A 57,671-nucleotide genomic window follows, 5' to 3' on the forward strand; every position below is an offset into this window, starting at 1 on the left:
TTCGGAACATGGCAACCGTTGGCGGCAATATCTGCAACGGCGCCCCCAGTGCCGACACTGCCGCACCTTTGCTGACCTACAACGCTGAACTGACAATACAGAGCCAGCAAGGGGCAAGAGTTGTCCCCATGGAGTCCTTTTATCAAGGACCCGGTAAAGTCGATCTCAAACCCGGTGAACTGGTGACGGCGATTACCATCAATCCAGAGCAATACCAAAATACCGGCAGTCACTTCTATAAATACGCCATGCGTAAAGCCATGGATATCGCCACCATTGGCTGTGCAGCCAGCTGTGAGCTGGAAAGCAGCTCAACACCGGGCAAGCAACGAGTTAAAGAGCTGAGAATTGCTTACACCGTAGCGGCTCCGGTACCCAAACGTTGTCGTACCGCTGAAGGGCTGGCAAAGCACCGTACTGTTGACGCATCACTGATTGATGAACTAGCCGCTGTTGTTCTGGAGGATCTGAGCCCCAGAAACTCCTGGCGAGCTGCCAAGGATTTTCGTGAACATATTATCAGGACTCTGGCAAGAAGGGTTGTGACTGAAGCCATCACCAGAGCCGGGGGAGAATTATGAAGCAGGTCATAAGCTGTCAGCTCAATGGTAAAGCCACCGAGCTGCTGGTTGATACACGACAGTCATTACTTGAAGCGCTGAGAGGACATGGCCTGACGGGTACAAAAGAAGGCTGCTGTGTCGGCGAATGCGGTGCCTGCACGGTACTGATTGACGATGTACCCATTAACGCCTGCATTGCACTGGCTGTTCGGGCAGAAGGTACATCAATACGAACCATTGAAGGGGAAGCCGTGAATGGCCAACTGTCTGCGGTTCAGGAAGCGTATGTGGATGCTGGCGCTGTGCAGTGTGGCTTCTGCACGCCGGGTCTGGTGATGAAGACCACCGCTTTTGTCGAAGACCTTAACCGGGATGATTCCATCGACAGGGACAGCCTGACCCGTGAGGATATCCGTCGTGAACATGCCGGAAATCTGTGTCGGTGTACAGGTTATCAAACCATTGTTGATGCTGCGGTTAATGCTGTGAATGCCGTTAAAAGCTAATCATTTTAATTAACCGGAGTATTTGAACCAATTAAAAGAACGAGCATTCAAATTATTTGATTTAAAAATAAGACGAATGCTCTTCTTTATTTTCAATAGTTCTACGGCTTATTAATTTTACAACTCGTTTGTACAAAAATTGATACACGCTACCATTCAATTGCTTCAGCTCAATACAAACCACCCGCCTGATATGAGAAAACTATAAGATACTTAAAGAAAAGCTCTTTTATTTTAAAAGGCAGTAGCAGTGCCTTTTTAGTGAAGCTTATTAATAAGACATTGGAAGGAAAATGTGTTGAAGACGCCCTCTAAATTAATGTCTATCCAGTCAACCATATCAAGGTTTGTTCAGGTCTTATCCCGCATGATAAACCTTGATGTTGAAGTCATTGATAATGAGTTAGTGCGAATAGCAGGTACCGGCCCCTATGCAAACGATCTTGGTCGTCAATTAACCACCGGAACCAACGCCTTTCGGTGGATTATCAGCAATCGTAAAGAAAAGATAATAAAGAACTCGGGAAAAGACACCGAGTGTTTATCCTGTACGCGCCGTGTCAGTTGTCAGGAAAAAGCCTTTCTCGGCATTCCGGTTCTGTTTAAAAATGAATGCCTGGGTGTCATCAGTCTGGTCTGTTTCAATGAAGAACAACGTGAACAGTTACTGGCTAATATTCCGCTTTATATGGGCTACATTGAAGATATCTCCAAAGTATTTATTGCGACCAAACTGGAGGATATGTACTACAACAGCCTCAAGAACACTGAAAACGTCATTCGTCTGTTATCCAGCAAGATTACCGAGGGCGTTCTTGAGGTAGACGACAAAGGATGCTGTACCCACATCAACGAAGCCGCACGAAAACAACTGAAACTGAACAGTAATGACAAATTAAGCCTGATCAGTGTTCGTCCGTTTGGCAAGCGTCGCACCGCTAACCGTGAGTCTGAAGAATTCATTATCAAAAATGGCTCTCAGGAAATCATTTCTCCCGGAGTTCTTATACAGAATGGCCACGGCAAGCTGTTGGTACTCACTCACAACAAAACAGATACCTCCGGAAGGCGTTCCGCAAACGGCAACCATAATCGTATGGTGGGAGACTCCCGGCCTATGCAGAGACTTCACGAGAAAGTCAGGAAAATTGCCAGCAGCCCTTCCAGCGTCCTGATCAATGGTGAAAGCGGATCCGGTAAAGAAGTCGTTGCCCGTTTGATTCATGAATCCGGAGCGCGCCGAAAAAAGCCATTTATTGCCATTAACTGTGCCGCCATTCCCGAACACCTGCTGGAGAGCGAACTGTTCGGTTATGCCCGCGGTGCTTTTACTGGCGCTGCGACCCAGGGCAAAGAAGGCCTGATCAAAAGTGCAGACGGCGGCACCCTGTTTCTCGACGAAATTGGCGATATGCCACTGAACCTTCAGGCTAAACTGCTCCGGGTTCTTGATCGCCGGGAAATATCACCGGTAGGTTCTTCTACCGTCAGTACCGTTAACATCCGGGTCATCTCTGCCACCCACCAGAACCTGCAAACCCTGACAGAAAAAAAGCTGTTCAGGGAAGATTTATATTATCGTCTTAACGTTATTCCGCTGATTGTTCCTTCCCTTCGGGAACGGAAAAGCGACATCCCTCTGTTAGCCAGTTTCTTCCTGAAAAAGCAGGCAAAAGAAATGGGTCTGCCAGTACCGGTGATCAATGACAGCACCATGGCTTATCTGAACCGCTGGAACTGGCCGGGCAATGTCAGGGAGCTGGCCAATACAATGGAATATCTGATTAATATGGTCGAGCACGGTGGCGTTATTCTGCCAGAACTTCTGCCAGAGCACTTTCACTTGGTAAAGAGTCACCAGTCAGATAGTCATCGGGGAGAGAGCCACCCATTAGAAGGCCATCAAGTAGAGAACCCTACAGCGGAAAATCATTCAGCAGCCGTCAGGCCTGTATCCACCTTTTCTGTCGAGAAGAGTCCGGCATCCATGAGTCTGGAAGAAATGGAAAAACAGCGCATTCAGGCTGCCCTGAAAAAATTCGATGCAAAAAAAGGTAAACAACAGGTGGCCGATGAACTGGGCATCGGCATTGCCACGCTGTATCGGAAAATCAAGAAGTATCATCTGGAAGACGACGCTTAACGTTATTTTCCCTCCCCCCGGTTGTGAGTGCAGGACGCTTCCTGCATTCAGCCCTCAGCTGTTTACCCATTTTATCAAGTAACCGTTTGGCCTCTTTCGGTGCCATTGCTTCGTAGAACGGCAGGCGATGTTTGTATTTCCTGATCAGATGGTCTTTTTGCCCCTCGCAGGATGTTCCCGCCACCGCCATTGCTAATACTCGATGCTGCAGTTTTACCTAAACAAGTAACGTATTTATCTCGATTCTAAGCTGCATCTAAAAGTTTAAACTTCCGGGCGTGTGCTTTGAGTGAGTCAGTTGCCTTTTGTTCTCCCAGGTCTCTACCAGCCATATGCCTGCTCGACTCCCGCTTGGGCAAAGTATGCTCTAAGGCTAAGGCCAGAGCCTTAAGCTCGGTATCTGGATCTTCCGATTCAACCACTGATTTCACCGTAGCAAGCAAGGCTTCTGCATTGAGGCGTTCGATCAGACAGCCTGCGGGCATTCCGGCCTGTTTGTTTTTCAGTAGGACGAATTGCTCAGGGTGCAGTAACAGCATGTGTTCGCACAGCAGGCTCAGGATCACGCCGCGCTGCGATCCGTCAGCACCTTGCTGTTTGCTCAACCTGTTCCAGCCACAATGAGCTTTCCAGTCTTGAATGAAAACCTCGACCAACCACCTCAAGGTGTAAATCCTGGCTATGTCGGTATGCCGCCATGACATATCTGAAGCCACCAGATAGCGATAATCCTCTTCACCCTCATACTTCAGGGCAATAACAAAACGTCTTTTCCCATGAGCCTTAACATACAGCCGAGCAGCCAGCATCGTGACCTGCTCTTCTTTGCCACCGCGTATTATGAGTTGAGTTTCAGCGCCTTTCTGGCGCGAAAAGTAAGCTTTGAGAGTCGCTTCCGAGTGGTTTCGGTTGGATACTTTCTGATTCGAGCGCAGTTGGCTGACAACCTGGGCTCCGCCTGTTATTTCCGCAGCCTTATCCATAAAGTCTCCTGTGCCATACAGTGCATCAGCGAGAATTGCTTTGATCGTAATGTTGGGAAACGAATCAACAAATTCTTGCAGCATAACCAGCGTCAACGACTGCATGGTGGGGTAACGAACATGATCTGGCTCAGGACGGTTCGGTCGTTCTTTTTTCTGAATGCCTTGCTTCCTGAGCGCCTTGTCTTTCTTCCTCCATGCAGATAACTCAGGGTCAGGAATATAAAAGCGAAACCCTACTGGAAAGGTAGCTACTTCAGTAACGAGCACCATAAACACCAGTTCCTGCCCATTAAAATAACCACCTGTTGATTTGTCTTTTATCTTATGGGCACCGTCGATTTTTGAAGTCCTTTTAGTGCGCTTTTTTCCTGTATCGTCGATAGCAAGGGTTCCACTTTGTATTCCATAGCGTAGAAGAATATTTCTGACGCTGGCCTGTAGCAGGCTTTGCCATGCAATTTCTGCTTGATAAAACATCCAGCACAGACGGGTCGCTTTGAATCTGCCTAAGCTTCTGCGCTCAAAAGCAGCCCAGTTAATAGTTTTAGTTACCACGATTCCCATGATAAAAACGCCCAGTGCCACTTTCTGGGATCTACTCAACTGCGCAGAGGAATTGATGGACTTGAGCGAATCATTCAAAGCATCCAGAAAGGCAGTGACAACGGGTAATGGGCGAATTAGCAAGATACGACACTTGACGGTTATTAAGTTCCTATGAGATCTTACCTCCAACCTGCTGCTGTGGCTATGATGGAATCTCGCAAGGCTTGAATTCGGAGCTGCAGTAGTAGTCTGCTCTTATGCCACCCTGCCATTTCCTGCTCTCCCTCAAATATCAAAAACTGCAGCATCGAGTAATAAAGATTCAACGGAAAGCGTGCCTTCATAGTCTGATGTGATCATATCAATGCTGTTGCACAGCATTTCGTTAGTCGTCCCATCCAATGTCTCCGGGGAATCGAATCCTGCACGGTGGATGTACTGAAGGAACAAAGCTGACAACGTACAGTCGCGCTTATCGAACTTAAGACCTTTGACCGGAGCAAAGCGGATACCCGTTTTTCGGGCCACCAGAATAGTCTGCCTGAAGTCACAGCCTCTTTCCCTGCAAAACGTCAGAAAAGCTTGATTGTAAAGTGCTTCGTCAGTCATCAGGTCATTAAGCTGATCCGGATAAAAGCGTTTATCATCAAGCTTAACCCCTTTTCTGAAAAGAAACTCCCTCAGATATTTCACCGACCATTCATGACTGAGTGGCATTTTACGACCGTCAACAACAGGCCAGGGAGCAGCACTTGAAGTACGCAGCTTGGAAGCCAGTGCTGTAATTTTTTTATTCAGAGCCTTGATATCCTTTACTATGGGTCTGTCTGGATCAATCTCAAGAAAACGGAAAATATAGTCGTTTAATAACTGCTCGTGCATTGGATGGGATGGGTTCAGTGTACTGATCGTATGCATCAGTGCCTTTTCTTCGATATCGAACCGGCCATTTTGGTACAGCCCTGCAAAGATATTAAAATGAAATCCAGACCATCGGGTGATCGCCGGATTAAACACACCATTGCGTGGAATCGCCAACGAATTCCCTCTGTAGTTCCAATCCTGCGCTACTCTTTTGTTGAAACTTTTTTTAAGATAAAACTGCGCGAGCGCAATAAAGTACTCATGAGAGTCTTCTTTTAACAGACGAAGCGCATCCAGACTCAGGCGATCACCTTCAACAGCACCGATTTTAAACAGTGCATAACGACTCAGGGCACCAATCCACTGGGTATGCCTGTGCTTCAATTCAGGCCAGTCAGGAATCGGTACGCCACTGTTTTTCAGAAACTGATCCACCGGCTTGATTTTATCCAGATTCTTCAGCACATCCGGGTCAATACCTTTCACGACGTCCCTTAGTCCGGCAGCAAATATCCTTTCATACATCTCTGGAAACGCGTCCTGGAAGCGGTACCAGTAGTCATTACCGTAATCTGTAAAGATTTCATCGCCTTTTTCGATATCGGTTAATGCCTGTAAGCAAAGCTTTTTTAAAGCTCCTTTTTCCAGTACACAATACTTGGCATTAGGAGACAGATGACCTCCAAATCCGTGATTGGCAAAGCTACCTGCTCCTTTACCGGATACCGGAGTGGTCAAGCCATGAATAATTTCATAGCGATCCAGCCTGGCGATATGGCTCCAGAACTTGAGCTGGCTCAACAACTCTGAACGACGCTTAGCGTCAACCATCTCCCGTTCCCCGTCGTAAAAAGTAATGAACTCACCTTTTTTAAAGGCTTTGCCAGCAAATAGACCCAGTCCACCCCCGGTCACGCTGGGGGCAGTAAACACACCACTGCCTAATGGCACGGCTTCTTGTTCAGCCCGATCATACAGATTTCTAGGCTTGCCAGAGGTCTTCGAATGACCTTTAACTGGAGCATCCGTCAGTGATTTAACTGAATCAGCTTCATCATCAGAAGACGCTTCACCAATGGCTCTGGGGCCTGACTTATCCTGTTGTACGGTTAATTTCGATGCAGTAACAGGCTTTGCTTCAGAGTCAGCCAAAGGTGTACGCCGCCTTTTAGCACTGGGAGAATAACCACTACTGCCTTTTACAAGCTTCACAGATTGTCTTTTTGTCGGCTCCAGCCCGACTTTGCAGCCTTCTAGACTGGCAAAGTAACTAGGGCAGCCTGCTTCTGATGCAGATTCCCCTGACTGATGAGGATTCGGCTTTACCTTGACAGGCCGGTGGCTGTGACGACCCGTTTTTTTGCGGGGTGATGTATGAGGGCTGAAAAAACTACCCGTACGACCAGTCTTGTTTACTGGCAATGTGCTGCTTTCCATGGCAAACCATAATCCTTTGCTCAAATACATTATGACTATTTTTCAACTGAATCGTTCACTATAAGCTCAATAAAAGCCCCATCAATCACACAATATTCAGATTCTGTTAGTCAGCCTAACCCTAATGGCACTGACTTAAGCATTTACCCCTTGAAAACAAGGGGTTGTAGCTGAGCCGGACTGGCTACATTTTGGAGAAAATACCGCATACTCGGTACTTGGAAAAATTTGAAGCCATGTAAAATCGACCGCTGCTGGGCATATGACTTCATGAATGCCTCAATGCTTCAGCCCAGGAGGCTGTCCGAGAATAGCGCCCGTAGCGAGGATGGCAGAAAATTGAGGATGAAAAAGCGGTTTTGTAAGGAGAATAGCGAGCTATTTGACGAACAAAAGCGATTTTTCAGACCAATTTGCTGCCACCGCACGACGGCATGGATGCCGGAGCTAGGGCAACGCAGGAGCAGTTGCCGGTAGGGCAGACTATTCTCGGACAGCCTCCTGGCTCAAGGTGTTCTTTCAGGCTCGTATTACCAAGGGTGATGGTATCCGGGGTTGGGGCAACAAACGTCGTCTGCCTGTTTTTTTGTCTGGACTTTTGTATTCAGCCTGTTTTTTATGGTCAGGATTACCGGTCTCACCTGAAAAAATATCAAGCTGTGGGGCTGTGTTAATCTTTATTTGTGGTCTTGTTATCATGCGAAAGCCGGTAAAGCTACTTTATAATCCAGATTACAGGCTTATGGAGGGTTTTGCGACACCCTCGAAAGATATGATGGACCCCATAAACTGGACAGGTAGCTAAGTTAAGTTTTCTGGCTGTAAGATGACCCTGCAGGAGGGAATCATGACAGCAAAAAGAAAACGACATAAGCCCGAATTTAAGGCACAGGTAGCACTCGAAGCCTACAAGGGCGAAAAGACCATAAACCAGCTGGCAAGCGAACACGAAGTTGCAGCCGTTCAGGTTAGCCAGTGGAAGCGACAGCTACTCCAGGGGGTTCCAGAAGTCTTCGGCAGGGCACGGCCAGAGGTAGATCCAGATGCGCTCACTGCCCCCCTGTATCAGGAGATCGGACGGCTTAAAATGGAGCTGGACTGGTTGAAAAAAAAATCTGGCAATGTCCATTGATGACAAACGGAGATGCATAGACCCGGATCACTCGAAGATCAGCATTCAGCGCCAATGTGAACTGGTTGGGTTAAGCAGGTCAAGCTGGTATTACCAAGCTTCTCCAGCTTTGGAAAGCCCTGAGAATCTGAATCTGATGAGGCTCATTGATGAGCAGTATACACGTACACCGTTTTACGGCAGTCGTAAGATAACTGCATGGCTGAATGAGCAGGGCTTTCCGGTCAACAGGAAGCGTATACAGCGACTTATGAGGCTGATGGGCATACAGGCTGTCGGACCAAAACCGGGCACAAGCCTGAGAAACAAAGAGCATAAGGTTTACCCGTACTTGTTGAACGGCGTTGATATTGTGAGACCCAATCAGGTCTGGAGTACTGATATTACGTACTGCCCGATGCCTCAGGGGTTTATGTATCTGGTTGCCATTATTGACTGGTACAGCCGTTACGTGGTCAGCTGGGAGCTGTCGAACACACTGGATGCAGACTTCTGTATTCATGCGCTGGGTCGAGCTTTGGAACAAGGTGAACCTGATATATTCAACACTGACCAAGGGTGTCAGTTTACCAGTAATGATTTTCTGGCACCTCTTCAGGAACGGGAAATACGTATCAGCATGGACGGGAAAGGGCGAGCACTGGATAACATTTTTGTCGAGAGGCTGTGGCGCTCCGTCAAACATGAATGGCTGTACACGCATGAATTTCAGACTGTTCCAGAGCTTTATACTGGGCTGGATGAATACTTTGAGTTTTACAACACTGAACGATTACACCAGTCGTTGAGTTATAAAACGCCTAAGGCAATTCACTTTGCATGAGGGCTTTGGACCACTGCCAGGACTTAACTTAAATTTGTTGGTTTACTGTCTTGACAGTGGGGTCCACCATAAGAGCAGCAATTCCCGACAAATATACGCCTTAAGACGTATACCCTGCTGCAGGGTGAACCATTTTTCGGATTTGCAGCAAACAACCTTCAGCCCAAAGCTGACATTCTGGATGAATTTTTCGCTCAGACACAGGCTCACCCCGGCAGCTATGAAGTATCTGGAATAACAGAACGGATTATGACCAACTCCTTCAGAGGTTCTTGAGATTATTGCCATAAAAAAGTCTCGCCAAGAGTCAATGAAAAACCACTGAAACAGGCTTCTCATATGCTCCCAAAGCGCTTTTTTAGAGTGGCTTGCCGTCCAGGCTTTCTGAAACAAGCAACACCCTAACTGTTCTATCTGATCAATAAGGAAGGCGGTAAACGTCAGGCAGGCAAAGTTTGTAGCCAAATGCTCCTTGCCGTGTCCGTAGTTGTGTTCGAGGTGGTAACCCTGTGTCTTGAGCGTGTTGAAGGTTTCATTTTCAATCTTCCATTTCGCACGGCCTCCGCGCATCACTCTGGTGACGCTGTCGTCAGTCAGTTGGATATCTGTTACCCAGACATTGGTGTATTTCTCGCCCTTGGGGCTAATCTCAACATATTCCAGATAGTTGACCAGAACATCCTTGTGACTCTTGTTGATGGGAACGTTGTTGACGTATCTGAACCAGTGCCGGTAGCCGTCCTCATCAACGTATTCATAACGGTTAACCTCACCCCTGGCATCCAGATTATCAACCGCCTCAACCAATGACGCATGGTCGCTGTCCTTGGCCACCATAATGAAGCTGTACCCATAAGACTTGACCATTTTTATCGTCGGCCCATCTGAATACAGGTCATCAAATGTCAGTACCAGTTTTAGTTTGGGATGTTCTCTGTAGACGTTTTCCAGCAACCGCTTTAGTGCGGTTTTTTCGCAATCGTTTTTAGAAGCATTGACCTGCTTGGTAATAGGCTCTGGCATCAGAGGCAAGACCTCTTTTTGTCCGGGCTTGACCAGACATATAGCCAACAGTTGGTGGTAATACTGGGGGGTATCAGTATCGGCTTTTTTGATACAACATTCAGGGCAGCTGATCTTGCCTGAAGCGAAATGCCCTGTACCATCCACTGGAGCCAGATAGCCTTCTTCAAAATACTGAAACTTTTTTAGCCACTTCGAACTCTGGACGTAAGAGAAGAGTGACTTGAAAAATGGCCTGAAATGATCAGTTTCAATAGGGTCAAGTATCTCCCGCAGATGGGTGTCACTGGGAATACGCTGAACGCCGTACATCTGGCGCAGGTTGTGAACAACCCTTGGATTTTTACATTCATGCTCAAAGCTCAGAAGTGAAGGGCATTTCATGTGCATCACAGCCAGACCGGACATTATTGCATCAGAGAGAAGAATTTTTTCCTTGCAATTATTGGGACGATGATCAGGTATTAGGGATGCTTGCTGGCGAACAGTATTGATTAACCGATCGACCAAAATTTTGTCTTGCTTAGCAGGCATAGAAATACGACAGTGAATGAGTACTGCATGAAATTTAGCTCAAAGTTCAGGAATTTGCTTTTTTATGGGTCCTTCTCAGACCTTGGTACTGTTGGGCTGAATTAATTCGTCGGGAATTGCTGTCGAAAGAGTGGGGAGAGTTAGAAAATAACTGTAGCCAAGGTTTTCATGGGAAATTTTTAGTTTATGCTCTTGCTGAGCAGGTCTGCCCATGTCAGCTCAAAAGAGTGCTCTTTAATTGGATTATTACAATGTCGTATAGATAACGGGAATTGCTGCGATACGTGGATCATCGTATCCCTGTATTATGAAAATGCAGTGACCGAAATATGAAGTGAGAGGGCGGACAGATGTCCGCGCTCCACAGTGGTTATACCAATTCCGATGCAGTGACTGTGCAACTTCCCTTACTGCTATTTTGACACTGTCGGGATAAATGCAGCACCATTTTGGCCTATCGGGTGCGGCTGTCTGTCGTTATTATCATCGTATGGCTCAGTTGTGCTATTGTTTCCTCCGGCAGATGGGCTTTGGCCTGCATCAGCAGAATCAGAATCGGGGTCATTGCCATCAGAATTTGCTCTGTCTTCTTCCCTTCTGTAGAGCCTCAATACCGGTGGAGGGGTACCCTGTCTATACAGTAAAAGCCACCTAAAATTGTTTCCTAGAAGCCTTTCATTCATAATGATGATGACTGATGAATTCGAATCAATATAACTTTCCAGCTCATCAAAAGAGGAAAAACCGCTATCAGACTCGTTGGGCGAAGGACTTATAAGAGTGGCAACAGATGTTAAAGTATGAAGTGTGAATTTAGTGTGTATAAATAGGATCTTTTGGTTGACGAATATAGATAACTGATTAAGATAGACTAACATGGAATCAGAAAAGATAAATGTTTGCGTGTAGAAAAAATCACGAATTTTATCAATTTCTTTAACTAAGCTATCGACGGTTATTGTATCTGGGTCTTGACCTATCCCATTAATAATTCCTTTCAAGAATTGTATTCCGTTATCGTTTTCTTCACGTAACAGTTTTTGTAGGAACGAATCTGCATCATAAGTGCGGGTTACATTCCCCGCTCCAGCACCTGCCATTTGTGATGGTTCTTCCCGGGAAGAAAGTGCATTCCATTGTACTGATTTCAACAGTTCAAATAAGTTTGAAAATGCAATGTAATGGAATTTATTTCTTTTCAAATATCCCTCTACCTTCTCACGGGGTATTGTATTACTGTCCACAACTGGAGGATGAGCGATATTGCCTAAGTCTTGAAGTAAAGTAGGGAGCAGGCTGTACCTGAAAACTAGATTCAGAGATTCTTGTTCAACTTGCCAATATTTAATTAGTTCTTCAACAAGATAATCACTAAATTTCCATTGGGCTATGAATCTGCCTAAAACACTAACTGGTTTTAGTACATCTGTGGGGTTTTGGTCTGATGGCTCCTCATCGTCAGAAGGTTCATCTTTTAAAACCGGTTGAACAATAGTCCTGCAAAAAGGCAACTGCTCGTGTAAATTAATTACCTTTTCTTCACCGTCAAATGGCCGTATTTCAAAAAGTCCTGCAACGCTGGTCAACCTGATATACCAGATATTGAGTATGGAGCAGAGGTTAAACGTCAGCCATTGCCGTTGTTCATTACTGGTTTCCGGATGTTCTATATAGCTATTAATCAGCTCATTGTAGTTTCCGGGCATAAGTTTAATAAAATGTTTATTCAATTCATCGTCATTAGACATCAAAACCAATAAATAAGCCCAAACAAAACGAAATATTGACTGAGGTGAACCCACGAAATCAAATTTCTGATCTAATAAAGCCTTTTTCCAGGCTACTGAATTCATCTTTTCAAAAATCTTAAATAAATCAACAAGAAAAATAAAATTTGATTCATCATCAGTATTATTAAGGGTGTTTTCTAACATAGACTCGACAGCAGTAAACTCTGGTGTAATGATTTCCGGATCGGGAAATAGAAATGCTGGAGACCCACTCTCCATTAAGGTCGGATGCTCAATCAATACCAGTCTGAGCCATTGTTCCAAATATGAATTGAATTTTTTCGCAACAGAAACAGGCTCGGACATCATTACTGCCATAGCCATTTTTTCATAGTTCGAAGAAATATCGTTTTTTGCGACCGTACTCTGGCGCATATTCTCTGTTTTCTCAGGGCTTTGCAAAAATTTCTCTTTATTATCTACCCAGTTGTGCGATTCCTTAAGCCTAGCCTTAACCTTAGTCTTAATTGAAGTTATACCCTCACGGGCCAGGTTTTTAATATGTTTTTCCAGCTCGTCTTTTAAATGTTTTGCGATCTCATCCGGGTTAGCATAAATTTCCGGCCTTTCCAGCAAAATTTTGCGTTGCGATATCAGTTCTTCAAGCCACCATTCCTCTTTAGAATCGGGGGGCTGGTTTCTCCTTTGTTTGGCATAATTCATTTTTTTTTTATTCAATGATTGAGTAAAACTTGTAAGGGTCATTTTTGGCGGTGTTGAACCTGTCTGGCTCGAACCTGCCTTTGCCTGGGGCTGGCTGATTGGGTGCTTCGGGTCATGGTCAGCAAGCCCTGACGTTTCTCCTCCCTTCTTATTTTTCTTTTTCTTTTTCTTTTTATTTGTACGTCCGTCATTTTCAACTGTCTGACGATGTTGCTCGTCTCTATTTGATACTACAGAGGTTGTTTCTTCCAGGGGGTTCCGGTTGCTGATGTCTGTCACAATGGATGTCTGGGTTTCCTGGTCGCTGATGTCTGTCACAATGGATGTCTGGATTTCCTGGTCGCTGGTGTCTGGTGCAGTTGGTGTCTGGGTTTCCTGGTCGCTGGTGTCTTTTGCAGTTGGTGTCTGGATTTCCTGGTCGCTGGTGTCTGTTGCAGTTGGTGTCTGGATTTCCTTGTCGCTGGTGTCTGTTGCAGTTGGTGTCTGGGTTTCCTGGTCGCTGGTGTCTGGTGCAGTTGGTGTCTGGGTTTCCTGGTCGCTGGTATCTGTTGCAGTTGGTGTCTGGATTTCCTTGTCGCTGGTGTCTGGTGCAGTTGGTGTCTGGGTTTCGGCATCTTTCAGACTACCTTTTTCCTCCTCTTGAAACCCGTTAGTTGTTAATCCGTTCTGTGGCGGCAGCGGCACTCCATAATTGTAATAGTTCTGGGGCCCTTGCCCTTGTTGCACTGTTTGCATTGTCGGGTATCCGGAAACGTTTAATGAGCCAGTGCTGTAGAATAGTAATGGAAAAGGCCACGGGTACTGAGTCTGCAGAAACATGCCGGAGTTGTAAGCTCCTACAGGAGTAAGGGAAGCAGCAGACAAGTTCATCCCTTCGTCATCCCCACGAAGGCGGGGATCCACTGTTCGGGTTGGATTCCCACTTTCGTGGGAATGACGGTAATCTGGTATATTCTGCCTTGCCACTTCCCTAGACTCAGGAAAACCTTGTGCATAAGATAATTCTTGCATTTCTTCTGGCAGTAAGAATGCCCCAAATTCATCAACCCTCAGGGTGAATCTCCCATTTTGATGCTTCCTAATGAGGAAACTACGGTACATACCTAGTACTGGGACTTGCAATATGTGCTGTGATCCTCTGCTATCGAATGTAATGAAGCTGTTTTTTGGGCATTTAATCTGTTTTTGATAATGATACAATTCTATGCCGCAATTTACGACGTGAGAGACTGGGTAAGCACTCAGGTTCGTGTTCAAAAAAAGCATCATGGACAGCAGCCAGTGATAAATCCTCATGTTGCTTACCTTTCGTTGTGCATTGTGTTTTCTATCAACAGGCAATTCTCCGGAACAAACAGTACGAGCCTGAAAATAGCTGATACCCGATTTAGCAGCTTTTAGATGTTGACAAAAGATAGTCACAGTCAGCAGACCGCGCATAAGTAACTTCGTTATGGTTATTTTGTTCATGGCATAATTGTTTGATCCTGAAATCAAGTCATAAGTGCATAACCCATGACTTTTCTTAGGCTCCTCGCTGTTTGCTATGGAATTCACACTGATATCTGATCAATGATACCCACCCTGAAAAACACATAGATTATAGGTTCATCAGCAAATCATGTGGATAAATTTCAGCGTTTTGCTGTCACTGGTTAAAAGTCAAGGCCTTCGCAGTGAAAGTAAATTGCCGTTTTGAATCGCTCCCTGTTTCTATAGCTGTACGCCCTAGCCCGAATATTTCATAAATTTGCTGCCAACTGTCAACAGCCCATGGAAATAGTGCTTTTTTACCAAAAATGCTTCGGACACATCAGTCCGAAGCCATTGCAGGTACAAGCGAGAGTTTTCAAGGGATGTAGCAATAGCGCATGCATTTTATGAAATATTCGGGCTAGTGCTGGAAAGCTCTAATATCCATACACTCTTATGCTTGCAGAGGCCGAGCCCGATAAGTCCACTTAAAAGGCTTGGCCATCCGCTCATTGAAGAAATCTACAAAACCATGAAGTCTGGTTTTCAGGTCTTCAGTTGATGTAAATATGCCTCTTTTCAAAAACCGTCTCACCAAAATGGAAAACCAGATTTCAATTTGATTCAGCCATGATGCGTGCTTTGGCGTGTAATGAAATACTACTTTATGGGATGGGTCACTGAGGTAAGCCGCCCGAGTTTCCATATTTTTCAAAATACCGGATTTACCTTTGACGCCAAGCTCATTAGCTGGTGTGTTTTCGATAGCTGCAACCTTCATGACAGCCGCTTCTGACATGTGTGTATTGAGCTGATCCATGACCAAATGCCAACCTGCTGCCTTTGGGTCACTGGCCAGAACAAGATCCAGCCAGTCAGCAAAATCCTGCTCTGTTCGAGTATCTCTAATAAGAGGAATTATCTTTCCTGTAGCCACATCCATACCGGCCAGCAAAGCTTGCGTTCCATGACGAGTATACTCAAACTCACGCTTTTCTATGTGACCCGGCTTAACCAGTTTGTTTGGTTTCACGGGCTCCAGAGCTTGCATGCCTGTTTTTTCATCAAAGGAAAAGGTATTGATGCCTTGCTCTGCACGCTTAACGGCTTTCTGATAGGTGTCACATATATCGGCGCAGCGGATTTCAAACGCTTCATCTTTCGGAGTATCAACCCAGCCTTTGACCTTGTCTGGACGAATGTCGGCCTGATTTTAAAAAACGCCCCACCTGTCTCTGCGAGATGGATGAGACAATTTTTTTGTCTACTGCCACCATGGCTAATAAGCTTTCTGACCAATGGCTGAAGGGGTAGCCATGGTCTTCTGGCTTGTCGCAAGACAGGGCAATAATCTGGCAAATCTGTTCAGCGGTAAACTTGGGCGGAGTGCCCGGCCTTTGGATCTTCTTTCAGCTTTTCCAGGGTGGATTGGTCACCAGGTCGTTCGACCCAGTGCTTGCGCCAGCGGGTAACCGTTTCTCTGGTACATTTTAATTTTTTAGCTGTTCCGAGCAGGCTTTTACCTTCTGCACCAGCCAGTATGATTTTGGCTCTGAGCACAAGTGACTGACTACTTTTGCGTCTGCGGACTATGAGCTCAAGGTCTTTACGCTGCTGGTCTGACAAGACGATTTTCTGGGTGTGTTTTGACTGCATCCGTGCTGCTTCTGACAAAGCTGGGGGGCGAAAAATGGATGCAGATCAGAACACAACATGAGGTGTATGTATATTAGAGCTTTCCAGCACTAGGAGCCTGTCGGACTTAGCCGACCGTAGCGAGAAAAAGACCGGTTTGAGACAGTTTTGACGATCATTTGAGGCGAATAGCGAGCTATTCAACGAAAAGGATCGTCAAAAATGGCCAAATCCGGCTTTTTCGCAGTAGGTCAGTGGTAAGTCCGACAGGCTCCTAGGAGGCTGTCCGAGAATAGTCTGCCCTACTGCGGTCAATGTAGGAACTTTGAGTACTTACTCCTCATGCACTCAAGGATGCATTCTCAGTATCGCCAGAGGCAGTGGTTCAAAGCCCTGTTCCAGCGCCTGCTGACATAGATGCTACCTTTGAAAAAGACTGTACATTTCTGAAGAAACCAGACGAGTTGGTTCAGGAAGAATTTGCCAGTGATAATCTCGCCGTTGCAGGTCACAGTCTGGGTGGAGCCGATGCCCAGAACTATACCAGCCAGCTGCTTAGTCACATAGCCGATCAGTTCAAGCACAACTTTCACAGCCAGATAAAAGGCTTTAAAAAAGGTGACGTAAGCAATCTGACAAAAATCAGCAACATCAGCCTGTTTACCAAATGTTCCGCTGGTGTACCCGAAGCGGCAAACAAGCGCATTAAACACGCTCTTGGTCGTTTAAAGACTCGACTGGGCAAAATGTGGCCGGGTCTCGACATACTCCATATGAAAATAGAAGGTGATGCCGTACAGGCAACGGGAGACGAACATGTTGGCGCAGGTCTGAAACCAAAAAAGGCAAAAGTGCAAGTATTGAAGATTTATCCTGATGAGCAGGATAACCGGATAAAAAGACACACAGGCAAATTCTTTATTGATGATAAAAACCAGTCCAGAGTCTGTGCCTATGAAACCTATAGCAACGAGACCGATGAGGGACGAAAAGACGTTATTTTCTCTCTGAAAGACACATCCACTGTGCTTCGGAACCGGGTGGTGAAAGTAGCCACGGGGGCTCTGAACTGCGTTTTACGGGGAACATTGCTGCGATGGTTTGCCTGATCATTGGCTAAGAAACTGTTCTAAAAGTCAGCATTACCAAGTTTGGAAATGCTGACTTTGTAAAGCCTGAACGACACTAATCACCCAGTGCCACACCTTCACGACGGGGGTCAGAGGCGCCAATCAACCGACCTTCCTGAAACTGAATGGGTGAAAGTCTCATATTGACTGGTACTATAATTCCAAGTCACCTTTCTGCATGGGGAATGGGATGACATTGTCCATACCCACTTCCGTGACCTTGGCGCAGTAGGTCACCGCCAGTAACTTCCAGCCATTGTCGAACATGCCACTCTGAATTAATGACCTTGCTGTCAAAATACCTTGGCCTCCGGGATGCCGCCACCTCATTCCAGAACACTTCATTCGCTGCGTTACCAAGGTTTTACAAGTAGCCTCAATAACCCCTGAGCCTATTGGCAAGTTGTGCGACAAGTGTTCAGCATAGTTCATGCGGGTTCGATTACTTCTGAAGTACTCCAGCTCTGTTTTCAACTTCGATCGACGAGGGTGTCGTTTATGCTGGTAAGCCAGAGCTTTGATGACTTTTTCAACACCTTCGGGCTCCTCTTTGAGGATGTGGCGATAGGTGATGAACTTTTCTCTGGATTTGTTGCTGTTTTCACCATAGGACAGGTCAAACGCTTTCTTCAGGTGCTCTGCGGCATGATAGAAGTCTACAACCTCGTGACCTTCAGGGAGTTCATTGGCAAGGTAGGTCCAGTTGTCTTTTGCCCCATCAGCGACTTTAACAAGCGTCAGATCTGGCCTCTGTCGAAGAGCTTCGCTCAGGAGTGCGGAGAGTGATTGTTTCAAAGTCACTTTCTTGCTTTCAGGCATTCGACTCATCCTGACCGTTGAGAGGCGTTCCCCCTGTGCATCGTAAAACGACAATGTTCCACAACTGGCCTCCTGACAGCCAGCAGGGCCACGGGTTCGCTTGCCATCGACTCTATTCTGTTCCCGCTTTTCCTGACGTTTACCATCTTTCATCGGCAACATGACGCCATCAAGAGAAGCGGCGCAGTCACAGCTTCTTCAGGAACCTTGACGCTTTCCCAGAGAAAGTCTTCAAAGGCTTCCCTATTGGGTTCCCACTGCGCATTGAACTTTTTGGGTAGTCTGGCCAGAGAGCTTTCCGAGGGCGTCATGTTCCCTATCAGATCAAGTAGGCTTTTAGCCTCTCCGGGAGGCATTTGCGCAACCATCCAGACAGCTTGTTTAGCTGCTTTTGGTGTCCAATACCCCTCTACAATACCTGCCTGTAGCTCCAAAGGGATGATAGAGTGATCCTTACCGTTACGATAGAGCGTACGCAAAACCCGGACAGGGCCGACAGCGGATTGATAAGTTTCTGAAGATCGCAACACCCGATGGTAACAGACACCGCTTACCTCAATCGCAGGAACGTCAATATCAAGCCCGGTCAGGTCTTCTGCCAGAACGCTTTGCTCTGCTTCGATAAAGAGTTTATGGATCTCACCTTCATAGTCTTCAAAGTGCTTGATTGGGCTGTGTTCCTGACGAAGAACGGCCAGTTTTTGCTCAAGCTGTTGGATAGCATGACAAGAAAAATTGGCGGCTTCAGCTAGTGGCTGACATACTTGCATCGGGGCGGCCTTTCACTGTTGCGGTATCTTTTACAGTAACGATCATAGCGGTGTTTGGCCGTTCCTATGTAAGTCCAGAGAAAATTTGTAGCTGCTGTATAAACCACGGACGGCAAGCCCAGAAAAAATGGTCAGTATGAGACTTTCACCCAACTGAATGGCCTGAAGACCTGAATTCATATCCTTAATACGAACCTTATAACCCATTTTCTCCAAAGGCTTCTTCAACGCTTCGGCTTCGGTTCCGGCTTCCAACTCATAAAACCCCGAGCGATTCTGCAGATGCGGAGCGTTAATCGCCGACTGAACCGGCATACCCCACTCCAGATGCCGAATCAGCGTATTCGCTACATAGCCGATAATACGCGACCCTCCCGGTGAACCCAGCACCAGATAAGGCTGACCCTCATTCATCACAATCACCGGAGCCATGGAAGAACGTGGACGTTTACCCGGTTCAACCCGGTTGGCAACGGGATAGCCATTTTTATGACTAACGAAGGAGAAGTCTGTCAGTTCATTGTTCAACAGAAATCCGTTCGTCATTACGCGGGAGCCAAAACCATTCTCAATCGTGCTGGTCATTGAGACAATATTGCCTGCTTTATCCACAATTGAAATATGAGTCGTTGAAGGAAGTTCTATGGACTGATCATCGGCCTGCGTGATTGCATTTTCCCAGTCAGGCTGACCCGGATGAACCGTTGCCAGTGCTTTTCCCTGTTTAATCAGACTTGCCCGCGTTGCCAGATAATCCGGATTCAGAAGTCCATGAGGCATCGGCACATAATCCGTATCCGCCATATAGCGATTGCGATCGGCAAAAGCCAGACGGGTTGCGTCGCCTATCACCTGCCAGGCTTCAGGACTGTCTTTTGTGAAAGATGATAAATTGGCGTGTGTTGCGATACCCAGAATTTGCCCAATGGTCAGTGTTCCCGAACTGGGTGGCCCCATACCGCAAACGTTATACTGCCTGAAAGGCGCACAAACGACCGGGCGCTCCTTGATGCGATAATTCGCCAGATCATTTTTGGTCAGTAGCCCCGGATTGTCTTTTATCCCCTGTACTCTCGCGACAATGTCTTCAGCAATTTTGCCCTTATAAAACGCATCAGCACCCTGCTTTGCGAGAATATCCAGCGTTTTGGCGTAGTCCGGATTTTTCAGCAGATCACCTTCTGTCAGTGGCTGACCATTCTCTTTAAAGAAGTAACGACGGGTATCGTCATAACGCTGCAAGCGCTTTTTATCTTTCTCGATCGCACTACTCAGACGATGAGACACAACAAAACCCTGTTCAGCCAGCTGTTTAGCCGGTTCAAGCAAGGCAGGCCAGGGGTTTGTCCCGTAACGGGCATGAAGTTCGGACATCAGCTTTACAGTGCCGGGCGTTCCCACTGAACGTCCGCCGACAACAGCATCGAAAAAAGACAGTGGCTTGCCACCTTCATCCTGAAACAGTTCCGGTGTCGCCGCCATCGGCGCCGTTTCACGACCATCAAATGTGGTCAGCTGCTTTTTTTGCGCATCGTAGTACACCAGAAAGGCACCACCACCCAAACCGGACGACTGCGGCTCCACCAGCCCAAGAACCGTTTGCACAGCCACCATAGCGTCAATGGCACTACCACCGGCTCTCAACACCTCATAACCCGCCTTCACAGCCAGCGGATTGGCGGCAGACACCATATAATGATCGGCCAATACCTCGGTTTTTGTGGTGAGTCCACTGGCGGATTCCGGCGCAACGTCGTCATCATCAATGGTCGAAGCATGCAGGCATACCGGTAGCAATGCCATCATGATAAACGACAAAAATTGTTTATAGAGAATTTTTGCTTCGTGCATCCTTTTGCTCACCTTTTTTATAAGATTTATTAAGCAACAACTTTGACTTTAATGGTGCTGACCCAACCTCTCACTGCCTGAAAACAAAGGGCTGTAGGTTGGGACGAGCGGAACGCGACCTCCCAACACGGTGAATTTTTTGACAGGAATAGCCTTAAAACTGTTTTGCTTTCGTCCCCTGTAGATAGTCACCGTGTTGGGAGTCACTTCGTTCGTCCCAACCTACGAGATACTCATCGTTTTGTCAGCGTCAGCACCGCTTCCAGCACACCACCGGCAATGGCTCTGGCTTTATCCGTTGTTGTTGTATGATCCACCGACGCCCCTCTTGGATCAACATCACCCACCTTGAAGTGTTCACTCACTTCCAGCCCGGGGTTTACCATACCACGCACCTTGCATGCGATCTGGGTAATAAGCGGTTCTGCATCTTCACTTACGGTGGCAACCTTTTGTCCTTCCGTGACTAAATCACCAATGGTAGCAGGGCGAAAGCTTCGCAGGAACAAACGTACATGAATTTATAGTCCATCCTTCTTCTGTTTTTGAAAAAGGTAAGTTTGATGGCTTCCTGCATACCTATAGTTGACAGATTTGAGACACTGAGTGACTCTCGTAGCGCTCTTCACATCACCTATTCGCTGCCAAAAGTTTTACTTATCGTCTATGCCAGTATCTTAAGTGGATACAACGAGTGGAAAAGCATGGCTAACTTCGCCAGTTACAACCTCTCCTGGTTTCGTCAGTTCTTCCCTTACCTCTGGGGCATGCCGTCTCTGCATACTATCGAAAAAGTCTGCATGATGATTGACCCAGCAGCATTCATGAAGCTTTTTATTGATTGGATGAGTGATGTTGTAAAAAAAATCAACGGCCAGAGTGATGACGCCAAGGGAAATGAAAAAAACAAATATTGACGACATTGTACCTACTGATGGCAAAGCACTGAGGGGGTCACGACCAGCCAAGGGTAAAAAAAATGGTTCATATCGTCAGTGCTTACAGCACTCAACTTAGCCTGATATTGAGCTTTACCCCCGTTGATAAGAAATCCAATGGGATTACCGCTATCCCTGAAATTCTGGACATACTGGTGATCGAAGGCTGCCTGATTACCAGTGATGCCATGGGTTGCCAAAAGGATATTTGCAAAAAGATCGTGGATAAAAAAGCGGATTATCTGATCTGCGCCAAAAACAATCAGCCCACGCTTTGCGACAACATTGAGCGAGATTGAGCGAGTGTTCACAAAACACATGGAAGACCATCCAAAAGACCCTGAACCTTCTGAATCTGACGTTTTTTCAGAAACGGAGGAAAAAAGCCGTAACCGCTATGAGCACCGTCGCTGCTGGGTTTTTGACGATATTCTGGCGATTGATCCTGATCAGGAATGGGCAAAACTTACTCAATTTGCGGTTATTCAGAGAGACAGACGGATTGGTTCACAGCAAACGACAGAATTACACTACTACATTATGAGTCGTGAAATGTCAGCAAAAAGCGTTCTGGAGAGTGTTCGAAGTCACTGGGGTATTGAAAATAGCCAGCATTGGAAGCTGGACGTCAGCTTTAACGAAGATGCTTCCAAGATTCATGAGCGTACAGCCGCAAAAAACGTGGCCACTGTCAGGCGTTGTTGTTTCAATGCTCATAGCCTGAGTGCTCGTTTTCCCAAAGAAAGTATGAAGACCCGGATAGAGCTGGCGGGGCTTAACGATGAGTACCGAACGGAATTGATTCGGGAGCATTCATTTTTCTGATCGCAGGGTTTGCTGAATACCATCAGAGAAAAGTAAAGGTATTATGGGATCTTCTGAAGCGCAGAAGAGGAAGTTGTTTGTGCTTATTTTGGTGCTTCGAGCCTTAAATGCAATATTCCAGTACGTCATGAGGCAGTTTGGACTAAATATTGCCGACGACAGGCATCAGTGAGTCCTCGAATCGGATTATTGAAACGATGGTACGTACCAAGCTTTCGCCCTATCGCATGCGGGTATCTGAGGGAACTTTCTGATCCTGTACGTGATATAGCGTTTCAAGATTATGAGCAAGAATGGGGTCAGCAAGATCGGTATCAAAACTCAAAAGTGAATCGTACTTTTGATGCAACATCGCAAAAGCAGACTTTGCAAAGTTGGGAAAAGGAATGCCATTTTTGCAGTGATTGGATCGATGATAGGGGATTTCATCAAAACACTCGCAAACCTGTCCAATTAGGTTGCTTGCTTTGAGGTGTTTGCTGGCTTTAGGCATGGTGTGATCGGTCAATTGACGAGAGTATATAATGCCCTTCCATATAGCCCTATAGAGTCTGCGATGTAATTATTTTTTACTGGTCTACAGACCTTGCAGCACAAGGATTTTAATATTCAGCGGGAATTGCTGGTGTTTTTTATTCCATTTTCCTGTGTCGTATAAAGATCGGGAATTGCTGGCCCTTTTATGATCATTCTTGTTTATTTTGCTATTTTATTCAGGCCTATGTTGGAGATTGGAGAAAAAAATGAAGCTTATATTATTCAGTTTCGTGTTGTTATTTCATGTGATCAAAGCAAATGCTGGTATATACCCATCTATTATTTGGGATTACAAGAATCCCATCTTTAGTTCAGGTGAAGGTTTCTATACAGAGGTGAAGAGTTACAGTATGTTTTATTTTGTATGCAGCAATATTGGTATGGTCTTAACTTATCAGACAGTTCAACCGGAAAAGAATTATGAGAACTTTTTCCTAGTCGACAAGCATGGTTATGACCATTGCAGAGTCAATACCAGTCAAGCAGAAAATCGACTGTTATTGAAATGCGACAGGCCTATGGGCTTAAAGTTCAAATATATTTACTTCTCACCTTATTCTGCTCTCCCTAATATTAATCCTGTGTTCAAAAAGGGAAACACTTATTATTTTATATCAACAGCAGATGGAACCGAACATTCGCTGGATAATACCAAAGACGGGCACTGTCTTACTCACAAAATGCGAATGGCAGTTTATGTATGCAAAGACAATGAGGCAAAATGTGGTGATGAAAGTGATGAAAGTGCTGAAACCACTGCCACTCCTACGATTCCCCCTGTTACCTGTCCTACTGATACCTGTCCTACTGATACCTGGCCTACTGCTACCTGGCCTACTGCTACCTGGCCTACTGCTACCTGGCCTACTGCTACCTGGCCTACTGCTACCTGGCCTACTGCTACCTGGCCTACTGCCACTTATTACCCTGCCACTGATTCTGTTAACTTACCAAGCGAGTGTATTCCAGGTGGGTACAACGATTCACAGGCATTGTCGTTAGTATGGGAAATTCCCTACAACAAGACTCAAACAGAGCATATCTCTGAAAATTCCGGGTTCCCGGTCATTGTACTTTGCAAAGAACCCAACAGTACCATTCATCAACTGGACAGTGAAGGAAAGCCTGTTAATGACTGGTTATGTGAGAAAGCCTGTCAGCACCTTATTATTCTTAAACCCAAATACTTGGATGATGAGCACTATATTTTCGAGGCAAAATCTGCAAACGGGAGTTTACAACTATGGAAATCGACTCTGGTTATCAATGTTGATAAGTTTAAAAAGTTTAAAAAGCTTATAAGCGAATCCTACCGTTATCACGAACCTAGATTAACTTTTTTGATTTCAATGTCTTTTTTGGCTGGCTTTTTAAACGCAAACGTTTATCAATAATGCCCGACACAATGGCGACAGACCATAGAACGGCTGTGGATTGGGCTTTGCAAATCAAACAGCTGGTCGATGCAGCAAATCCCGAGCTTTTAATTCCTTCCAGAAATACTAACCCGAATATTTCATAAAAGGAGGCAAGTTCCGCCCAATCACTTGATATAATTGGGTCGACCAAAAGAAAGCTTCGGAAGAAGCAAACCGGAACTTGCCATGCCCAAATCTACACAAGAACAGCTTCGTTTTCATCCCTCAAATGGAAAAACCATCCGGGCAGACTTCAATGGTGGGGAGTTATCTTCTGACTTTGGCACTCTGCTGCTACGGGAAACCATTCTGCAGAGCGGTCTTATCTGCAAAATGACTGATGCCATCAATGACAGACGCCATCAATCCTATATCGACCACTCCCTGAAAGAACTTCTGGTTCAGCGGGTTCTGCAAATGGCCTGCGGCTATGAAGATGCCAACGACAGTAACCGTTTGCGTAAAGACCCTATGTTCAAACTGGCCACTGGTCGCAATCCGTTGGACAGCGATAACCATCTCGCATCAGCGCCCACTTTTACCCGGCTGGGACAATCTATGACCCGCTCCGACATTTACAGGATGGCTGAAGCATTTGTGCATCACTTTATCAGCAGTTACAAGCTGCCACCCCCGGTGATCGTTATCGATCTTGATCATACACCGGCCATTACTCATGGTGGCCAGCAGATGAACCTGTTTAATGCCAAATATCAGGACTACTGCTACTTGCCCCTGATGATTTTTGAGGGACTCAGCGGCAAGCTGATTACGGCGATTCTTCGTCCGGGGAAAACCCCAACGGGCAAGGAAAATGCAGCTATTCTCGAACGGGTCATTCGGCTGCTTCGGAAAAAGTGGCCGAAAACCCATCTACTGGTTCGGGGAGACAGCCACTTCGCTCAACCAGAGTTAATGTGGGTGGTTCAGAATGCCCCTCATTCGGATTATGTCTTGGGCAAAGGTGCAGGCCACAAAACGGCTTTGCGGCCAAAAGCCAAAGAGTTGTTGGATGAAGCGCGTCAAGCTCTGAAGGTCAAGACTGAGCTGGCAAGACTGAACAACATGCCAGAACCTGATCGGCTCAGACTTTACGGGGAAGCAGAATACCAGGCCAAGAGCTGGAAAGGTCTCGATACCCGGATAATTTACAAGGCGGAGGTCAACCAAAAAGGCGACAACCCTCGTTTCATTGTGACGTCGATGAAGGAAGCTTCTCCAGAGGTAATTTATGAAGAGCTTTACTGTCCAAGAGGACAGGATGAGAACTTCATCAAACATCTGAAAAGTGATCTGTCCGGCGACAGATTGTCCGATCAGGGCTTTTTGGCTAACCATTTGAGAATGTTTTATGCCTGTGCCGCTTATGTTTTGCACTATGAGTTAAGAACCAAGACTTTGAAAGGTACGGAGCTGGAAAAAGCGCAGCCATCAACGGTGATCATGAAGCTCTGTAAAGTTGCAGTCAAAGTGGTTGAATATAAAGACCGAATTAAACTTCATCTGCCACGTAGCTGCCCATTCAAGAGGCTTTTGCAGCATGTGACAGAAGTCTTTTACCAGATGCCGATACTTCGACCGGGGTAGCAACTTTCATAAGACTCAATCAAGGTACATAGCAACCAGATGAAAGAGCCTTGGGGCTTTCCGTTATCCTGAAATAGCAGGATTCGTTGATTAGCGTCTAATCTGTAAGCAAGTATGGGCTGCAATGTCTTTCACATGGTTAACAGAGCAACAGGCTTGCGGAAAAGTCCAAAATTAAGAGGATGGGATGGTAGTTGCTGCTTGTTTATGAAATATCCGGGCTAAGGCTTTGAGGGCAGTGAAATAAAAACTTCTTCGTAAACTTTTTCGTCTATTTTTGGGGAAGTCGTTCGAAGAGTTCGTCCAGTGCCCTTCCCAGAACTTTGTCGTTCATGTGTTCTGGTTTGATACCTTCCCGTATCAGTTTATCGAGAGGCTTATTGGCGAAGAAGTGGGGAAACATATGGAGAGACCGCCCTGTAAACCCGGGGCGAAAGTACCGCGATTACTATAGTGCCACATGAGCCTATTTTTAGAGCACGAAGTCATAACCGTAACAATCAGCGATACCGATCGAGCTATAAAAATGCAGTATACAGCGGAGATATTATCCGTCAGTTACCGCATATTAGTACTGAAGTACACTCCGTACTTTCGCCCTGCCTGTAAACCCAAGGCCATTGATGATCATTCCGACAACAGACTCACCATTGGAAACATTCCAGTCATTGGATACCTTTGGTGCGCGCCGGTCAATGTGATCGGCAATTCCGAGCTCTTTGCACATGCCCGCTACCAGACCAAGGTGGTCTATATTTTGAATCTGAGTTTGATAATGAATAGGAGGCATAATGCGATTTCCTGATATTTTCTTTTTTAACAAATAGCAGAAATAGGAAAAATGTCAGGGTAGGTGGTGAATGACGGTGGTATAATTGCTTAAAATCAATAGCGAACTATAATTGGGCGACTTTTCTTCTTTATTCCGAGAAATGAGTGTCAGTCATGAAATACCGCTGCATGTTGACGATTTTCACTACACTTTGTTCACATAGCATCCATACGTCAGCCATTATCGATAAAGAAAACTTTCGGGGACATTTTTCAGATACCCATTTTACGCTTAATAATACCAATAAAGACGGAATGAATATTCGTTATTACGATGAGTCACGCTTTCAGTCCGAGTACTTATCTGTTCTTCAACAACGAAACCAACGAGCCTATGAGGCATTGCATGCCGCCAGAGAAAACCTTCATGCCAGTGTTAATTCCGTTAGGCAGACGTACCTGAATATTCAATCACTATCAGACAAGAGTTTTACCGGATCTGAAAAAGTCACTGTTCAGGAATTTTTTACGGCCGTCCACCTTTACCAACAAAGCATTGCCACAACCAGGGATCGCATTGACAGTTTGGCACTACCTGCCTCTATGCTGAAATACGACCCTATTGAATTGACCAGTATAATTGATTTTGAACCACTACAAAACCACTACAGAGATCAGTTAAAGAAACTGGAATCAGCATGCGATCATCTAATTAGTGCCTGTCCGAAAACCCACAAACACTTGAAAACAGCAGCCTGCAGCCCCATATAGTACTCGAAGATTTTCCAAAACAAGCTGTTTTCACATTTATGCGCCAAACCATCAACCCACAAATGCAGTTGGGCGAAGTTGATATCTCTGCCATCACGTTTAATCCCAAGTCCAGAGACGACATTCCCCGTCTGCTTCGGGGGCTGCAACATATCTGGATAACACCTGATCTGCGACACAGGGTTTTTCAGGTGCTTGAGAACATGATTCCTGCCAGTCGGCACAACGGTCGTCCCGGTATGGACCTCTGGAACATTCTGGTTTTCGGCACTCTGCGCCTTGTCACTAATTGTGACTATGACCGCTTGCAAGAGTTGGCTAATGAACATGGGACATTACGGAAAATGCTCGGTCACGGCCCATATTGTACCCATTCCTACCACATACAAACATTGCAGGATAACATCAGCCTCTTCACACCGGAGATACTGGATCAGATTAACCAGGTCACGGTGGATGCAGGTCACCAGCTGGTTAAAAAAAAGATGAGCCGCTACATGGCCGTGCCGATTCCTTCGTAGTCAAAACCGATGTCCATTTCCCCACGGATATCAGCCTTCTGAGCGACGCTTGCCGTAAAAGCATTGAGTTTGCATCCGCTCTCTCCAATCAGTACCAGCTTCCGGGCTGGCGTCAGAGCAAATATCTTAAAGACCAGCATCGCAAACGCTACAACAAGGCTCGAAACCTGAAGCATTCCAGCGCAACCTGTGAACTGAAACAACAGCAGCGGCAGCACGACATTGAAATGGCTCACCTTGAGTACATAAAGTACAGCCTTTCAATTGTCCGCAAAGCTGAAACGACCTTGTCCTTGCTGTTGAAAAAACAACTGGATGAGCCAAGGCTGGAAAACCTCAAATACCACATAGCCCACAGCCGTCACCAGATAAACCTGATTTACCGACGGGTGATAGAACATGAGCAGATTCCCCATAATGAGAAGGTGTTCTCAATCTTTGAGCCTCATACAGAATGGATCAGCAAAGGCAAAGCCGGAACTCCGGTTGAACTGGGGTTACGGGTCTGCGTGTTGCAGGATCAGTTCGGTTTTACTTTGCATCATCAGGTCATGCAAAAACAAACAGACGACCAGGTTACAGTACCTATGGCTGAGGCTGCCAAAAAGCGGTTCCCGACATTAAGAGGGTGTCTTAAAAGCCAAAATTTAAACCCAGTGAAGCACTTTTCTCTGCAAAGAATGACGCTTCACTGGATCTCTTTCCCAGCTGCCCCATTTTCTGTCAAATGGCCGATACCGCTCAAAGTACAGCCAGAGAATCCTGTTGTACCTGAAAATAGCGTGAAAACTGGCTTTTACAGCCCGGCTCAGGTTATAGGCCAGCAGGTGTAAGCCAAACTCCAGTTTAACTTTCTCCAACCCCTTGCGACGAAAACGGTTTAACCCCTGTATATCCCGTAAATAGGCAAAGACAGGCTCAACCATCGCCTTTCTTTTGCTGAAAGACTTTTTAGCTTTCGGGTGCTGCATAACCTGCCTCAGTGCATCCTTGGCATCATCCATCGCATAGCGTTTTATGCGGCGCCCTTTCTTATTGGTCGTACACTGATCTTTGAGAGGACAACCTTCACACGGTCCATTGCCATATATCTTTTGCTCTTTTGTGCGAATGCTTCCCTTTATCTGCCCGATGAGAACCAGCTCTTTTCCTGCAGGGCAACGATAAACGTCATTAGTCTCATCATAATAAAAATGTCCCTTCTGGAACTTTTTGGATTCTTTGGGCTTGCCTGGCTCTTTACCCTCAGGGCATAGCAGGCTGATGTCGCGTTCCAGACTGGTTGAAATGACTTCATCATTGAAGTAACCAGCATCCAGAAGCATTTCATCTACTGGTTTGCCCGTGATCTGCATTGACTGATCAAGCATTGGACTTACGACAGTTGTTTCATTGGTGGGATCAACAGCCTGAGCCAGTACCACCCGCTTGTTATTGGCTAACACGGATGGTTTGTAACCCGTTGTATAACCTCGCCCCCGTTTCATCTTTTGAACAACGGCTTCAGGCTCTGTAGGGCTAACGACAGCACTTCCTGATTTACCATTCTTTTTTCGCTTCTCGTTGCGTTCAATAACTGCTTCGAGAGTACTGCTGGCCATCTCCAGTTTCTTTTTGTTTTCAGGACAGTCTGGATGGTTGTCAGCTTGCTTTTGTGCTGTTTCATGAGCCTGTTGTGCAGCCTCCTGCTTCATCAGGTTGTAGCTTGAGCAGGCGGCTTCTATGACCGTTCCATCACCAGCCAGACAGCTACCATCAGAGTTCGTCTTTTTGAGGACGGCTCGTGTCAGGCTTTCAAAAAATGCACCGGCCATGGACTTGCTATGCATATTGATGAAGCGACCAATAATGGCGTGGTCTGGAAAAATCCCACCGGTAACCCACATACAGCCAAGATCAACACGGGCTAGTCGCTCCAGAGTTCTCAGCGAGGTAATGCCCTGCATAATGCCATAGAGAATCAAACCCATCATGTTACGGGGTGAATAAGGAGGGCGACCTTCTGAGGCATACCTTTGCTCAAAATCAGACCAGTCTTGCTCATCAAGAAGGGATGCAACAGTAAAAGGTGTTTTCTGACCAGTTAGTTCAAGGTGTTCTTTCAAGTTAGAGTTGCCAAGGGTGATGGCGTTGGGGTTCGGAGCAACAAAACGTCGTTTGTCTGTTTTGTTGCCTGATCCTTTGGGCTTATCGTGTTTTTTGTGATCCGGACTACTGGCTGCACCTGAAAAAATATCGAGCTGTGGAGCTGTATTAATCTTGATTTGCGGTCTTGTTGTCATACTGAAGCCGGTAAAGCTACTTTATATCCAGATTACCGGCTTGTAGTGGGTTTTGCGACACCCTCTTAAGCCAGGTGAGCTACGACAAAGGCTTCTGGAGTCCGGGCAATCTTGAAAAGCTGGAAGTTCTTCTGGAGCATTCAGTTCTTCCCAAGAAAGGCAGGCTGTCAGCCAATGACAAAAAACGGGAATGCCACCCGGAATTTATCCGGGCAAGAAGGAAGCACTCAGCCGTTGAATCCGATATCAACGCACTGGAAGCGAATGGTCTCGACAAATGCCCGGATAAAGGGATAGAAGGCTTTGAGCGCTATGTCGCACTGGCTGTTGTCGCCAGCAACCTGAAACGGCTGGGTAAAATTCTGCTGACCAGAGATCGTCAGTAGCCTTTCAGCCAGGCTTCCGTCAGTTTACTTTTGATCATGCCGGGCATGAGAGATTACTGCGCTTGTAGATAGTCGAATCAGGTTGTATTTTGAACAGTGCGGTACAAAAAACATCCTTTGTTCGTCTGGTAACTCAAATCCAGCCGTTATCAACTTCTGTCGGCCAAGAACGACTGCCGTTTTTCAGAGGTTTTCTGACAGGCACTAATTATAAAGCTGACACTACCCAACGAAACTATCTATCAGCAAACAGGAATTGATACCAGCGCCTTAAAACAAATGCAGCTTTACACTGCTGAACAAATCAATAATATGGAACGCAAAGCATTAATGCTTGAAGTAATGCCAGCCCGCGACATTCAAGTCATTGACGAAAGCATCAATCGATTCACAAAACAGGCCTTGGAAACTTATGTAGACACTTTCGGGACATCTGAACGATTTCGGGTTGGCTATGACCAAGAGGGGAGAATAAAAGCGGCAGTGGCTCTGGAGGAAGCCTTCTGGGTCCGATCGTATATCCGGTCTGTTTACGGTATAAAAATAGGCAGCATACCCGTCGAATACCCGAAATATATATTAAATGCAGATTATTATCTTGGCTCAACCACTATTGGCTCTCACCCTATCCGCAAGACTAGCCAGCTGACGGATGCTTCCAACAGAGCAAAAGAAGCAGAGGCGTCACTGCACGATACCAACACACACTATATCGGTGCTCTACTTAAACATTTGACGACAATGGCAACAGGCTCAAGCAAAGAGACCACTGCAAAAAAGTTTATCATCACTCTGGTTAAACAAGATCTGGATGAAGAGCTGGAACTTAGCAAACCTGGCGGACTGAGAGTGGTACGCGAGAATTACAGAAAACGATTTTATCCAACACCTACAGAAAAAAAGTACATCAAAGACAGGGAAGAATTGTTTTTTTACACCCCAGACAGTGATGATATCGAGGCTGACGTAGGCGTCGTTGATTCAGACACCCTCAGAGGCGTAATAAAACAGTGCATAGCCAGCCTCGAAATGATGGAAAGCCGGCTGAACGAAGCCCGCTCCCTGAGAATGACTATTGAAACATTAAAGTCAGGCAATAAGGCAACAAAAAACAGAATCAAAAGAGCGGAACTATAATCAGCCATGATTTTACGTGCATTCATACTTTGCTTTACAGCGACTAACCTATTATCCAACTCAATTTATGCAGACAACCTGGATAACTATTGCACCACTGTTGCTCATCCTGCTCAGAAAGTTAGTCAATACTGCTCTGGAATCATCATTCCTGCAAGCAAAACCCGTAATTTTCAGGGTGAACGACTGCTGTGTAGTAATGCTTCCGACCGTAAAATCCGCCACCCTGTCGATTTCGACGAAGAGGCATGGCGGGACAAACTTGCGACAGACCGGCAGGGTGCGTTTGAGATGCTACGCACGCTTCCTGATCCTGTATGGCAAGGCACACTGAAATACAAAAGTCATTTAAATTGGTCCTGGCAGGATTGCCAGAAAGTTACCGACGCTGAAAAATGCGGAACAGAGCAACACTGCAAAACCGTTACGAACCGGTTAGGAGAGCGAGAAAAGAAGTGTAAAGACAAATCCAAAACCTGCTACGTTGACATTGATATTCATGAGTCTGTTTTTTGCAGCCATGAAAAAACTGACTATGAAATCAGGTATCTCAAGTCCAGCGAGTCAGAATGGAATCCTGAGCACGATCATTTCACAGATCGGCTTGCAAATGGTTATGATCTTCTGCCAGGAGAAGAGGAAACCGTTGTCGTCGATAATGGTGCGGACTTGCTGGGAAGCAGACGGCTTGCGCCCAAAGTATATTTCAAAAACCAGCGCAACCAATACATCATCACGATGCTGGATACTCCGCCATTTACTAAAGACAACCTCTACTGTCAGCAGCGTTCTCAATACACAATCGGTTTTTCATTGATGGCAAAAGCACGAATACGCTCACGCTCCGGCAACGATTTTTCAATACCTGCCGCTCACGATGGAGCTCCTCTGGAAGCTTTAATATGGCAAAGTGCCCGTGATCAGACAGGTAAACGAAAAGATAAAGGCTACCCGGCAGTATTACAGGTACAAGACTACTCTGCCAAAGCCATGCATGAGTTTGCTGATGATACGGATAATACTTTCAAACACATCGTATTACGTATTCAACTATATGAAAAAACCCCGTTTGGCATTCTGCCGTGGGCAACTTCCACTCAATACACTCAGGAAGCCAAAGCAGTTACCGCCACTCTGAATGCCCTTTCTGACGAGCAAGCTATCCGACGATCCGCCCTTTGGCAGATCAATCTGGCTAACCAACTCCTGCATCCGGATAAAAATCTCTACAGGGTATTTGTTCCCTGGTTTGTTTATTATCCCGCCCGGTTAGTTTTTTCTTCTGAAGCCCTTAGCTACGAATACCAACTCAAACCAGCTACAAATTACAAACTGTCAGTAACGACATACCAAAAAGGCTTGTCGATTTATCATCAATCTTGTGAAGATGAGCCCAATGCATGGGATTGCCAGTTTTATGCCGGTTGGGGCTGGTTCAGTCCTAACCGGTATGAGCATAATTATTATTCAGATAACAGTCTGGACATCACTTTCACTACCGAAAGTGATGTCAACCTTCGAACATGGTGGCCTGTTATATGGGCCACCATTGGCTGGCTGGATGAGCTCGCAATTGCGACTTCAGTGTGGGTATTAATCACAAGAAACAACCTGCCCTGAGGGTAGCTGCAGGCAAAAACATCCCATCATCATCCCCTCAATCCTCTGTTCGTGGTGGATTCCCACCTCCGTGGGAATGACGGTAAGCTGGTGTTTTCTGTATTGCCACTCCCCTAGGAGGCAGGACTTATACCAAATTGTTTTTTAATACTAAAATCGCTTCCAGCACACCACCGGCAATGGCTCTGGCTTTATCCGTTGTTGTTGTATGATCCACCGACGCCCCTCTTGGATCAACATCACCCACCTTGAAGTGTTCACTCACTTCGAGCCCGGGGTTTACCATACCACGCACCTTGCCTGCGATCTGGGTAATAAGCGGTTCTGCATCTTCACCTACGGTGGCAACCGTTTGTCCTTCCGTGACTAAATCACCAATCTTCACCAACGGTGTTATCACGCCAGCACAGGGAGAACGTAACACCCGTTCTTCATCATAACCACCGATCATACCCGGCTTTCCGGTATCAGGCTTTGCCTGACCGGTATAAATAATTCGACCCAGATCATGCCCACGACAGGTTTCAACCACGGCATCCACATCATCACCCGCCGTGAAACCCGGACCTAATCCCAGTGTCACAGGTGCCATATCTTTATGTGTACCGAGATTGCGTTTGGCCAGAATGGCATCAACAACCACAGCCGGTTTCAACTGTCGTAAAGAAGCCGCTTCCGGATCAGCCATCACCGCTATCTCACGCTTTGCAGTGATTTTCAGAGCATCAGCCACCGAACGGGCTTTTCTTCCCATAACCCCTTCAACACTGATCATCTCATCGTCGTTAACCAACGCCTGGGCAAAAGCAATATTGGTACGAACAACGGTGGGTTTAGCTATATCCAGCATAATCACGTCGTAACCGCTGTTATGCAGTTTCAATGCAGTGCCTGTTGCCAGATCACCGGCACCACGAATCACAATCCGCTTTCCCAGAGCATCCTCAACCGTGTCCCCCATGGGTACCGGCTTTTTATGGTGACCAATGGCCAGTATTTCCGACATGATGCTGACGGCTATTTCTTCCGGCGTTTCAGCACCCAGATCCAGTCCTACCGGGGTTCTTACTTCATTAAAACGATCCAGTGAAATACCGCTTTCCAAAGCTTTGGTTCTCAAGGTGGCAACCTTTTTCCGGCTTGCCAGCTGCCCTATGTGTCTGGCATCGGTTTTCAGTACGGTATTTAACGCTTCAATATCTTCATGGTTTGTGGCGATGACCACCTGAGTGTCAGCGTTAATGGAGGTTTTCTCGATCGCATCAGCAATGGTATCGCCCTCAACCAGACGCGTGTATTCAGGAAACCGCCCGGCCTGCAGGTTAGGTTTCCATGAATCGGCTACGGTCGTTGCAAAACCGAGTCTCGCTGCAAGGTGAGCAACCGCCTGATTCACATGCCCCGCACCAATCAGCAACAATTGTGGTTTGACATTGTGAACATCAATAAACACTTTCATCGCCCCGCAGCAATCCATACCCATGGCATTTTTGCCATTGCGGGACAAGCTGGCATCCACCATCCGCGACTGACCGGTCTTAATGGCAGCAACGGCTTCACTGATGACATGACGTTCAACCATTCCACCACCGACAGTGCCGGTTGTTTCACCACTGTCTTCTACCAGCAGCTGGGCATTGTGGCGTGGTGCCGAACCACTGGTTTCAATAATGGAAGCAATGGCAAAAGGTGTATGGCTATCTGACAACTCAGCCGCTCGTGAGAAAACATTATTGGTCATTATTACATCCAGAAAGAGAGGGTGTGTTAATACTGTCCAGCCAGGGTTCAGGCTGTGAGAAACTACTTAAAATCGTCGTGTAAATGGAAGGAGAGCCTGCCATGACTGCCAATGCCAATGTCCGGCCCTGTTGTCTTTGTTCCTGTGTATCCAGCTGGTTCAAACACCAGATTCGTTTGCAGGTCTTCAGATTAAGGTTATTTTTTTCGGGGTTAGACTGAACCTGTTTAAACAAGCCCTCTGGCGAGTTAATAAGTGCTGACACCGCCGTGTGATTAATTCTTTCGTTAATACCCAGTCCGGTAATGTTTCTGAACTGTTCAAGTCGATGCACTGTGTTATCTGTTACAGGCGCATCAATACCTTTCCAGCCCGTCACCCCGATCATTACCTGACAGCCTTCCGGCAATACAGGCTCATTATCAGCTGGCGCTTTCAAGGGGTGATGCCTTGAACCATCCGCCTCTATCAATATATTGTCGTACAATTGGTGCTTAATCAGTTCAGCGGGCAAATCAGCCGGAATACCCGACAGTTTCCTTGGGTTTTCACAGAGCATACCGGCAACGGTAATAGATGCTGCTTCGGGTGGACTGTTGTAAAGTACCCTGGCATCCCTTGCTGTAATCACCCGGTCAGCAGTGTCTGAAAAACCGTCAATATCAGGGTGATAAATGCGTGTTGTGGTTGTTAACAACACTTTTCGACCCGATTGCTTCAGCAATCGGGCCAGATGTTGCAAAAAGCTGGTTTTTCCACCGGCACCGGTTGCTGCAATTATCCGGTCTTTGTCTGAATTTATGCCTGGGATCATCACACACCATTACCTGAGCCATGGAGTAGTAAAATTAATGGATACGAAACTGCACCACTGTGAGTGCCTTATTGCAGCAGCAGGCCTGTCTTCCCGAATGGGGGAATGGAAAGCCATGTTGCCTTTTGGCGCTTCAAATCAAACTATTCTCGATTGCAGTATTGCCAATGCGTTAAATTGCGTGTCCAACGTTATTCTCGTTACCGGCCACCGTGGCGAAGAACTCTTTGAACGATATAAAAACAATAAGCGCATTCAAATCATTCATAATCCAGACTATAAAAAAGGCTTATTCAGCTCTTTGCAAACCGGCATACAACAAGCCACCTCTGATTATTTATTTATTTCCCATGGCGATATGCCATTCATTTCAGAGGAAGTATTTAGCCTTCTTTATAACAACAGGGCTGATGATATTCTTTTCCCAAGCTATCAAGGCAAAGCCGGTCATCCTGTACTTTTAAATCATCGCTATTATGACTACATTTTGAATGCACCGGTTGATAGTCATATGAAATCGTTATTAACAGCACTACCCCATCGTTTTATTTCTGTAAACACCAATCGTGTTCATCTGGATATTGATACACCTCAGCAGTATCAATATCTTTGCAATAAAGCTCTTTAATTTTAGTGACATACGTCAATAGTTAAGTGTCGTTATCAATTTTTGCAATCGATTAATTATCAGATTGATAGCGATCACCCGGCTCTTATCATAATGACGAGCATCTGCTTTTTTCAACCTTTCAAATGCAAATTGTTTTTATTTACTGCAACCGGGTAAAAACAAGCTGTCTTTTAATATGAGTGTTTTCCGAAGTCGTTTTTTTTAAATAAATCTTACCTTTGTTGCTTCAGGTCAAAAACTCCCATCGAACACACCCTTTCTGATCCTTTTCGTCGCTTTCTGTGAAAAACTGGTCTGGTTCATGCATTACTGTGATCAGTGACAGCCGTTTGTACCGGTAAAACGTGATGAAAAAACAAAACCGGCATCCATTAAGTCACCTGGAGGCTGTCCGAGAATAGCGTCCGTAGCGAGGACGGCAGAAAATTGAGGATGAAGAATTGGTTTTGTGAGGAGAATAGCAAGCTATTTGACGAACAAAAGCGATTATTAAGACCAATTTGCTGTCGCCGCACGACGGCATGGATGCCGGAGCTAGGGCAACGCAGGAGCAGTTGCCGGTAGGGCAGACTATTCTCGGACAGCCTCCTAGAGAAACCATTAAACGGGCAATAAACAAGCCGTATAAGGAGAAGTCAATGGGCGATATTATGCGTCCCGTTCCGTTTCAGGAAATGCTGAATCGAATTCACGGGGAATATCATAAAAACCAGTCCTTGTTTGGCATAAAAGCAGATCAACTCTTCAGAAAGAAAAACAGCCAGAAGGTGAGCGTGTGTTCCGAAACCGCTACCACTGCTGTTGGTCCGGCAGCGGGTCCACACACACAGCTGGCTCAGAACATCATCACCTCATGGGTTGCCGGTGGCCGTTTTATTGAACTGAAAACCGTTCAGATCATGGACACCCTGGAAATTGAAAAGCCCTGCATCGATCCGGACGACGAGTGCTACAACACCGAATGGTCCACTGAATACACCCTGCCAAAAGCCTACGACGAATATCTTAAGTCCTGGGTTATCCTGCATGTTTTGCAATCTCTGTTCGACCCGACTCTGGGCGACAAGCAGGAAAAGAACTTTATTTTTAACATGAGCGTGGGTTATGACCTGAAAGGTATCAAAACACCACGTATGCAGACCTTCATCGATGACATGATGGACTGCAGCAACCATGAAAACTTTGACGCTTATAAAGAGTCCATCAAGCAATGGCTGCGCGAGCCTGAAGTGATGGCTACGTTCCAGCACAAGGGGCGCATTGAATCACTGGAACAGCAGATTGACGAAATCTCTCCGAAGATCGTTCAGTCCGTCACCCTGTCTACCATGCACGGTTGCCCTCCTCATGAAATTGAAGCGATCTGCCAGTACATGCTGACAGTGAAGCGCATCGATACGTTTGTAAAACTCAACCCGACCCTGCTGGGCTATCAGCGCGTTCGCGACATTCTTGATCAGCGTGGCTTTGATTACATTGGTCTGAGCGAAGAGGCTTTCAGCCACGATCTGCAAATGACCGACGCACTGCCCATGCTGCACCGTCTGCGTGACGTAGCTGCTGAAAAAGGCCATCACTTTGGCGTCAAGCTCTCTAACACACTGGGCTGCATAAACGATAAAGGTCGTCTGCCTGGTGATGAGATGTACATGTCCGGTCGTGCACTGTATCCACTGACCATCAATCTGGCTGCCATTATTGCTGACGAATTCAGTGGTCAGCTGCCTATGTCCTACTCCGGTGGTGCATGGAAAGGCAACATCGCCAACATCTTCAACACCGGTATCCGCCCGATCACCATGGCCACCGAGATGCTGAAGCCCGGTGGCTATATGCGTCTGCGTGACTGTGCCAATGCTCTGGAAGAGTCTCACACCTGGGACATGAAAGAAGTCGATGTACAGGCATTGAAACAGTTAGCCGAACACGCTCTGACTGATGACGAATACACCAAGAAAAGCTGGCACGAGACACCTCGTAAAAAAGAAGGCGCTTCTCCACGGTTTGACTGCACCATCGCCCCCTGTAAAGAAACCTGCCCTATTGGACAGGATGTGCCTGAATACATTCAGAATGTTGCCCGTGGCGATTATCAGGGCGCACTCAGCCTGATCTACGACAAGAACCCACTGCCCGGCATTACCAGTCACATCTGTGATCACCAGTGCATGACCAGCTGTACCCGTAAGGATTACGAAGGCTCTATAAAGATTCGCGACATGAAGCGAATTGCTGTTGAACAGGGCTGGGAACAGTACAAATCAGAATGGAAAAAGCCCAGCCAGATCTCACAGGCCCGTTGTGCTGTGATTGGCGCAGGCCCCAGTGGTTTGTCAGCGGCCTACTTACTGGCACGTGCCGGCTTCCCTGTTGTGGTGTTTGAAAAAGAGCGCGATGCGGGCGGTATCATTCGTAACGTTCTGCCTAACTTCCGTATCCCTGCCGAAGTCATTCAGCAGGACATCGATTTTGTCAGAGCACACGGCGTGCAGTTTGAATTTGGCTGCGACCCTGACATCAACGCCCCTATGCTGAAAAACGTGGGTGGTTTTGACTACGTGTTCATGGGCGTAGGCGCAGAGAAAGGCAATCACATGCCACTGGAAGGCGACCGTTCCCGTCTGCTGCCTTCACTGTCCTTCCTGAGAACCTTCAACAGCAAGCCTGAAACCATTGCCCTTGGCAAGCGTGTTGCCGTTGTCGGTGGTGGTAACACCGCTATGGACAGTGCAAGAGCTGCACTGAAGATGCCTGGTGTTGAAAAAGTCACTGTCTTCTATCGCCGGACAGAGCATGAAATGCCAGCGGATCGTGAAGAATATCACAACGCTGTTGCAGACGGTGCCGAGTTCCACTTCCTGACCAATCCTGAGCACATGACCAAAACCGGTCAGCTGACCTGCCGTGTCATGGAACTGGGAGAGGAAGATGCCAGTGGTCGTCGTCGTCCGGTTGCTACCGATAAGACCATGACCGCACAGATCGATACCGTTATCACTGCGATTGGTGAGTCTGCGGATGCCGAACTGTTGAACGGCATGGGCTTACCGGTAGGTCGTGATGGCTGGACGATTGTTGACAAGAGCACCTGTGAAACCGCGGTTTCCGGTATCTTCCTGATCGGTGACGCACATACCGGTCCATCCACTGTCGTGCGTTGTATCGACGAAGCCAGAAAAGCGACCGATACGATCATCAAGCGAGAGTCTGCAAGAGTGCATACCAATACAACAGCACTGTCGCCTGATTCCCAAACCATCCGTCAGCGCAGGGGCTTTATTCCTCTGACTAACGTGACCCGCGAAGACACCGAAGCCTTTGCCACCCAGGAAGGCGAACGCTGTCTGGAATGCAACCACATCTGTAACAAGTGTGTGGGTGTCTGCCCGAACCGCGCTAATGTGGCTCTGGATATTCCCGGCTTTAAAGAACGTTATCAGGTTCTGCATCTGGATGCGTACTGTAACGAGTGCGGTAACTGTGCCCGTTTCTGTAACTGGGACAGCAAGCCTTACAAGGAAAAACTGACCATCTTCAGCCTGATGGAAGACTTCGAAAACAGCACCAACACTGGCTTCTTTGTTAATAACGAAGATGTGTGGGTTCGTCACGATGGCGAAGTTCGCATGCTGCACATCAATGCTCTGGGTGAAATGGGAGAACTGCCCGACGAGCTGGTCAGACTGGGTCGCGTTATCCGCCACGTGTACCTGAAGTACCCATACCTGCTGGGTGCTGTTGATCAATAAGACCGACTAATAAATGAGTTAAGCAAAAGTAGGAACAGTTGCCGACAGCAGTAAACGTCGGCAACTGAACGACAGGAAGAGGACAATAATGCTACTGATAAAAAATGCTACCGCTGTCCAGTTTCAGCCTGCTTCCGTAACGGAAGGGGTTGATATTCTGGTTGATGGCAACAAAATTGCCCGGGTTGGCAAGGACATTGACGCCAGACAGGCAACCAAAGTCATTGATGCGGCAGGCCGTGTGGTGATGCCTGGTATCGTTTGCAGCCATAACCACTTCTACTCAGGTCTCTCCCGCGGTGTGATGGCTGACATCAAACCCAGCCCCGACTTTATCAGCACCCTGAAAAACCTGTGGTGGCGTCTGGACCGTGGTATCGACGAAGAAATCCTGTACTACAGCGGTCTGATCTGTTCACTGGAAGCCATCAAATCCGGTACCACTACGGTTATTGACCATCATGCTTCGCCTTCCTTTATCAAGGGTTCACTCAGCACTCTGCGCAAAGGTTTTATGAAAGCCGGTCTGCGTGGCATGACCTGTTTTGAAACCACGGACCGTAACTACGGCATTAAAGAGCTGGAAGACGGTGTTCAGGAAAACATCGATTTTGCCAACCTGATTGACAGTGCCAAAGCAAAAGGCGACGAACCTTATCTGGTTGAAGCCCATATCGGCGCACATGCTCCGTTTACCGTACCTAATGACGGTCTGGGCATGCTGGCAGATGCTGTAAAAGAAACCGGCCGTGGTCTGCATATTCATGTGGCTGAAGACAAATACGACAGCACATGGAGCCGTCACCACTACGGACAGGAACTGCTGCAACGTCTGGACTCCTTCAATCTGCTGAACGAAAAATCCCTGATCGCTCACGGCATCTACCTGACCGACGCCGACATTGAACTGTTGAATGCGCGTAACGGCTTCCTGGTGCACAACCCTCGCTCCAACATGAACAACAATGTGGGCTACAACGCCCGGCTGGAAAAATTCAGCAACGTTGCTCTGGGCACCGACGGTATTGGCAGCGACATGCTGGAAGAAATGAAGTTTGCCTTCTTCAAGCACCGCGATGCCGGTGGTCCGCTGTGGCCAGACAGCTTCCTGAACTTCCTGAATAACGGTAACCGCCTGCTGGAACGCAACTTTGGCGGACAGTTTGGACGACTGGAGCCCGGTTATCAGGCAGATCTGGTGATTCACGATTACATCAGCCCGACACCTTTCGTTGGCGATAACCTGCCAGGACATCTTGCCTTTGGTATGGGCAGCAATGGCGTGCGCACGGTTGTTGTTGATGGCGCTGTCGTCTATGAGGATCGCGAATTCCCATTCGATGTATCAGGCATTTATGCCGAGGCACGCACAGCCGCTGCACGCCTCTGGAAAAATATGGACAACCTCGACTAAGCACTCCATGGCAGGGCCAGGAGGCTGTCCGAGAATAGCGCCCTGCCAGCCAGATCTCTATATAAGAACCCCCCGGGAGGGGATGAGTAATGCTAAGTACCGACGCTGACCTTGCTAACGGGACAAAACCTGACCTGCTGGAACGATTTTTTAAACTGAAACAGCACGGCACCACTGTTAAAACAGAAGCCATTGCCGGCTGCACCACCTTCATCACCATGTGCTACGTGGTGTTTGTTGTACCCGAAATGCTGTCTGCTACCGGAATGGATCGGGGGGCACTGTTTGTTGCCACCTGTCTGGTAGCCGGTCTGAGCTCCATTGTGATGGGGCTGTACGCGAACTGGCCTGTGGGGCTGGCTCCGGGTATGGGACTGAATGCCTTTTTTGCTTATGCCGTCGTACTGGGCATGGGTTATTCATGGGAACAGGCCATGGGCGCTGTTTTCTGGGGTGGTATCGGCTTCATGCTCCTGAGTATCTTCAAGGTTCGGGAATGGATTATTAACAGTATTCCAAAAGGACTACGAATCGGTATCACTGCCGGTATTGGTCTTTTCCTCGCCCTGATTGGTCTGAAAAACTCAGGCATCGTTGTGGCTGACCCCGGCACCATTGTTGGTCTGGGCAACATCACTTCATTTGCTCCAGTTATGGCAAGTCTCAGCCTGTTCCTGATTCTTGCCCTGAGCTACCGGAACATGAAATCTGCGGTACTGGTTTCTATTGCCGTTATCACCGCTATCGCTCTGGGCTTTGGCGATGTTCAGTACACCGGTATTGTCGCCGCACCACCCAGCATTATGCCTATCTTCGGCAAGCTCGACATCATGGGTGCCCTGAACCCTGACATGATTGGTGTCATTGTCGCCTTTATGTTCGTCAACCTGTTTGATACCACCGGCACCCTGATCGCAGTAGGCGACAAAGCAGGTCTGGCTGATGAAAACGGCAAGATGGAGAACATGAGCAAAGCCATGGTGACCGATGGTACGTCTTCATGGATCGGCGCCATCATGGGTGCACCAACCGTGACCACTTATGTTGAAAGTGCCTCTGGTGTAGCCGTTGGTGGACGCACAGGCCTGACCGCCGTCTTCGTTGGTCTGCTGTTCCTGTTGTCACTGTTCCTGTCTCCACTGGCCGGTATGGTTCCAGGTTATGCCACCGCTGGCGCATTGATGTACGTCGCCGTGTTAATGACCTCCAGCCTCGGCAGCATGGAATGGTCTGACCTGACAGAAGCTGGTCCGGTGGTCATCACCACCATCATGATGCCTCTGAGTTTCTCTATTGCTAACGGTATTGCCCTTGGCTTCATCGCTTATCCGGTGATCAAGCTGCTGGCAGGCCGTGTGAAAGAAGTCAGTGTGAGTGTATGGGCTCTGGCCATTATGTTCGCACTTAAGTTTGTGATCTTTGGAATTTGATTCGAAGGCGTTACCCGTTTCTTCTCTTCGGGTAACCGGGAGAAGGAGCGGCAACGAAAAGGACTAAGAATGATCAAGCAGTATTTACGACCAAAGAGTCTGGATGAAGCCCTGGCGTTCAAAGCAAAGTACGGTGACGACGCCGTTTATATGGCAGGGGGAGCACGTCTGAATGCTGCGCCCAGCAGAACAGAACGGCCAATCGCCATCAGCCTGTCAGAACTGGAACTGAAAGGCTGTGAGAAAACCTCAAGAGGTTGGGAAATCGGTGCCCTGACAACCTTGCAATCGATCGTCGATCATCCGGAACTGCCTGACGGGCTCCGCGAAGCGGCCGCTCTGGTATACAGTCGCAATGTCCGTAACCAGTGCACCCTCGGTGGTGAAATTGCTGCAGGTCTGCCCGCCTGTTTGATTGTTCCGGCTCTGCTGGCAATGGACGCAAGCGTTGAGCTGACAGAAGGCTTTGGCAATGTAAAAGTGCAGTCCATGGCTGACTATCGGGAAGGACTGATCACCAAAATCATCGTACCCGCTGAAGTGTATGCCTGTTTCAACGAGAACGTCAGCAAATGTGCTGCTGACCAGCCCATCGTTAATGCCAGCTTTGCTGTACATCGTGGCCACGAAGGTCAGGAATCCTACGGCGTTGCCGTCGCCGGTTCATCATCACCTGTCACCATGCTACCTGTAGAAGATTCCATTTGTGCTTTTCTAACTAACGACATTAGCCGTAAGGATCTGGAAAACGCCGTATCCAGTGCTGCCAGCTGCGAGTCTGATTTCAGAGGCAGTGCAGATTATAAATGCGAAGTCAGCGGCGTTCTGGTCGCCTCTATGGTCGAAGCGTACCGCGCTCAGGCGAGCAAAGTGAAAGGACAGTAAAAAATGGAAATTACATTTAACCTTAACGGTAAAGAAAAAACGGTTCGGGCTGAAGCCGGTGAGAATGCACAGGTTCTGCTGAAGCGTCTGGGCATGCGCTCTGTTCGTAACAGCGACGATGGTTATGGTTTTGCCGGTTCCGACACTATCCTGCTCGATGGTCATACCGTTAACGCTACCCTGCTGATTGCCGCCCAGCTGGAAGGCTGCGATGTCGTCACAGCAGAATCACTCAACGAATACGGCAAACTGGGTCCTGTTCAGTCTGCACTGATTGACGCCGGTGTCGTACAGTCCGGTTATAACGATCCTGCACTGGTTCTGCTGCTGACTGATCTGCTGAAGCGCAACCCTGATCCTGATCGTGCTGAAATCACCGATATCCTGTCGTCTCTGTTCCTGAGGGAAAGTGCCTATCAGCAAGTGTTTGATGCCATTGAAATCGCCAGCAAGCGCATCAAAAACCCACAATTCACTAAAACGACAGCACCTTCTTTTGGCGACAACCTTCGCCACGTCGGCAAGCCCGGTGGCAAGGTGGATGCCGCAGCAGCGATTAAGGCAGAAGCCTGCTTTGTTGAAGACTTTGTAGCCGCCGATGCCTGCGTGCTGAAAATGCTGCGCAGCCCGCATGCCCACGCATACATTACCAGCATTGACACCACCGAGGCTGAAAGCATGCCCGGCGTGGTGGCAGTGTTTGATCATCGTAACTGCCCGGATGTGTACTACACACCAGGCGGCCAGACTGTACCTGAACCCTCTCCGTTAGACCGTCGTCTGTTTGGTCAGAAACTGCGCCACTACGGTGACCGTGTGGCAGCCGTTGTCGCAGAAACAGAAGCTCAGGCAGAAGCCGCCCTGAAAACCATCAAGGTTGAGTATGAAGAGCTGAAGCCGGTTCTGTCGATTCGCGAAGCTATGGCTGAAGATGCTCCGATTGTTCACAACGGTGTTATAAGCTACAGCGTTGGTGCGCCGGACAACCTGGAAGAACAGAATAAAACCGCAGACCCTCGTGATGGTCGTATTCACTTTAATTTCCCGTTTGGTGGCGATCCACGCAAAAACATTGCGGCCACCGGTCATGGTGAAATTGGTGATGTGGATAAAGGCTTTGCCGAAGCCGACGTGGTGCTGGAACGTTCCTATCAATCCCGTCAGGCGCAGCAACTTCCACCTGAGCAACACCTTTGCTACACCTACATGGAAGCGGATCGCATTGTGGTTCGCGCTGCTACTCAAGTGCCATGGCACGTTCGCCGTAAAATCGCCACAGTGCTGGGTATAAAGCAACATAAGATTCACGTCATCAAAGAACGTCTTGGCGGTGGTTTTGGCTCCAAACAAGACATTCTCGTGGAAGAAGTGTGTGCTTTCGCGACACATACTACAGGCCGCCCCGTTCTATTCCGCCACACCCGTGAAGAAGAATTTATTGCGTCTTCTACCCGTCACGTTGCTGAAATCAAGATCAAAATGGGTGCGAAAAAAGACGGCACCATCACAGCATTCGATGTCGATTTCCGCTTTAACACCGGACCTTATGGCAACCACGCGCTGACCGTTCCGTGTAATGCGCCAGCCATTTCCCTGCCTCTGTACCCTTGTGACAACGTTAAGTTCCAGGTGACCACTTACTACTCCAATATTGCGCCTACCGGTGCGTATCAGGGTTACGGTGGTCCAAAGGGTAACTTTGCGGTACAGATGATCGTTGCCGAAATGGCCGACGAGCTGGGTATCGATCAGCTGGAAATGATCGAGAAAAACCGGGTACACGAAGGTGAACGTCTGGAACTGCTGGGTAAAGTCGGCGAAGGCAAATTGCCAACATCGGTTCCTGTGGCTCACAGCTGTGCGCTGGGCAAGGTACTGGAAACCGGTGCCAAACAATTTGGCTGGAACACACCGAAAGAAGAGCCTGCCGAGTCTCATATCCGTGTCGGTCGCGGTCTGGCGACCATGCAACAGAAGTCAGGTATCCCTGATATCGATCAGGCCAATGCCTGGATCAAACTGGCTTCCGACGGCACCCTGATTGCCCACTCCGGTGGTGCCGACCTGGGTACCGGTCTGGATACCGTTGTTGCCAAACTGTCAGCCGAAGTGCTGTGTACCAGTCTGGATGATATTCATGTGGTGTCGGGTGATACCGACAGCTGTCTGTTTGACAAGGGGGCTTACGCTTCCAGTGGCACTTGCTTCTCCGGCAACGCTGCCAAGCTGGCTGCCGAAGATCTGCGCAACAAGATTCTGAAAACAGCGGCTCATCTGCTGGAAGAGTCTGTTGAAGAGCTCTGTGTTGAATACCCCGGCATCGTTAAAGGCAAAGACAAGAGCATCAGCTTCTGTGAAGTGGCCGAATGCGCTGAAAGCGGTACCGGCTGTGGTCAGCTGATGGGACAAGGTAGCTATATTACCAGCGAGTTTGCCTTCCCTTACGGAGCCAACTTTGCCGAAGTGGCTGTCGATACCCGCACCGGTAAAGTGTCACTGCGCAAATTCCACGCTCTGGTGGACTGCGGCACTCCGGTCAACCCTGAACTCGCTCTGGGACAGATTTATGGTGCCAGCTTGCGAGCCATTGGCCACACACTACAGGAAGCGGTTCAGTATGACGACAAAGGACGTGTAGTGAACGCTAACTTTGCTGATTACGGTGCTCCTATGGTTGGTGACCTGCCAGAAGACTTCCTGGCAACACTGGTTCCAAGTGATGATCCTGTTGGACCGTTCGGTGCCAAGTCAGTGTCAGAAATCAGTGTGAATGCTGCTGCACCTGCCATTGTTTCCGCAATACACGACGCTACAGGTGTATGGGTTCGTGACTGGCACATTACACCGGAAAAAATGCTGAGAGCTTTGCAGGAGAAGTAAAACAGGTGCCGGGGTAGCTCAGGCTATCCCGGCTTTATAAGTACTCAACCATACGAAATCATATTTTCTGACTCATTGATCAGATTCTCTGACTGCGTTGCAACTCTGGTCACATAGCTTGCTATGCTCCCGCCGTTGCGCCTTGCAGAGCACCTGCCCAATAAGCCAGAAATATTCGATTCCGTATGGCCGAGTACTTAAGAATAATGTCAGACAAGCTGTCTGATGATAAATCCAAAATACAACAAGGTGTTGTCATGCAATACCCAAATACAGTCAAAGCTGTCCGGGGAAGTTTGCTGGATATCAGCGAAGTCGGCAGCGATCTGGAATCGATAGAAAACAATCTGCGCTACATCAAAGACGGCCTGCTGATTATCAATCAGGGCAAGGTTGCTTTTGCCGGTGAATGGAAAGAGGGTAAGGATTCCCTGCCGGATTCCATTCGCATCTGTGATTACCGCGGCAAACTGATTGTGCCCGGATTTATTGATACCCACATTCATTATCCGCAAATGGAAATTGTCGGTGCCTATGGCGAACAGCTGTTGGAATGGCTGAATACCTACACTTTCCCCACTGAAATGAAATACGGCGACAAGCGCTATGCCAAGGAAATGGCCGGGCTGTTTGTTAAAGAGCTGCTGAAGAACGGTACTACCACCGCCATGGTGTTCTGTTCTGTGCATCCGGAATCTGTAGACGCCCTGTTCGAAGTGTGCGACCAGCGCAATATGCGCATGATTGCCGGTAAGGTGATGATGGATCGTAATGCTCCGGAAGAGCTACTGGATACACCACAAAGCAGTTATGACGACTCTCGTCGTTTGCTGAAAAAGTGGCATAACCGCAATCGTCTGCTGTACGCCATTACACCAAGATTCGCTCCTACCTCCAGCCCTGAGCAGCTGGAAAAAGCCATGGCTCTGCGCGAAGAGTTTCCGGATGCTTACGTTCAAACCCATTTATCTGAAAACACTGACGAAATCGCGTGGGTTGAATCATTGTTTCCAGAACGCAAAAGCTATCTGGATGTCTACGACCATTACCGTTTAACCGGTGAGCGCAGTGTTTATGCACACTGTATTCATCTGGACGAACAGGAATGGCAAACCATGGCTGAAACCGGTTCATCGGTTGCCTTCTGCCCGACGTCCAACATGTATCTGGGCAGTGGTCTGTTTAATTATCCGAAAGCCGTGAAAGACAATGTGCGGGTGGGCATGGCCACCGACGTTGGTGCCGGTACGTCATTCAACATGTTCCAGACCCTGAATGAAGCATACAAGGTGGTGCAGTTGCAGCAGCAGAAACTGTCGGCCCTGGAAGGCTTCTATCGGGCAACTCTGGGCGGAGCACACTCTCTGTATCTGGATGACAAGATTGGTAATTTCAACATTGGTAAAGAAGCCGACTTTGTCGTACTTGACCCGATGGCCACTCAGGTACAGCAACTGCGCTGGGATAACTCCACCACACTGAGTGAGAAACTGTTTGTACTGATGACTCTGGGTGATGACCGGAACATTTACCGAACCTACGTCGATGGTTCAATGGTTTATTCCAGCACCCGGTGACAGATGACTTGAAAAAGCCTCTTTTTTTGGAAAAGAGATTCAATAAACCCCGATTTTCGTTGCAGTCAGGACAGGAATGCCGTCACTTCTGAAAATCACGACAAGAGACTTTTATTGATTAATATATTGACGATTAAACGGAACTGTAATGAGAGTTGTAATAGCTTTGGGAGGCAATGCGATCCTCCAGCGTGGAGAGCCCCTCGATTGTGATACCCAGCGTAAGAACATCAAAATAGCTGCCGAATCCATTGCCCGAATTGCCAAAGATCATCAGGTTATTCTGACACACGGCAATGGCCCACAGGTGGGTTTGCTGGCATTGATGAATGATCACTACAAAGACGTCGCCCCCTACCCTCTCGACTCACTGGGTGCCCAGACCCAGGGCATGATTGGCTATCTGTTTGAGCAGGAACTGCGCAACCAGATGCCGGGCAGAAAAGTGTGTGTGATGTCCACACAGACACTGGTTGACAGTGATGACCCTGCGTTCACCGACCCTGACAAGTTTGTTGGCCCGGTGTATTCCCGCGAACAGGCTGACAGCCTGCTGAAAGAGCATCCGGACTGGGTTATCAAGGCTGACGGCAAGCATTTCCGTCGCGTGGTGGCTTCACCAAAACCTCAGGCCATTCTTGAATTGCCATCCCTGCAACATCTGGTCAGTGCCGAAGACATTACCGTGATTTGTGGCGGTGGTGGTGGCGTGCCGGTAAGACGCACCAGCGACGGGCTGTTAAAAGATGTTGAAGCCGTGATTGATAAAGACCGTTCATCCAGCCTGCTGGCAGAAAAACTGAATGCTGACGCTTTCCTGATTCTGACAGACGTTGATTCGGTTGCCACACAATTCGGTCATCCCAAGTCGAAGAATATTCGTGCCGCTACACCGGAAGGACTGGATCAGTTTGATTTTGCCTCCGGTTCCATGGGGCCAAAAATCGAAGCGGCGGTGGATTTTGTCAAACACACCGGAAAGATGGCCGCCATTGGTTCGTTGAATCGATGCAGCGAAATTCTCTGTTCCGATTCGGGCACGGTCATAAGACCTGATGTTCCCGGGCAGGTGACTTATTACTGATACCAATCCCGCCTTCTAAACATGAATTGCGCAGCCATTATGAACCGCGGGAGCTGCGTTGGAACTCCTCGCAATAGCTCGCTATTACTCGTCGTTCCGCCTTGTCCCGCAATTCAGAATGACTTGCTCATGGTCATATTTAGAAGGTGGCATTGGTATAGCGCATCTTTTCAACCCTATTGAAGAGAAACGTTGTTGTGTGGGTTGGAACGGCTGAAACAACTTTCAACCGGGTGAGTATCGTTGAGCATCCGTGTTGGGAAGTCACTTCGTTCGTCGCAACCTACAAGTCGCAACCTACAAGTCGCAACCTACAAAGAGTCTGATGACGGCTTTGAGCAGTTTCTCCGAGACAAGTAAAAACGAGTTTAGATTATGCAGATTGGTATTCCTGGAGAGATTCAGGCGAATGAAAACCGGGTGGCAGCCACACCGGATACGGTAAAGAAACTGATCAAGCTGGGCTACAGTGTTGTCATTGAAAGCGGAGCCGGTTTAAAAGCCAGTTTCGGTGACAGTGCCTACACCGATGCTGGTGCTCAGATCAGACCAAACGACGAAGTATGGCAATCCGATCTGGTCATGAAGGTCAATGAACCTTCCGACGAAGAAATTGCCCTGTTAAAAGACGGTGCTACTCTTGCCAGCTTTATCTGGCCAGGACAGAACGAAGCCTTAATGAATAACTCATGTTACGCACCCAGAAAAATCTGCCATGCTTTAGAGCATGAACACAGAGCTGTTTGAGCTGTATAGCGATTACCTGCTGTCCTCATTCGGCAAAACGACAGCTACACAGCTGTCATCTTTGCTGGACGGCGCATACAGCCATGATCAGGTAACACGCCTTCTGTCCCGTAATCACTTCGACAGTAAGACTCTTTGGCACCATGTTAAAGCCGTTGTGCGTCAGGAAGAGCGCGATGATGGAGTACTTATTGCCGACGACACTATTCAGGAGAAACTCTACACTGATGAGAACGACCTGATTGCATGGCACTTTGATCACACCTTTGGTCGTTCGGTAAAAGGTATCAACCTTCTCAACTTTGTTTACCATGTCGGTGATATCTCTATTCCCGTGGCCTACAAGCTTATCGAAAAGCCTATTCAATACTCCGACGTAAAAACTAAAAAAGTTAAACGCAAGGCTGAAACCACCAAGAACGAAGACTTTCGGGAGATGCTGAAAGTTTGCTGTGATAATCAGCTCAAATTTCGTTACGTGCTGGCAGATAGCTGGTTCTGTTCTAACGACAACATGCTGTATATACGACACGAATGCGATAAGCATTTTGTCATGGCCAGCAAGTCAAACCGGAAGGTTTCGCTGAGTGAGGAAGATAAAAGTCGGGGGCGCTCACAGCGCATAGATTCCATTGATTTCTCAGAAGAAAAGCCTATCAAAGGCTGGATTGCAGGCGTGGACTTCCCCGTTCTGCTGTTCCGGCAGGTCTTTACAAACAAAGATGGCAGTAAGGGCATTCTCTATCTGATATGCAGTGATCTTGAGTGTGACGCAGAGGCTTTGAAGGCGATCTACAAAAAACGGTGGAAAGTTGAAGTCTTCCATAAAACACTCAAATCTAATGCGTCAATGGCCAAGTCACCGACTTATACAGTTTTGACGCAGAGTAATCATCTGTTTATGTCGATATATTCGGCATTTCGTCTCGAGGTGCTGGCTAATAAGCTTGATTTAAACCATTTTGAGTTGCGGGCAAAGCTTTATCTCACTGCATTGAAATCATCGTTCCAGAAACTTCAGTCGATGAAGGGGTGCGTAACATGAGTGAATAAACTGAGCCAGCGTAATATTAACGTTCTGGCTCTGGACAGCGTACCACGCCTGTCGCGTTCACAGTCGCTGGACGCACTGAGTTCCATGGCCAACATTGGTGGTTATCGTGCCGTTGTTGAAGCCTCCCATCATTTTGGTCGTTTCTTTAACGGTCAGATCACCGCCGCCGGTAAAATTCCTCCCGCCAAAGTGCTGGTGATTGGTGCCGGTGTTGCGGGGCTGGCCGCTCTGGGCGCAGCAGGCAGCATGGGCGCCATTGTTCGCGCTTTCGATACCCGACCTGAAGTGAAGGAACAGGTTGAAAGCATGGGGGCAGAGTTCCTTGAGCTTGATTATGAAGAAGAACAGGATTCTTCCGACGGCTACGCCAAAGAAATGAGTCAGGCCTTTATCGATGCCGAAATGGCATTGTTTATGGAACAGGCCAAAGACGTTGATATCATTATCACCACTGCACTGATCCCCGGCCGTCCGGCACCCAGACTGATTACCGAAGAGATGGTAAAAGCCATGAAGCCCGGCAGTGTGATTGTCGATCTGGCAGCACTCACCGGCGGTAACTGCGAATGCACTGAAAAAGATCAGGCAGTCGTGAAACACGGTGTGACCGTGATTGGCTTTACCGACATGCCCAGCCGTCTGCCTACCCAGTCATCCCAGCTTTACGGCACCAACCTGGTGAACATGCTCAAGCTGATGACACCGGAAAAAGACGGCGAGCTGGTGATTGATTTTGACGATGAAGTGGTTCGTGGCCTGACCGTCGTCAAAGAAGGCAATATTACCTGGCCACCGCCTCCTGTTAAGGTCAGCGCCGCACCAACTACCAAAGCAGCACCCAAAGCGGTAGAAGAACAGCCGGAAAAACCGGCACGTCCCTGGCTGAAACCTGCCCTGCTGGTTGCCGGCGCCTGCCTGTTCGGCTGGGTGGCAAACGCAGCACCTGCAAGCTTCCTTGAACATCTAACCGTCTTTGTTCTGTCGTCTATTGTTGGTTACTACGTTATCTGGAACGTGACCTCTGCCCTGCACACCCCCCTGATGAGTGTTACCAATGCCATCAGCGGCATCATTGTTGTGGGTGCTCTGGTGCAAATGGGGAGTGATAACAGTGCCGTCCTTGCCTTGTCGGGCATCGCTCTTGTCGTCGCCATGATTAACATCGTCGGGGGCTTTGCGGTCACCCAGCGTATGTTGAAAATGTTCATCAAAGAATAATAAGGAGGTTAATCATGTCTGAAGGATTATTAGTCTCTGCGTATCTGCTCGCAGCCATGAAATTTGTGATGAGTCTGGCCGGACTGAGCCGTCAGGAAAGTGCCAGGAATGGCAGTTTCTACGGCATGCTGGGCATGACCGTCGCCATTGTTGCCACCATTGCTCACGCCAGTATTGCCGGTATGAACTGGGTCACCATGCTCATGATTCTCGGTTCCGGTATCGGCCTTTATCTGGCCAAAAAAGTGGAAATGACCGAAATGCCACAGCTGGTTGCCATCCTTAACGGATTTGGTGGTTTGGCTGCAGTTCTGATTGGTTTTTCCAGTGCTATCGAAGTGATCACCGGCACAGGTCTGGCCACAGCCGTTATGTCTACGGCTGAAGTGATGATTCACGATGCCCAGATCGGTTTTGGTGTCATGGTCGGTACAGTGACCTTTAGCGGTTCGATCATTGCCTGCCTGAAGCTGCATGGCCGCATTACCAGTAGCCCTGTTTCCCTGCCCGGCGGGCACTGGACCAATCTCGCCATCATTGGCGGCGCGGTGTTGATGGCTATCGTCTTTGTACAACAGCAAAACATGATGGCACTGTTGTTAATGACTGCGTTTGCCTTTGTGTTTGGTATTACCCTGGTGATGGGCATCGGTGGTGCGGATATGCCAGTGGTGGTTTCCATGCTGAATGCTTACTCCGGTATTGCAGCGGCAGCCACCGGTTTCATGCTGGGCAACAACCTGCTGATCATCACCGGTGCCATGGTCGGTTCTTCCGGCGCCATCCTGTCTTACCTGATGTGTGCAGCCATGAACCGGTCATTTATTTCCGTAATTCTGGGTGGTTTTGGTACAGAAGGCGGCACTATTGTTGCCACGGAAGATCAGGGCGAACACACAGAGTCCAGCGCTGAAGACGTGGCGGACATGCTTAAAAATGCTTCCAGCGTCATCATCACTCCCGGTTACGGCATGGCCGTTGCACAGGCCCAGCATCCTCTGCAGGAACTGGTGAACAAACTGCGCGAGAAAAACGTCAAGGTTCGTTTTGGTATTCATCCGGTTGCAGGCCGTCTGCCAGGCCACATGAATGTTCTGCTGGCTGAAGCGAAAGTACCTTACGACATCGTTGAAGAAATGGACGAGCTGAATGACGATTTCACCGACACCGACGTTGTACTGGTGATTGGTGCGAACGACACCGTTAACCCGGCCGCCATGAATGACCCGAACAGCCCGATTGCCGGCATGCCGGTGCTGAAGGTATGGGAATCTGGCCAGGTGGTTATCTTCAAACGTTCAATGGCTACCGGTTATGCAGGCGTTCAGAACCCGCTGTTCTTCAAGGAAAACTCCAGCATGCTGTTTGGTGATGCCAAGAAGTCTGTACTGGATATTCTGAATTTTGTCTGAGTTGTTAAACGCTTAAACCCTATAAAGACGACGCAGTATAACTTTTAACTGCGTCGTCTTTTTATTAAATGATGTTATTTACTGCTTTCTTCAAGTTGTTTTACAGTCTCCTCTTCCTGATATTCAAAGAAGTGCGGCAGAGAGGCAAACCAGCAACGTTCATTCTTGAAAGAAAAGTACTCCAGAGACATATACGGTTCATCAGGGTTTGCATTCATAGCAATTTCTACCGGCTTGCCCATACCCGGCTTACAGTTATACACATCGGTTGCAGCGGCCGTCAGGCGCACAGGCATGGCCAGCGCATCAGCCAGAATAGCGAAATCCTGCAAAGCCTTGGGTGTCGCCAGAAACGTGCCATTCTGAATTCTTGCTTTAACGCCGTCCAGATCAAATCTTGCTGGCAAAGCGCTTCCATCCGGTTTTTTGCCTGTGCTGATTAACACTTTCAGGTAATCACGAACTCTCAGCTGCATCAGTTGTCCCGTAGCATCTGGCAGAGCTTTCTTTTCTTTGACCTTTTCTTTGACCTTTTCTCTAACAGGAGCTCTCTGCTTTTTGCCTTTGCTTTTTTTTCTGCTTTTACTTTTTTGAGCGGACTGAGGTTTTGCCGCTTCCAAAGACGCTGAATCTTCGTGTGTCGAGGCAGTTAAACCCGCATTGCCCATTCTCCATGATTGCCGGGTGCCCCCTAACGAGTACTCCAGCGAACTGAATAGATCCTCAGATATGAAAAAACCGACAGGAAACTCAAAAGCTTGTGGAGCTTCAGCAGGTTCAGGGGCAACAATCGGTTCATAAGTGCTGTCAGCGGCTCCTATAATAAAGCTGTCTCCGGATTCAACGGGTTGCTTAGTCGAGGAGGAGGCTGCTAATGATTCCGGTTGGGTCTCGACAGAAAGTTCTGACAGCTTGAACTCAAGAGGAGGGTTATTCAATGCTGGTAACCCATCAGTCACAGGAGACTTTAGTACCTCACTGCCGTCTTCGGACATATCAGGGCTTTCAACTGGCTGTCGATCAGAAGTTGAGGTTGGAGCTTCAGTGACATCAGGCTTAGAGGCTGATGCTGAGGTTGAAGCTTTAGTGATATCAGGCTGAGAGACTGGCTGAGTCTGTGCAGAGTCTGGTATATCAAGGTTCACTCTCAAAGTACCTTTGGGTATCGCACCACCTGTAAATTCAGTCGGTTTACGGCTTAATGTTACCAACCACTGTTTGCCCTTGTGATTCACCATTAACGATCTGCCAAGATTCCTTGCCACCTGTGTCAATGGGTGAGGATCAATACTGCTGGCAGGGGCGAATGCTTCTATGGGCAACGTTTGAGCCTGCTCTGCAGGCGCTCCTATTCTCGACACAATATCAGCCGAGCCTGATGCGTGTCTCAGTTCGTCCTTCAAAAAGTCCGGTAAAATGCCCAAAATATTTTCTTCTACGAAGTGCACCCTGCGGGGTGGTTTTGTGACAGGCTGTGCAATGGGCACTTTAGCTGGCTGACTATCACTAGTCTGCTGTGGAGAGCTCTGTTGTAAAGAGCTCTGCTGTAAAGAGCCCTGTTGTGAAACGTTCTGTGGTGAAGCAGCCTGCACTGAACTCTCAACAGTCTGCCGATCCAGTATGCTCCTGATAAAATGAATACTTCCATTCAGCTTTGAACTGAAGCCTTTTATCCAGTCAATATTGGTCTGAATAACTTTACTCCTCGCTTTACGCCTTTCTTTAACTTCTGTATCCCTGCTTCCCCCGCTCTCCTCTCTTTGAGCCAGATACTGCCTGAGCACCCGTCCTCTCAACTGATAAATTTGTGGCAACCTCTCGCAACACCGGGAAACCCGCCCCGCCTTATCAACCAGATCATCCGCCAGATCATGCAGCTCAAGCAATTGCTCCAGAAATTCTGATTGATCGTCGCCAAGTTCATAAAAGACATCCAGAGCTGACTTAATCGACTGCGCTATTTCCAGTACCGCCCAGTTAATGCTTTCTGCCTCACCTTTCAGCTTTCTCAGTACATGGTTAAATCGAAACTCGTCGTCCGGAGGAGGAACTTCATTGTTTCCTAATATCTGCTCATACTGATAAGTGGCATTGACCAGCTCATTCATTTTTTCCAAAAGAGGTGCAAGACGAATTGAAAGAATATCCGCATAGCCATAATGTGCCTGTGCTTTATCAAAAGTACTGGCATTCTGATCCTGAACAACTTCCGCAAAAATTGCCTTAATGACTCTGTTGGGTTCGTTTCGGGCAAATGCTTCAAGTGCTTTTTTCAAACAAGCGTTGAGCTTAACGTCTGCCTTTTCCTCTCCAGTCTGATGGACTTCAGGAGACTCCGAAGCCACTTTGGCAGACGACACACTGACAGGCTGTTGTTCAGCTATCCGCTTCTGTCTGCGCCTCTCACGCTTCTCAAGCTTTGCCTGTATCTTCTGTTTCTGAAGTTCTTCTTCCCGGATCAGCTCATTGCCTCTGTCAATGACTCTCTGCTCCAGATCTTTTAAATGCTGAACTTCGGAGCTGCAGTGCCGGTCAATGCCCGAATACAAATAAAGCAGAGATGCCCTATCCTGTTCAGACAGTAACCGGTTTTCATCAATGTGCCCAATCAGCTCTTCAAATGCCTTAACCACTTTCTCTGCACTTTCTATTCGCTCCCTGTGTTCACCCAGTGGTTCGGCCCGGTCGTATAACCAGGTCATGGTACTGATCAGCGACATACACAAACTGAAACAGTCTTTTGCAGGCACCTCTTCACTTTTTACCAGATCGCTAAACGTTTGCAGAAGCCTCAACGCTATATCAGGCTTATCGAGAATAATGGCTGCAACAATGGCATTAATTAATTTAGGGCTGTCGCTTGCTTTTAGTTCTTTTAGTTCATTGCCACTCAACACCTCAAGCCAATGCTCAAGGTATTGCCCGTCTTCAGCCAGAATCTTTCTGAGTTCGTCCCGTTTTTCATCAACCATGTAGAGTGGTTCGGAGCTCTGAATCATCACAGCAACGCTTTCACCCGCAGCGTCAAATTCTTTAACACACTCCCTTAACTCTTTGTTGTCACCCTGGGCAATACCGCATTGCATCACCTCGCTTAGCACTCCCATCCATTCAAGAGTCTGGGCAATAAATTCCTCAGCCCTTGGAATAAAGAGTTTAGGATCACCCAGCCTCTCAAGAACGGGAGGCTGTAAAGCAACTGCACCAAAACGTTGTTTGCAAAATGCAGAATAAAGTCGAATATAACCCCTCTCTTTCCAATACTTGTTTTTTCGCTCTCCCAACCCCGGTGCCTGTGACAGGCTAGTCACCAGAGCTTTCTCTTCAGACGTCTGCTTTCTTTTACCTGCAGTTTTTCTGACCGCTTTATTAATCTGTTTTTGACGCTGGCTGGAAGGAGAAATCACTTCATAAACCTGATCCAACAACGCAATGTGATGATCAATCAGATCTTTCAGCTGAGACATAACCACAAACTTTAAATGGGTCTCGCTGGAAAAACCATTTACCGGGTCGTACTCGATTGAAAACGACTCATCCAGTTGATTGATTTT

The 57,671-nt window shown here is 47.6% G+C and carries 43 protein-coding genes and 3 pseudogenes (2 of these 46 cut by a window edge); 28 read left to right on the forward strand and 18 right to left on the reverse strand.

Annotated features, from left to right (window positions below; translation table 11 throughout):
• The 3 genes from xdhB to EZMO1_RS18940 all read left to right on the forward strand — a co-directional run.
• Window positions 1-581, forward strand: the 3' portion of a protein-coding gene (gene xdhB, locus EZMO1_RS18930) for a xanthine dehydrogenase subunit XdhB (protein ID WP_034876270.1). The gene continues 313 nt to the left of window position 1, outside the view; only the last 581 of its 894 coding nucleotides appear in the window; the start codon falls outside the window, past its left edge; its stop codon occupies window positions 579-581.
• Window positions 578-1,069 carry a (2Fe-2S)-binding protein gene (locus EZMO1_RS18935; RefSeq protein WP_034876268.1) on the forward strand — a complete coding sequence of 164 codons (492 nt, stop codon included), beginning with the start codon at window positions 578-580 and terminating at the stop codon, window positions 1,067-1,069. The genes xdhB and EZMO1_RS18935 overlap by 4 nt, the downstream gene beginning before the upstream one ends.
• Window positions 1,070-1,436: 367 nt before the next feature.
• Window positions 1,437-3,212 (forward strand): sigma-54 interaction domain-containing protein, encoded by a 1,776-nt coding sequence (locus EZMO1_RS18940; RefSeq protein ID WP_051789996.1) that lies wholly within the window; start codon window positions 1,437-1,439, stop codon window positions 3,210-3,212.
• Window positions 3,213-3,457: 245 nt separating this feature from the next.
• Here EZMO1_RS18940 and EZMO1_RS18945 read toward each other — a convergent pair whose 3' ends face one another.
• The gene (locus EZMO1_RS18945; RefSeq protein WP_145912468.1) at window positions 3,458-4,885 is read right to left on the reverse strand and encodes a transposase; all 1,428 of its coding nucleotides are present in this window, start codon (window positions 4,883-4,885) and stop codon (window positions 3,458-3,460) included.
• Window positions 4,886-5,029: 144 nt separating this feature from the next.
• A complete protein-coding gene (locus tag EZMO1_RS18950; protein ID WP_222842145.1) occupies window positions 5,030-6,820 on the reverse strand; it encodes an SET domain-containing protein-lysine N-methyltransferase in 1,791 nt (596 codons plus the stop codon).
• Between the two features lie 659 nt (window positions 6,821-7,479).
• Between EZMO1_RS18950 and EZMO1_RS26330 the strand changes: the two genes are divergently transcribed.
• Window positions 7,480-7,719 (forward strand): hypothetical protein, encoded by a 240-nt coding sequence (locus EZMO1_RS26330; protein ID WP_145912669.1) that lies wholly within the window; start codon window positions 7,480-7,482, stop codon window positions 7,717-7,719.
• 173 nt (window positions 7,720-7,892) lie between these two features.
• Window positions 7,893-9,000, forward strand: a protein-coding gene (locus EZMO1_RS18960; RefSeq protein WP_145912435.1) for an IS3 family transposase whose coding sequence is annotated in 2 segments (ribosomal slippage) — window positions 7,893-8,161 and window positions 8,160-9,000 — 1,110 coding nt in all. Because the reading frame shifts where the segments join, the coding sequence is not laid out codon by codon here.
• Window positions 9,001-9,042: 42 nt separating this feature from the next.
• On the opposite strand, the gene EZMO1_RS18965 is transcribed toward EZMO1_RS18960, so the two are convergent.
• The 4 genes from EZMO1_RS18965 to EZMO1_RS18980 all read right to left on the reverse strand — a co-directional run bounded on the left by EZMO1_RS18965 (window position 9,043) and on the right by EZMO1_RS18980 (window position 16,139).
• Window positions 9,043-10,557 (reverse strand): transposase, encoded by a 1,515-nt coding sequence (locus tag EZMO1_RS18965; RefSeq protein WP_145912670.1) that lies wholly within the window; start codon window positions 10,555-10,557, stop codon window positions 9,043-9,045.
• Between the two features lie 413 nt (window positions 10,558-10,970).
• Complete coding sequence (locus EZMO1_RS18970; RefSeq protein WP_034876256.1) at window positions 10,971-14,480, reverse strand: hypothetical protein; 3,510 nt, start codon at window positions 14,478-14,480, stop codon at window positions 10,971-10,973.
• 457 nt (window positions 14,481-14,937) lie between these two features.
• Window positions 14,938-15,516, reverse strand: coding sequence for a transposase (locus tag EZMO1_RS18975; RefSeq protein WP_413783212.1), 579 nt, complete (start codon window positions 15,514-15,516; stop codon window positions 14,938-14,940).
• Between the two features lie 332 nt (window positions 15,517-15,848).
• Entirely contained in the window at window positions 15,849-16,139 is a 291-nt protein-coding gene (locus tag EZMO1_RS18980) for a helix-turn-helix domain-containing protein (protein ID WP_061509649.1), read from the reverse strand.
• Window positions 16,140-16,498: 359 nt separating this feature from the next.
• Here EZMO1_RS18980 and EZMO1_RS18985 point away from each other — a divergent pair, with 359 nt between their 5' ends.
• Window positions 16,499-17,227: a hypothetical protein gene (locus EZMO1_RS18985; protein ID WP_034876254.1), complete on the forward strand. Its 729-nt coding sequence runs from the start codon at window positions 16,499-16,501 to the stop codon at window positions 17,225-17,227.
• 174 nt (window positions 17,228-17,401) lie between these two features.
• Here the strand turns inward: EZMO1_RS18985 and EZMO1_RS18990 are convergent, their stop codons facing one another.
• From EZMO1_RS18990 to EZMO1_RS27440, 4 genes are all read right to left on the reverse strand, one after another.
• Complete coding sequence (locus tag EZMO1_RS18990; protein ID WP_145912672.1) at window positions 17,402-18,229, reverse strand: hypothetical protein; 828 nt, start codon at window positions 18,227-18,229, stop codon at window positions 17,402-17,404.
• Window positions 18,217-18,837: a hypothetical protein gene (locus EZMO1_RS18995; RefSeq protein ID WP_061509653.1), complete on the reverse strand. Its 621-nt coding sequence runs from the start codon at window positions 18,835-18,837 to the stop codon at window positions 18,217-18,219. The genes EZMO1_RS18990 and EZMO1_RS18995 overlap by 13 nt, the downstream gene beginning before the upstream one ends.
• Window positions 18,838-18,879: 42 nt before the next feature.
• Window positions 18,880-20,688, reverse strand: coding sequence for a gamma-glutamyltransferase (gene ggt / locus EZMO1_RS19000; protein ID WP_082212096.1), 1,809 nt, complete (start codon window positions 20,686-20,688; stop codon window positions 18,880-18,882).
• Window positions 20,689-20,921: 233 nt separating this feature from the next.
• Window positions 20,922-21,197, reverse strand: coding sequence for a hypothetical protein (locus EZMO1_RS27440; RefSeq protein WP_034876251.1), 276 nt, complete (start codon window positions 21,195-21,197; stop codon window positions 20,922-20,924).
• Between the two features lie 54 nt (window positions 21,198-21,251).
• On the opposite strand from EZMO1_RS27440, the gene EZMO1_RS19010 reads away from it, so the two are divergent.
• The 3 genes from EZMO1_RS19010 (at window position 21,252) to EZMO1_RS19020 (ending at window position 22,451) form a co-directional block, all read left to right on the forward strand.
• Complete coding sequence (locus EZMO1_RS19010; RefSeq protein WP_034876249.1) at window positions 21,252-21,605, forward strand: transposase family protein; 354 nt, start codon at window positions 21,252-21,254, stop codon at window positions 21,603-21,605.
• Window positions 21,606-21,667: 62 nt separating this feature from the next.
• Window positions 21,668-21,925 carry an ISAs1 family transposase gene (locus EZMO1_RS27860; protein WP_034876247.1) on the forward strand — a complete coding sequence of 86 codons (258 nt, stop codon included), beginning with the start codon at window positions 21,668-21,670 and terminating at the stop codon, window positions 21,923-21,925.
• Between the two features lie 4 nt (window positions 21,926-21,929).
• Window positions 21,930-22,451 carry an ISAs1 family transposase gene (locus EZMO1_RS19020; RefSeq protein WP_145912673.1) on the forward strand — a complete coding sequence of 174 codons (522 nt, stop codon included), beginning with the start codon at window positions 21,930-21,932 and terminating at the stop codon, window positions 22,449-22,451.
• Between the two features lie 220 nt (window positions 22,452-22,671).
• Here the strand turns inward: EZMO1_RS19020 and EZMO1_RS19025 are convergent, their stop codons facing one another.
• On the reverse strand, window positions 22,672-22,944 hold the full coding sequence (locus tag EZMO1_RS19025) for a hypothetical protein (protein ID WP_034876245.1): 273 nt from the start codon (window positions 22,942-22,944) through the stop codon (window positions 22,672-22,674).
• A gap of 250 nt (window positions 22,945-23,194) precedes the next feature.
• Here EZMO1_RS19025 and EZMO1_RS19030 point away from each other — a divergent pair, with 250 nt between their 5' ends.
• Complete coding sequence (locus tag EZMO1_RS19030) at window positions 23,195-24,382, forward strand: cupredoxin domain-containing protein (RefSeq protein ID WP_061509655.1); 1,188 nt, start codon at window positions 23,195-23,197, stop codon at window positions 24,380-24,382.
• 210 nt (window positions 24,383-24,592) lie between these two features.
• Window positions 24,593-25,993, forward strand: a complete 1,401-nt coding sequence (locus EZMO1_RS19035; protein ID WP_034873155.1) for an IS1380 family transposase — start codon at window positions 24,593-24,595, stop codon at window positions 25,991-25,993.
• 292 nt (window positions 25,994-26,285) lie between these two features.
• Here EZMO1_RS19035 and EZMO1_RS25830 read toward each other — a convergent pair.
• Window positions 26,286-26,420 (reverse strand): annotated as a pseudogene (locus tag EZMO1_RS25830) (DUF4277 domain-containing protein); the annotation flags it as partial.
• Between the two features lie 168 nt (window positions 26,421-26,588).
• Window positions 26,589-26,783 (reverse strand): annotated as a pseudogene (locus EZMO1_RS19040) (DUF4277 domain-containing protein); the annotation flags it as partial.
• A 155-nt stretch (window positions 26,784-26,938) separates the two neighbouring features.
• On the opposite strand from EZMO1_RS19040, the gene EZMO1_RS19045 reads away from it, so the two are divergent.
• Together EZMO1_RS19045 and EZMO1_RS19050 are read left to right on the forward strand one after the other, a co-directional pair.
• The gene (locus EZMO1_RS19045) at window positions 26,939-27,535 is read left to right on the forward strand and encodes a hypothetical protein (RefSeq protein WP_145912674.1); all 597 of its coding nucleotides are present in this window, start codon (window positions 26,939-26,941) and stop codon (window positions 27,533-27,535) included.
• A gap of 38 nt (window positions 27,536-27,573) precedes the next feature.
• Entirely contained in the window at window positions 27,574-28,056 is a 483-nt protein-coding gene (locus EZMO1_RS19050) for a hypothetical protein (RefSeq protein ID WP_034874460.1), read from the forward strand.
• Here the strand turns inward: EZMO1_RS19050 and EZMO1_RS19055 are convergent.
• Window positions 28,029-28,292 carry a hypothetical protein gene (locus tag EZMO1_RS19055; protein WP_145912675.1) on the reverse strand — a complete coding sequence of 88 codons (264 nt, stop codon included), beginning with the start codon at window positions 28,290-28,292 and terminating at the stop codon, window positions 28,029-28,031. The genes EZMO1_RS19050 and EZMO1_RS19055 overlap by 28 nt on opposite strands.
• Before the next feature lie 411 nt (window positions 28,293-28,703).
• Window positions 28,704-30,338 (reverse strand): IS1182 family transposase, encoded by a 1,635-nt coding sequence (locus tag EZMO1_RS19060; RefSeq protein ID WP_051789983.1) that lies wholly within the window; start codon window positions 30,336-30,338, stop codon window positions 28,704-28,706.
• A 65-nt stretch (window positions 30,339-30,403) separates the two neighbouring features.
• Here EZMO1_RS19060 and EZMO1_RS19065 point away from each other — a divergent pair.
• From EZMO1_RS19065 to EZMO1_RS19075, 3 genes and pseudogenes are all read left to right on the forward strand, one after another.
• A pseudogene (locus EZMO1_RS19065) lies at window positions 30,404-30,724 on the forward strand (ISNCY family transposase); the annotation flags it as partial.
• Window positions 30,725-31,003: 279 nt separating this feature from the next.
• Complete coding sequence (locus EZMO1_RS19070; RefSeq protein WP_034876233.1) at window positions 31,004-31,861, forward strand: hypothetical protein; 858 nt, start codon at window positions 31,004-31,006, stop codon at window positions 31,859-31,861.
• Between the two features lie 6 nt (window positions 31,862-31,867).
• Window positions 31,868-33,481 (forward strand): hypothetical protein, encoded by a 1,614-nt coding sequence (locus EZMO1_RS19075; protein ID WP_034876231.1) that lies wholly within the window; start codon window positions 31,868-31,870, stop codon window positions 33,479-33,481.
• 127 nt (window positions 33,482-33,608) lie between these two features.
• Here the strand turns inward: EZMO1_RS19075 and yqeB are convergent, their stop codons facing one another.
• The gene (yqeB, locus tag EZMO1_RS19080) at window positions 33,609-35,222 is read right to left on the reverse strand and encodes a selenium-dependent molybdenum cofactor biosynthesis protein YqeB (protein ID WP_034876229.1); all 1,614 of its coding nucleotides are present in this window, start codon (window positions 35,220-35,222) and stop codon (window positions 33,609-33,611) included.
• Window positions 35,212-36,036: a selenium cofactor biosynthesis protein YqeC gene (yqeC, locus tag EZMO1_RS19085; protein WP_034876226.1), complete on the reverse strand. Its 825-nt coding sequence runs from the start codon at window positions 36,034-36,036 to the stop codon at window positions 35,212-35,214. Before yqeC ends, yqeB begins: the two co-directional genes overlap by 11 nt.
• A 37-nt stretch (window positions 36,037-36,073) precedes the next feature.
• On the opposite strand from yqeC, the gene EZMO1_RS19090 reads away from it, so the two are divergent.
• From EZMO1_RS19090 to pntB, 12 genes are all read left to right on the forward strand, one after another.
• Window positions 36,074-36,664, forward strand: coding sequence for an NTP transferase domain-containing protein (locus tag EZMO1_RS19090; RefSeq protein WP_051789990.1), 591 nt, complete (start codon window positions 36,074-36,076; stop codon window positions 36,662-36,664).
• Window positions 36,665-37,167: 503 nt separating this feature from the next.
• Window positions 37,168-40,416 carry a putative selenate reductase subunit YgfK gene (gene ygfK / locus EZMO1_RS19095; RefSeq protein WP_244886712.1) on the forward strand — a complete coding sequence of 1,083 codons (3,249 nt, stop codon included), beginning with the start codon at window positions 37,168-37,170 and terminating at the stop codon, window positions 40,414-40,416.
• An 88-nt stretch (window positions 40,417-40,504) separates the two neighbouring features.
• The gene (gene ssnA, locus EZMO1_RS19100; protein WP_034876219.1) at window positions 40,505-41,830 is read left to right on the forward strand and encodes a putative aminohydrolase SsnA; all 1,326 of its coding nucleotides are present in this window, start codon (window positions 40,505-40,507) and stop codon (window positions 41,828-41,830) included.
• An 89-nt stretch (window positions 41,831-41,919) separates the two neighbouring features.
• Window positions 41,920-43,260, forward strand: a complete 1,341-nt coding sequence (locus tag EZMO1_RS19105; RefSeq protein WP_086936424.1) for an NCS2 family permease — start codon at window positions 41,920-41,922, stop codon at window positions 43,258-43,260.
• A gap of 69 nt (window positions 43,261-43,329) precedes the next feature.
• The gene (locus EZMO1_RS19110) at window positions 43,330-44,145 is read left to right on the forward strand and encodes an FAD binding domain-containing protein (protein WP_034876216.1); all 816 of its coding nucleotides are present in this window, start codon (window positions 43,330-43,332) and stop codon (window positions 44,143-44,145) included.
• Between the two features lie 3 nt (window positions 44,146-44,148).
• Window positions 44,149-47,025: a molybdopterin-dependent oxidoreductase Mo/Fe-S-binding subunit gene (locus EZMO1_RS19115; protein ID WP_034876213.1), complete on the forward strand. Its 2,877-nt coding sequence runs from the start codon at window positions 44,149-44,151 to the stop codon at window positions 47,023-47,025.
• Window positions 47,026-47,282: 257 nt separating this feature from the next.
• Entirely contained in the window at window positions 47,283-48,602 is a 1,320-nt protein-coding gene (gene guaD, locus EZMO1_RS19120) for a guanine deaminase (protein ID WP_034877429.1), read from the forward strand.
• Window positions 48,603-48,750: 148 nt separating this feature from the next.
• A complete protein-coding gene (gene arcC, locus EZMO1_RS19125; protein ID WP_034876210.1) occupies window positions 48,751-49,686 on the forward strand; it encodes a carbamate kinase in 936 nt (311 codons plus the stop codon).
• A 375-nt stretch (window positions 49,687-50,061) separates the two neighbouring features.
• Entirely contained in the window at window positions 50,062-50,433 is a 372-nt protein-coding gene (locus tag EZMO1_RS19130; RefSeq protein ID WP_034876208.1) for a hypothetical protein, read from the forward strand.
• On the forward strand, window positions 50,414-51,478 hold the full coding sequence (locus EZMO1_RS19135; RefSeq protein ID WP_034873259.1) for an IS701 family transposase: 1,065 nt from the start codon (window positions 50,414-50,416) through the stop codon (window positions 51,476-51,478). Before EZMO1_RS19130 ends, EZMO1_RS19135 begins: the two co-directional genes overlap by 20 nt.
• On the forward strand, window positions 51,479-52,705 hold the full coding sequence (locus EZMO1_RS19140) for a Re/Si-specific NAD(P)(+) transhydrogenase subunit alpha (RefSeq protein ID WP_201772200.1): 1,227 nt from the start codon (window positions 51,479-51,481) through the stop codon (window positions 52,703-52,705).
• Between the two features lie 14 nt (window positions 52,706-52,719).
• On the forward strand, window positions 52,720-54,117 hold the full coding sequence (gene pntB, locus EZMO1_RS19145) for a Re/Si-specific NAD(P)(+) transhydrogenase subunit beta (RefSeq protein ID WP_034876204.1): 1,398 nt from the start codon (window positions 52,720-52,722) through the stop codon (window positions 54,115-54,117).
• A gap of 74 nt (window positions 54,118-54,191) precedes the next feature.
• Here pntB and EZMO1_RS19150 read toward each other — a convergent pair whose 3' ends face one another.
• Window positions 54,192-57,671, reverse strand: partial view of a hypothetical protein gene (locus EZMO1_RS19150; protein ID WP_034876202.1) — the 3' portion only. Its footprint extends 285 nt past the window's final position; 3,480 of the gene's 3,765 nt are visible here — the last part of the coding sequence; its start codon lies beyond the right edge, outside the window; it ends in the stop codon at window positions 54,192-54,194.

Origin of the sequence: Endozoicomonas montiporae CL-33, from assembly GCF_001583435.1 — a bacterium.
GTDB lineage: Bacteria > Pseudomonadota > Gammaproteobacteria > Pseudomonadales > Endozoicomonadaceae > Endozoicomonas_A > Endozoicomonas_A montiporae.

Excerpts from the sequence above, each read along its gene's own strand:
- EZMO1_RS18935 (WP_034876268.1), top strand. The coding sequence starts at position 578 with ATGAAGCAGGTCATAAGCTGTCAGCTCAATGGTAAAGCCACCGAGCTG.
- EZMO1_RS18940 (WP_051789996.1), top strand. The coding sequence starts at position 1,437 with ATGATAAACCTTGATGTTGAAGTCATTGATAATGAGTTAGTGCGAATA.
- EZMO1_RS26330 (WP_145912669.1), top strand. The coding sequence starts at position 7,480 with ATGGATGCCGGAGCTAGGGCAACGCAGGAGCAGTTGCCGGTAGGGCAG.
- EZMO1_RS18965 (WP_145912670.1), bottom strand. The coding sequence starts at position 10,557 with ATGCCTGCTAAGCAAGACAAAATTTTGGTCGATCGGTTAATCAATACT.
- EZMO1_RS18970 (WP_034876256.1), bottom strand. The coding sequence starts at position 14,480 with ATGAACAAAATAACCATAACGAAGTTACTTATGCGCGGTCTGCTGACT.
- EZMO1_RS18980 (WP_061509649.1), bottom strand. The coding sequence starts at position 16,139 with ATGCAGTCAAAACACACCCAGAAAATCGTCTTGTCAGACCAGCAGCGT.
- EZMO1_RS18990 (WP_145912672.1), bottom strand. The coding sequence starts at position 18,229 with ATGTTGCCGATGAAAGATGGTAAACGTCAGGAAAAGCGGGAACAGAAT.
- EZMO1_RS18995 (WP_061509653.1), bottom strand. The coding sequence starts at position 18,837 with ATGCAAGTATGTCAGCCACTAGCTGAAGCCGCCAATTTTTCTTGTCAT.
- ggt (WP_082212096.1), bottom strand. The coding sequence starts at position 20,688 with ATGCACGAAGCAAAAATTCTCTATAAACAATTTTTGTCGTTTATCATG.
- EZMO1_RS19010 (WP_034876249.1), top strand. The coding sequence starts at position 21,252 with ATGGCTTCCTGCATACCTATAGTTGACAGATTTGAGACACTGAGTGAC.
- EZMO1_RS27860 (WP_034876247.1), top strand. The coding sequence starts at position 21,668 with ATGGTTCATATCGTCAGTGCTTACAGCACTCAACTTAGCCTGATATTG.
- EZMO1_RS19025 (WP_034876245.1), bottom strand. The coding sequence starts at position 22,944 with ATGCCTAAAGCCAGCAAACACCTCAAAGCAAGCAACCTAATTGGACAG.
- EZMO1_RS19030 (WP_061509655.1), top strand. The coding sequence starts at position 23,195 with ATGAAGCTTATATTATTCAGTTTCGTGTTGTTATTTCATGTGATCAAA.
- EZMO1_RS19035 (WP_034873155.1), top strand. The coding sequence starts at position 24,593 with ATGCCCAAATCTACACAAGAACAGCTTCGTTTTCATCCCTCAAATGGA.
- EZMO1_RS19045 (WP_145912674.1), top strand. The coding sequence starts at position 26,939 with ATGAAATACCGCTGCATGTTGACGATTTTCACTACACTTTGTTCACAT.
- EZMO1_RS19050 (WP_034874460.1), top strand. The coding sequence starts at position 27,574 with ATGCGCCAAACCATCAACCCACAAATGCAGTTGGGCGAAGTTGATATC.
- EZMO1_RS19060 (WP_051789983.1), bottom strand. The coding sequence starts at position 30,338 with ATGACAACAAGACCGCAAATCAAGATTAATACAGCTCCACAGCTCGAT.
- EZMO1_RS19070 (WP_034876233.1), top strand. The coding sequence starts at position 31,004 with ATGCAGCTTTACACTGCTGAACAAATCAATAATATGGAACGCAAAGCA.
- EZMO1_RS19075 (WP_034876231.1), top strand. The coding sequence starts at position 31,868 with ATGATTTTACGTGCATTCATACTTTGCTTTACAGCGACTAACCTATTA.
- yqeB (WP_034876229.1), bottom strand. The coding sequence starts at position 35,222 with ATGACCAATAATGTTTTCTCACGAGCGGCTGAGTTGTCAGATAGCCAT.
- yqeC (WP_034876226.1), bottom strand. The coding sequence starts at position 36,036 with ATGATCCCAGGCATAAATTCAGACAAAGACCGGATAATTGCAGCAACC.
- EZMO1_RS19090 (WP_051789990.1), top strand. The coding sequence starts at position 36,074 with ATGGATACGAAACTGCACCACTGTGAGTGCCTTATTGCAGCAGCAGGC.
- ssnA (WP_034876219.1), top strand. The coding sequence starts at position 40,505 with ATGCTACTGATAAAAAATGCTACCGCTGTCCAGTTTCAGCCTGCTTCC.
- EZMO1_RS19105 (WP_086936424.1), top strand. The coding sequence starts at position 41,920 with ATGCTAAGTACCGACGCTGACCTTGCTAACGGGACAAAACCTGACCTG.
- EZMO1_RS19110 (WP_034876216.1), top strand. The coding sequence starts at position 43,330 with ATGATCAAGCAGTATTTACGACCAAAGAGTCTGGATGAAGCCCTGGCG.
- EZMO1_RS19115 (WP_034876213.1), top strand. The coding sequence starts at position 44,149 with ATGGAAATTACATTTAACCTTAACGGTAAAGAAAAAACGGTTCGGGCT.
- guaD (WP_034877429.1), top strand. The coding sequence starts at position 47,283 with ATGCAATACCCAAATACAGTCAAAGCTGTCCGGGGAAGTTTGCTGGAT.
- arcC (WP_034876210.1), top strand. The coding sequence starts at position 48,751 with ATGAGAGTTGTAATAGCTTTGGGAGGCAATGCGATCCTCCAGCGTGGA.
- EZMO1_RS19130 (WP_034876208.1), top strand. The coding sequence starts at position 50,062 with ATGCAGATTGGTATTCCTGGAGAGATTCAGGCGAATGAAAACCGGGTG.
- EZMO1_RS19135 (WP_034873259.1), top strand. The coding sequence starts at position 50,414 with ATGAACACAGAGCTGTTTGAGCTGTATAGCGATTACCTGCTGTCCTCA.
- pntB (WP_034876204.1), top strand. The coding sequence starts at position 52,720 with ATGTCTGAAGGATTATTAGTCTCTGCGTATCTGCTCGCAGCCATGAAA.